Annotated in this window: 53 protein-coding genes, 2 pseudogenes and 3 riboswitches (2 of these 58 cut by a window edge); of the genes and pseudogenes, 20 read left to right on the top strand and 35 right to left on the bottom strand. The window is 62.4% G+C overall.

Annotated features, from left to right (window positions below; translation table 11 throughout):
• Together FO488_RS03505 and FO488_RS03510 are read right to left on the bottom strand one after the other, a co-directional pair.
• A protein-coding gene (locus tag FO488_RS03505; RefSeq protein WP_149209281.1) for an acyl-[ACP]--phospholipid O-acyltransferase crosses the window boundary here: on the bottom strand, positions 1 to 245 show its 5' portion. The gene continues 3,163 nt to the left of window position 1, outside the view; the window shows 245 of its 3,408 coding nt (coding positions 1-245); the start codon lies at positions 243 to 245; its stop codon lies beyond the left edge, outside the window.
• Between the two features lie 5 nt (positions 246 to 250).
• On the bottom strand, positions 251 to 1,312 hold the full coding sequence (locus FO488_RS03510; protein ID WP_149209282.1) for an amidohydrolase family protein: 1,062 nt from the start codon (positions 1,310 to 1,312) through the stop codon (positions 251 to 253).
• Between the two features lie 177 nt (positions 1,313 to 1,489).
• Here FO488_RS03510 and FO488_RS03515 point away from each other — a divergent pair, with 177 nt between their 5' ends.
• A complete protein-coding gene (locus FO488_RS03515; protein WP_149209283.1) occupies positions 1,490 to 3,031 on the top strand; it encodes a sigma 54-interacting transcriptional regulator in 1,542 nt (513 codons plus the stop codon).
• Positions 3,032 to 3,664: 633 nt separating this feature from the next.
• On the opposite strand, the gene lhgO is transcribed toward FO488_RS03515, so the two are convergent.
• The 8 genes and pseudogenes from lhgO to FO488_RS03555 all read right to left on the bottom strand — a co-directional run bounded on the left by lhgO (position 3,665) and on the right by FO488_RS03555 (position 10,852).
• Positions 3,665 to 4,870 (bottom strand): L-2-hydroxyglutarate oxidase, encoded by a 1,206-nt coding sequence (gene lhgO / locus FO488_RS03520; RefSeq protein ID WP_149209284.1) that lies wholly within the window; start codon positions 4,868 to 4,870, stop codon positions 3,665 to 3,667.
• A 35-nt stretch (positions 4,871 to 4,905) separates the two neighbouring features.
• Positions 4,906 to 5,427 (bottom strand): aromatic acid exporter family protein, encoded by a 522-nt coding sequence (locus FO488_RS03525; RefSeq protein ID WP_149209285.1) that lies wholly within the window; start codon positions 5,425 to 5,427, stop codon positions 4,906 to 4,908.
• A 27-nt stretch (positions 5,428 to 5,454) separates the two neighbouring features.
• A complete protein-coding gene (locus FO488_RS03530) occupies positions 5,455 to 5,775 on the bottom strand; it encodes a DUF1634 domain-containing protein (protein WP_149209286.1) in 321 nt (106 codons plus the stop codon).
• Positions 5,772 to 6,575, bottom strand: a complete 804-nt coding sequence (locus FO488_RS03535; RefSeq protein WP_149209287.1) for a sulfite exporter TauE/SafE family protein — start codon at positions 6,573 to 6,575, stop codon at positions 5,772 to 5,774. The genes FO488_RS03530 and FO488_RS03535 overlap by 4 nt, the downstream gene beginning before the upstream one ends.
• A gap of 49 nt (positions 6,576 to 6,624) precedes the next feature.
• Positions 6,625 to 7,215, bottom strand: a complete 591-nt coding sequence (locus FO488_RS03540; RefSeq protein WP_149209288.1) for a PAS domain-containing protein — start codon at positions 7,213 to 7,215, stop codon at positions 6,625 to 6,627.
• Between the two features lie 26 nt (positions 7,216 to 7,241).
• Positions 7,242 to 8,665, bottom strand: a pseudogene (locus FO488_RS03545) (sigma-54-dependent transcriptional regulator).
• The gene (locus FO488_RS03550; RefSeq protein ID WP_168206116.1) at positions 8,662 to 10,413 is read right to left on the bottom strand and encodes a transporter substrate-binding domain-containing protein; all 1,752 of its coding nucleotides are present in this window, start codon (positions 10,411 to 10,413) and stop codon (positions 8,662 to 8,664) included. The pseudogene FO488_RS03545 and the gene FO488_RS03550 overlap by 4 nt, the downstream one beginning before the upstream one ends.
• A gap of 40 nt (positions 10,414 to 10,453) precedes the next feature.
• The gene (locus FO488_RS03555; protein ID WP_149209289.1) at positions 10,454 to 10,852 is read right to left on the bottom strand and encodes a PilZ domain-containing protein; all 399 of its coding nucleotides are present in this window, start codon (positions 10,850 to 10,852) and stop codon (positions 10,454 to 10,456) included.
• Between the two features lie 171 nt (positions 10,853 to 11,023).
• Here FO488_RS03555 and FO488_RS03560 point away from each other — a divergent pair, with 171 nt between their 5' ends.
• Positions 11,024 to 11,419 (top strand): hypothetical protein, encoded by a 396-nt coding sequence (locus FO488_RS03560; RefSeq protein WP_149209290.1) that lies wholly within the window; start codon positions 11,024 to 11,026, stop codon positions 11,417 to 11,419.
• Positions 11,420 to 11,612: 193 nt separating this feature from the next.
• On the opposite strand, the gene FO488_RS19605 is transcribed toward FO488_RS03560, so the two are convergent.
• The 4 genes from FO488_RS19605 to FO488_RS19615 are packed head-to-tail and all read right to left on the bottom strand — an operon-like array spanning position 11,613 to position 14,537.
• Positions 11,613 to 12,485, bottom strand: coding sequence for an HD-GYP domain-containing protein (locus FO488_RS19605; RefSeq protein ID WP_205743341.1), 873 nt, complete (start codon positions 12,483 to 12,485; stop codon positions 11,613 to 11,615).
• Positions 12,482 to 13,627: a CHASE2 domain-containing protein gene (locus tag FO488_RS19610; RefSeq protein WP_205743342.1), complete on the bottom strand. Its 1,146-nt coding sequence runs from the start codon at positions 13,625 to 13,627 to the stop codon at positions 12,482 to 12,484. Before FO488_RS19610 ends, FO488_RS19605 begins: the two co-directional genes overlap by 4 nt.
• Before the next feature lie 11 nt (positions 13,628 to 13,638).
• A complete protein-coding gene (locus FO488_RS03570; RefSeq protein WP_149209291.1) occupies positions 13,639 to 14,265 on the bottom strand; it encodes an OmpA family protein in 627 nt (208 codons plus the stop codon).
• Positions 14,265 to 14,537 (bottom strand): FecR family protein, encoded by a 273-nt coding sequence (locus FO488_RS19615; protein WP_205743343.1) that lies wholly within the window; start codon positions 14,535 to 14,537, stop codon positions 14,265 to 14,267. Before FO488_RS19615 ends, FO488_RS03570 begins: the two co-directional genes overlap by 1 nt.
• A gap of 333 nt (positions 14,538 to 14,870) precedes the next feature.
• A riboswitch (cyclic di-GMP riboswitch) is annotated at positions 14,871 to 14,947 on the top strand.
• 99 nt (positions 14,948 to 15,046) lie between these two features.
• On the opposite strand from FO488_RS19615, the gene FO488_RS03580 reads away from it, so the two are divergent.
• Positions 15,047 to 15,649 carry an OmpW family outer membrane protein gene (locus FO488_RS03580; protein WP_149209292.1) on the top strand — a complete coding sequence of 201 codons (603 nt, stop codon included), beginning with the start codon at positions 15,047 to 15,049 and terminating at the stop codon, positions 15,647 to 15,649.
• Positions 15,650 to 15,730: 81 nt separating this feature from the next.
• Here the strand turns inward: FO488_RS03580 and FO488_RS03585 are convergent, their stop codons facing one another.
• Positions 15,731 to 16,255 (bottom strand): hypothetical protein, encoded by a 525-nt coding sequence (locus FO488_RS03585; RefSeq protein ID WP_205743344.1) that lies wholly within the window; start codon positions 16,253 to 16,255, stop codon positions 15,731 to 15,733.
• A 200-nt stretch (positions 16,256 to 16,455) separates the two neighbouring features.
• On the opposite strand from FO488_RS03585, the gene FO488_RS03590 reads away from it, so the two are divergent.
• Complete coding sequence (locus FO488_RS03590) at positions 16,456 to 16,917, top strand: thioredoxin domain-containing protein (protein ID WP_370514313.1); 462 nt, start codon at positions 16,456 to 16,458, stop codon at positions 16,915 to 16,917.
• A 119-nt stretch (positions 16,918 to 17,036) separates the two neighbouring features.
• Here the strand turns inward: FO488_RS03590 and FO488_RS03595 are convergent, their stop codons facing one another.
• The 10 genes from FO488_RS03595 to FO488_RS03635 form a co-directional block, all read right to left on the bottom strand.
• A complete protein-coding gene (locus tag FO488_RS03595) occupies positions 17,037 to 17,357 on the bottom strand; it encodes a hypothetical protein (protein ID WP_149209295.1) in 321 nt (106 codons plus the stop codon).
• 269 nt (positions 17,358 to 17,626) lie between these two features.
• Positions 17,627 to 17,851 carry a hypothetical protein gene (locus tag FO488_RS03600; protein WP_149209296.1) on the bottom strand — a complete coding sequence of 75 codons (225 nt, stop codon included), beginning with the start codon at positions 17,849 to 17,851 and terminating at the stop codon, positions 17,627 to 17,629.
• 250 nt (positions 17,852 to 18,101) lie between these two features.
• Complete coding sequence (locus tag FO488_RS03605; protein ID WP_168205862.1) at positions 18,102 to 19,133, bottom strand: MBL fold metallo-hydrolase; 1,032 nt, start codon at positions 19,131 to 19,133, stop codon at positions 18,102 to 18,104.
• A 258-nt stretch (positions 19,134 to 19,391) separates the two neighbouring features.
• Positions 19,392 to 21,539 (bottom strand): squalene--hopene cyclase, encoded by a 2,148-nt coding sequence (gene shc, locus FO488_RS03610; protein WP_149209298.1) that lies wholly within the window; start codon positions 21,537 to 21,539, stop codon positions 19,392 to 19,394.
• A 67-nt stretch (positions 21,540 to 21,606) separates the two neighbouring features.
• Complete coding sequence (locus FO488_RS03615) at positions 21,607 to 22,218, bottom strand: TetR/AcrR family transcriptional regulator (protein WP_149209299.1); 612 nt, start codon at positions 22,216 to 22,218, stop codon at positions 21,607 to 21,609.
• Positions 22,219 to 22,454: 236 nt separating this feature from the next.
• Positions 22,455 to 22,895, bottom strand: coding sequence for a MarR family winged helix-turn-helix transcriptional regulator (locus FO488_RS03620; protein WP_149209300.1), 441 nt, complete (start codon positions 22,893 to 22,895; stop codon positions 22,455 to 22,457).
• 279 nt (positions 22,896 to 23,174) lie between these two features.
• The gene (locus tag FO488_RS19290) at positions 23,175 to 23,318 is read right to left on the bottom strand and encodes a hypothetical protein (RefSeq protein WP_168205863.1); all 144 of its coding nucleotides are present in this window, start codon (positions 23,316 to 23,318) and stop codon (positions 23,175 to 23,177) included.
• Between the two features lie 351 nt (positions 23,319 to 23,669).
• The gene (locus tag FO488_RS03625) at positions 23,670 to 23,843 is read right to left on the bottom strand and encodes a twin-arginine translocase TatA/TatE family subunit (RefSeq protein WP_149209301.1); all 174 of its coding nucleotides are present in this window, start codon (positions 23,841 to 23,843) and stop codon (positions 23,670 to 23,672) included.
• A 115-nt stretch (positions 23,844 to 23,958) separates the two neighbouring features.
• Positions 23,959 to 24,348 (bottom strand): cytochrome c3 family protein, encoded by a 390-nt coding sequence (locus tag FO488_RS03630; RefSeq protein ID WP_149208980.1) that lies wholly within the window; start codon positions 24,346 to 24,348, stop codon positions 23,959 to 23,961.
• Positions 24,349 to 24,430: 82 nt separating this feature from the next.
• The gene (locus tag FO488_RS03635; RefSeq protein WP_205743329.1) at positions 24,431 to 26,083 is read right to left on the bottom strand and encodes an FAD-binding protein; all 1,653 of its coding nucleotides are present in this window, start codon (positions 26,081 to 26,083) and stop codon (positions 24,431 to 24,433) included.
• 338 nt (positions 26,084 to 26,421) lie between these two features.
• On the opposite strand from FO488_RS03635, the gene FO488_RS03640 reads away from it, so the two are divergent.
• From FO488_RS03640 to FO488_RS03655, 4 genes are all read left to right on the top strand, one after another.
• Positions 26,422 to 29,556, top strand: a complete 3,135-nt coding sequence (locus FO488_RS03640; RefSeq protein WP_168205864.1) for a sigma 54-interacting transcriptional regulator — start codon at positions 26,422 to 26,424, stop codon at positions 29,554 to 29,556.
• Positions 29,557 to 29,661: 105 nt separating this feature from the next.
• Positions 29,662 to 29,738, top strand: a riboswitch (cyclic di-GMP riboswitch).
• A gap of 78 nt (positions 29,739 to 29,816) precedes the next feature.
• Positions 29,817 to 29,893, top strand: a riboswitch (cyclic di-GMP riboswitch).
• Positions 29,894 to 30,021: 128 nt separating this feature from the next.
• Positions 30,022 to 31,344, top strand: coding sequence for a L,D-transpeptidase family protein (locus tag FO488_RS03645; protein WP_149209303.1), 1,323 nt, complete (start codon positions 30,022 to 30,024; stop codon positions 31,342 to 31,344).
• An 81-nt stretch (positions 31,345 to 31,425) separates the two neighbouring features.
• Complete coding sequence (locus FO488_RS03650; RefSeq protein WP_149209304.1) at positions 31,426 to 31,728, top strand: Lpp/OprI family alanine-zipper lipoprotein; 303 nt, start codon at positions 31,426 to 31,428, stop codon at positions 31,726 to 31,728.
• A 241-nt stretch (positions 31,729 to 31,969) separates the two neighbouring features.
• Entirely contained in the window at positions 31,970 to 32,866 is an 897-nt protein-coding gene (locus FO488_RS03655; RefSeq protein WP_240732166.1) for a L,D-transpeptidase family protein, read from the top strand.
• A 2-nt stretch (positions 32,867 to 32,868) separates the two neighbouring features.
• Here FO488_RS03655 and FO488_RS03660 read toward each other — a convergent pair whose 3' ends face one another.
• Entirely contained in the window at positions 32,869 to 34,395 is a 1,527-nt protein-coding gene (locus FO488_RS03660) for a radical SAM protein (RefSeq protein ID WP_149209306.1), read from the bottom strand.
• 413 nt (positions 34,396 to 34,808) lie between these two features.
• On the opposite strand from FO488_RS03660, the gene FO488_RS03665 reads away from it, so the two are divergent.
• The 3 genes from FO488_RS03665 (at position 34,809) to FO488_RS03675 (ending at position 39,924) form a co-directional block, all read left to right on the top strand.
• Complete coding sequence (locus FO488_RS03665) at positions 34,809 to 36,137, top strand: anaerobic C4-dicarboxylate transporter (protein ID WP_149209307.1); 1,329 nt, start codon at positions 34,809 to 34,811, stop codon at positions 36,135 to 36,137.
• Positions 36,138 to 36,318: 181 nt separating this feature from the next.
• Entirely contained in the window at positions 36,319 to 38,088 is a 1,770-nt protein-coding gene (locus FO488_RS03670) for a fumarate hydratase (protein ID WP_149209308.1), read from the top strand.
• Positions 38,089 to 38,118: 30 nt separating this feature from the next.
• Positions 38,119 to 39,924, top strand: coding sequence for a flavocytochrome c (locus tag FO488_RS03675; RefSeq protein WP_168205865.1), 1,806 nt, complete (start codon positions 38,119 to 38,121; stop codon positions 39,922 to 39,924).
• Positions 39,925 to 40,297: 373 nt separating this feature from the next.
• Here the strand turns inward: FO488_RS03675 and FO488_RS03680 are convergent, their stop codons facing one another.
• The 7 genes from FO488_RS03680 to FO488_RS03710 form a co-directional block, all read right to left on the bottom strand.
• Positions 40,298 to 40,684, bottom strand: a complete 387-nt coding sequence (locus FO488_RS03680) for a hypothetical protein (RefSeq protein WP_149209309.1) — start codon at positions 40,682 to 40,684, stop codon at positions 40,298 to 40,300.
• A 197-nt stretch (positions 40,685 to 40,881) separates the two neighbouring features.
• Positions 40,882 to 42,204 carry an ATP-binding protein gene (locus FO488_RS03685; protein ID WP_240732167.1) on the bottom strand — a complete coding sequence of 441 codons (1,323 nt, stop codon included), beginning with the start codon at positions 42,202 to 42,204 and terminating at the stop codon, positions 40,882 to 40,884.
• Positions 42,201 to 42,863 (bottom strand): response regulator, encoded by a 663-nt coding sequence (locus FO488_RS03690; protein ID WP_149209311.1) that lies wholly within the window; start codon positions 42,861 to 42,863, stop codon positions 42,201 to 42,203. The genes FO488_RS03685 and FO488_RS03690 overlap by 4 nt, the downstream gene beginning before the upstream one ends.
• Positions 42,863 to 43,570 (bottom strand): phosphatase PAP2 family protein, encoded by a 708-nt coding sequence (locus tag FO488_RS03695; protein ID WP_149209312.1) that lies wholly within the window; start codon positions 43,568 to 43,570, stop codon positions 42,863 to 42,865. Before FO488_RS03695 ends, FO488_RS03690 begins: the two co-directional genes overlap by 1 nt.
• Positions 43,571 to 43,627: 57 nt before the next feature.
• Entirely contained in the window at positions 43,628 to 44,395 is a 768-nt protein-coding gene (locus tag FO488_RS03700; RefSeq protein ID WP_149209313.1) for a hypothetical protein, read from the bottom strand.
• 52 nt (positions 44,396 to 44,447) lie between these two features.
• On the bottom strand, positions 44,448 to 44,723 hold the full coding sequence (locus FO488_RS03705) for a hypothetical protein (protein WP_149209314.1): 276 nt from the start codon (positions 44,721 to 44,723) through the stop codon (positions 44,448 to 44,450).
• Positions 44,724 to 44,861: 138 nt separating this feature from the next.
• Complete coding sequence (locus FO488_RS03710) at positions 44,862 to 45,629, bottom strand: hypothetical protein (RefSeq protein ID WP_149209315.1); 768 nt, start codon at positions 45,627 to 45,629, stop codon at positions 44,862 to 44,864.
• 325 nt (positions 45,630 to 45,954) lie between these two features.
• Between FO488_RS03710 and FO488_RS03715 the strand changes: the two genes are divergently transcribed.
• Positions 45,955 to 47,004: a hotdog domain-containing protein gene (locus FO488_RS03715; protein WP_149209316.1), complete on the top strand. Its 1,050-nt coding sequence runs from the start codon at positions 45,955 to 45,957 to the stop codon at positions 47,002 to 47,004.
• Positions 47,005 to 47,158: 154 nt separating this feature from the next.
• Here FO488_RS03715 and sixA read toward each other — a convergent pair whose 3' ends face one another.
• Complete coding sequence (gene sixA / locus FO488_RS03720) at positions 47,159 to 47,698, bottom strand: phosphohistidine phosphatase SixA (protein ID WP_149209317.1); 540 nt, start codon at positions 47,696 to 47,698, stop codon at positions 47,159 to 47,161.
• A gap of 303 nt (positions 47,699 to 48,001) precedes the next feature.
• On the opposite strand from sixA, the gene FO488_RS03725 reads away from it, so the two are divergent.
• The 8 genes and pseudogenes from FO488_RS03725 (at position 48,002) to FO488_RS03760 (ending at position 55,649) form a co-directional block, all read left to right on the top strand.
• Entirely contained in the window at positions 48,002 to 49,204 is a 1,203-nt protein-coding gene (locus FO488_RS03725; RefSeq protein WP_168205866.1) for a PP2C family protein-serine/threonine phosphatase, read from the top strand.
• 41 nt (positions 49,205 to 49,245) lie between these two features.
• Positions 49,246 to 49,809 (top strand): hypothetical protein, encoded by a 564-nt coding sequence (locus FO488_RS03730; RefSeq protein ID WP_205743345.1) that lies wholly within the window; start codon positions 49,246 to 49,248, stop codon positions 49,807 to 49,809.
• A 1-nt stretch (position 49,810) separates the two neighbouring features.
• Positions 49,811 to 50,128, top strand: a complete 318-nt coding sequence (locus tag FO488_RS03735; RefSeq protein ID WP_149209320.1) for an STAS domain-containing protein — start codon at positions 49,811 to 49,813, stop codon at positions 50,126 to 50,128.
• A gap of 386 nt (positions 50,129 to 50,514) precedes the next feature.
• Complete coding sequence (gene meaB, locus FO488_RS03740; protein ID WP_149209321.1) at positions 50,515 to 51,471, top strand: methylmalonyl Co-A mutase-associated GTPase MeaB; 957 nt, start codon at positions 50,515 to 50,517, stop codon at positions 51,469 to 51,471.
• Positions 51,468 to 52,235: a cobalt ECF transporter T component CbiQ gene (gene cbiQ / locus FO488_RS03745; RefSeq protein WP_149209322.1), complete on the top strand. Its 768-nt coding sequence runs from the start codon at positions 51,468 to 51,470 to the stop codon at positions 52,233 to 52,235. Before meaB ends, cbiQ begins: the two co-directional genes overlap by 4 nt.
• Complete coding sequence (locus tag FO488_RS03750; protein ID WP_149212067.1) at positions 52,232 to 53,083, top strand: energy-coupling factor ABC transporter ATP-binding protein; 852 nt, start codon at positions 52,232 to 52,234, stop codon at positions 53,081 to 53,083. The genes cbiQ and FO488_RS03750 overlap by 4 nt, the downstream gene beginning before the upstream one ends.
• A gap of 267 nt (positions 53,084 to 53,350) precedes the next feature.
• Positions 53,351 to 54,821 (top strand): annotated as a pseudogene (gene rfaE1 / locus FO488_RS03755) (D-glycero-beta-D-manno-heptose-7-phosphate kinase).
• 87 nt (positions 54,822 to 54,908) lie between these two features.
• On the top strand, positions 54,909 to 55,649 hold the full coding sequence (locus FO488_RS03760; RefSeq protein ID WP_149209323.1) for a response regulator: 741 nt from the start codon (positions 54,909 to 54,911) through the stop codon (positions 55,647 to 55,649).
• Positions 55,650 to 56,084: 435 nt separating this feature from the next.
• On the opposite strand, the gene FO488_RS03765 is transcribed toward FO488_RS03760, so the two are convergent.
• A protein-coding gene (locus tag FO488_RS03765) for a peptidylprolyl isomerase (RefSeq protein ID WP_149212068.1) crosses the window boundary here: on the bottom strand, positions 56,085 to 56,975 show its 3' portion. Its footprint extends 90 nt past the window's final position; 891 of the gene's 981 nt are visible here — the last part of the coding sequence; its start codon lies beyond the right edge, outside the window; it ends in the stop codon at positions 56,085 to 56,087.

Raw genomic sequence — 56,975 nt, forward strand, 5'->3', positions numbered from 1 at the left:
AACCGGTCCGCCAGGCAGCCGGCCGGGGCGGAAAACAACAGGAAGGGCAGCACAAAGGCCGCCCCCACGGCGGCAGTGATCACGCCGGCCTGGTCCGCCCCCTTGACGCCGATCAGGCAAAAGATGATCAGGAGCTTGAGGATGTTGTCGTTCATGGCCCCAAGGAACTGGGCCGCGTTGAGGCGACTGAAGGAACGGGGGAGGTTCGAGTCTCCGCTACGGTTTGTCTCGCCGGCTGCACACATACTATCTACCTCCCGGGAATATGAAACAGTTTCGAATTGTTGGCAAAGATCGTTTCCGGGACGCCCAATGCCCGTTTCAACTCCACATCCTGGTCCCAGGGATTTTTGATGGCGGCGATGCGCCACACGGACCTGAGCGGTATGTGGAGTGCGTGCCACCAGGGAGAGGTGATGCCGGTGGCGATAAGTGGCATATCGGTCCCGTGCAAGAGGCGGCCGTGCAGTTCTTCATGCTTCAATAAGCGTACAAGCTGACCCTGGCGGTTCGCTTGCGTCAGGGCCGATATGTCTCCGTACAGATTGGGATATTCGGCACACAGGCGCAAAAAACGCTTGAAGTTCTCCTCGCCATGGTTCCAGCCATTGCCGGCGGCATGTGCAGCAATAACCGTCACTCCCAGGGAAAGGGGCAAACGCAGGCGTTCGGGGTCCGCAAGCTCGTCTTTCTTCCGGGTGAAGGAGTTTTCCTGGCCGGTGTGGGTCAGGAGCGGCAGGCCGAGTTCCCGGAGCCGCACATAGAAAGGTATCAGGCGCCGGTCTGACGGATCGATGTCCTGGACGGATGGCAGCCATTTCAACAGTACGGCACCGTCAGCCGCAGCTTGATCCAGGCGCTGGATGGCGTCCTTTCGATAAGGGTTGATACTTGCCCCGAACAGGAGATTCGGGTGGCGTTTCGTCTCCCGGGCCAGGAAATCATTGGGTATATAAACCTCCGTGCGCGAGCGGTCCAGCGAGCCGTTTGCATCGACAACGCCGTCCATGGCCAACACCACCGCCGCCTTAACATGGTGCGATTCGGCCAGGGTGCGGGAAAGTCGCTGCAGGATCAGGGAATCGCCCTCACGCTCCAGTTCCTTTTCGGTTACGCCGAACGACTTGAGATAAATACGGTAGCGCCAGTTCTTGCGCAGTGCCGGAGAGACAAAACACCCGCTGCCGCCGGCGCCTATCCCTGCGGTGTGGCAGTGGATGTCAATGATTGGAGGCTTCGCTGGTCCGCTCGCCGTCCCCGTCCGGGGCCACAATACCAGATAAAATGTCGCTGCTAGAAGTAATAGTTTCATGAGGTTTCCTCTTGGTCGGATTGTATGATACATCGCTGTTTTCAAAGCGCGTGCCAGGCTGTAGCCGGCTGTATAACATGCTTGAATCATTGTTTAATATTGACCGAACATGCTGTAGGGATATGCTCTGCTATTTTGGTATTGACATATTATGTATGTGCAATGTACACAACATGCATGAATGCAAAACAGGTATTGTCGTCAACTGATCGAGAATTTTTCAAAGCCGTGACCCAGGCTTCCATTGCCAATCCCTTCAGCCAGGCCCGCGTCGCGCTTGACCGTAAGATTGCCGGGACAGACGCCGCCATGTCATGGGATGATCTGGTGGGAGTAGCAACTGCTCGGGTTAGCGAACGCTTGGCGGGACTTAAGAAAAGTGGGCGCGACAACCTGCAGCGTTATGGTGCCGACGACCAGTCCTTGCTGCGTACGGCTTTCCTGTTCGACATCTTTCACCGCCACCGCCAGACCTTCGATGATTTTATCCTCAGGCAACTGGCTGCCGGTGACACTCCGATCCCGGCACCTTTTGCCCGGGAGTTGTTGTCTGCCATGTCGGCGCTTGGCATAGATGAGGGTGGGTGTCTGCGCTTTCTGGGGATCTTCTACCAGATCAGACGGGCTTTCTACTTCATAGAGACCTCTCTGATCGGGCTTTCTCCATCTATGCACGGCCTGCGGCTGCAGCTCTGGAACAATATCTTCACCTGTAATATCAACTGGTACGAACAGCATCTCTGGAACCGCATGGAGGACTTCTCCACCCTGCTCCTGGGGGAAACCGGCACCGGGAAGGGAGCCGCGGCTGCCGCCATCGGCCGATCCGGCTTTATCCCCTTCGATGCCCGCAAGGGATGCTTCAGCGAGAGCTTTACCCGCAATTTTATTGCCATCAACCTGTCTCAGTACCCGGAATCACTGCTGGAATCGGAACTGTTCGGCCACAAAAAAGGCGCCTTTACCGGCGCCATAGAAAACCACGAGGGTGTATTCAGTCGCTGCACACCCCATGGCTCCATCTTTCTGGATGAAATCGGCGATGTCTCTGTACCGGTACAGATCAAGCTGTTGCAAGTGATCCAGGAACGGACCTTTGCGCCGGTGGGCAGCCACGAGCGCCAGCGTTTCCAGGGGCGGGTCATTGCGGCAACCAACCGGCCGCTGGATAACCTGCGCCGGGCGGGGCAATTCCGCGACGACTTCTACTACCGGCTCTGCTCGGACATCATCGTCGTTCCGCCCCTTAAACAGCGTATCCAGGAGGAGCCACGCGAGTTGGAGGCGCTGATCGTCAGCATTCTGAAGCGCATGATAGGTGATGCCGCCGTTCCCCATGCCCGCCTGGTGCAGGAGACGCTCAGCCGCGACCTGGGGCCGCACTACTCCTGGCCGGGCAATGTCCGCGAGTTGGAACAGGCGGTGCGGCGTATTATCATAACCCGCCACTATCGCGGGGACACGGATGCTTCGGCTCCAACCGAACCGGCCGAGAGGCTGCTGGCCGGTATTGAGGCCGGCAGCTTGGACGCCCAACAGTTAATGGTTGAATATTGTGGTTTGCTGTATAAACGCTTTGGTACGTATGAGGAGGTGGCCCGTACAACCGGTCTCGACCGGCGTACGGTTAAGAAGTACGTGCTGCTGACCAGCGGAAAGGCTTGCCCGAACATGATAACCGAGCCAGCAGATCCTAAGGTTGGGCGCAACGTACAATAGCGGTTGACCTGGCGAAAACAGGTTTCTGCGCATGTGGACAAAGGCTTGGGTTTCCCCGCATGAACATGCAGGTTACGGAACCGGGTGGGAACTGATTTGAAAACCGTCAAATTTGTTGCTCGTACCGTGGCGACGTTCGCTCCGTTTCGGACTTTTTCGCAAAAAAATTGAGCTTCACCAATCCCGATATGGCAAGTGCGTGGCTGAGTATGGTGATTTTGCCGAGCGGCGTCATAGCGAGGGCTGGCGAGAGTTGTACCGTGGGCGTATTATTGACGGTGGAAGGAATAGTCGTAGCTGCGCGCAAAAATAGGTTCTTGAGTTTGCGGCCACAGCCTGTGGATGGCGTTCCAGCATGAAAGCCCCGCGTTCCGGTAACGGAATTCGGGGCTTTTTGCCTGCCGTTCCAAACATTAGAAATTTAGCGGGCTTTGTAGCGCGCCTGGTGACTTGGACATACAAGATATGACGTGCGCTGCTGCCTTGACCTGATGTCGTGGAAGTGGTTCAGTACGAGGCATTTTGTTTTCATCGCCGCTGTCATAACACGGACGTTGTAGAATCTGGCTATCGATACGCCAGCGGTGAGCCCGCTGTGCTTTCGACGTCAGGTCCGGAAAGCATCCCAGCCCCTTACCCCCCGAAATGCGCCGCCACGATCCCCCGGGCCAGGTCCATGGACGAGGTGAAGGCCGGGGAGATGGGGTTCAATACGTGGAGCGAGGAGCCGTCGGCCACCACCAGGAAATCCATGATCATCTGCTTGGTCTCCCAATCCACCAGTTGGGGCCGGATGCCCACCTTGGCGGAGGGGAGCACGTCGCGGGGCGAGAGTTGTTTCACCAGTCGGGCCGCATCCCGGAAGAAGCAGGAGGGGAGGTATTTCAACGGCTCGCTCAGGGCCACGCTGCGGAACAGGGGATTGGCCAGGAACAGGGTCAGGTCCTCCAGGGCGATGCCGAACCCCTCCCGGTCGATCCCGGCCAGGATGCCGTAGTTCTCCCGGCCGAAGGCGGGGATGGCGGTGGGGCCCAGGTAGACGTCGCCGTGGACGCTGCGGGTGAAGTGAACCCCCAGGAAGGGGTTGCGGATGTCCGGCACCGGGTAGATACTGGAGTTGACCGTGAAGGGGGCCTCCGTGCGCAGCAACCGGTAGAGCCCCTTGAAGGGGATGAGGCGGAGGTTGCCCCCCACGCCGAACAGTCGGGCCACTTTGTCGCAGTAGGCGCCCGCCGCGTTGACGAAACGGCTGAAACCGATCTCCCCCTTACCGGTCAGGGCGGTGCCGCTCCCGCTCCCCTTCAGCCCGGTCAGGGGGCACTCCAGATGGAAGCGCACCCGGCCGCTCTCTTCCAGATCGTTTTTGAGGCTCTTCAATACCGCCTTGGGGTCCACCACCGCCGTGTAGTGGGAGAACAGGGCCCGTTCCACGGTCCGGGCGTTGGGCTCGATCTCCGCCAACTGTTGTTCGTCGATCATCTCCACCTTGGCGCCGTTGGCCACGGCCCGGCGGTGGAGTTCGTCCAGCACCGGCAACTCCCCGGCCGTGCGGGCCACGATCACCTTGCCGTTTTCCAGCAGGGGGAGCCCCTTTTCCTTGCAGTAGGCGCGCATCAGGCGGTTGCCGTTCAGGCATGATTTGGCTTTGAGACTGTCGGGGGAATAGTAGATCCCGGCATGGAGGACGCCGCTGTTGCGCCCCGAGGCGTGACGCCCCAGTTCCGGTTCCTTCTCCACGATCACGATGTCGCCGTACCCGGCCCCGACCAGTTCCCGGGCAATGGTCAGCCCGATGATGCCGGCGCCCGCAATCAGGATTTCCGCCTTGTCCAGTTGCATATCCAGCCCCCTTGTGTCGATGATGGTGTGTCGGTTCAGGATTGGGTTGCGGAGCGGGGCGTCGCGAAGACCACGGCCAGGGCGGCGGCGGAGCCGATGCACGCCTCGCCGAAACGCAGCACCGCACTCATGATCGGGTTGAGGGTGGGGTTCAGGTGCGAAATCACCATGACGACCGCCACGGTGATCACCGCCAGGCGGCCGTGTTCGGGCACGTTCAGGAGTTGGCACAGCACAATGGTCACACCGAGGGAGACGGCCATGCCGGCCGGCCCGAACGGTAAAAAAGAGAGATACACCCCGCTGACGACCGCGCCGATGAAGGTCCCGAGCACCCGGAGCCCAGCCGACTTCCAAGTGTCGCGGGTCGTGGCCTGGAGCACCACCAGCCCGGAGATGAGCGACCACAGTCCCCCCATGGCCGCCGACTCGCCGTGGAAGATGCCGGTGGAGTATTCGCCGCAGGGGTACGCCACCAGGCAGACCACGGCATTCTGGATGGCTACGGTGATGCCGTCCTTTTTGAGCAGCGTCTTTATCCCTACCCAATCGATCATGGCATCACCTGCCCAATGGACGCCGGCCTAGTCCCCATGCCCCAGCAGGATACCGGTCACGATGGCGCACAGCACCACCACGCAGAAGAAGGCGAAACGCCAGTCCCGGTCGCGGACGAAGATCACTCCCGCCGCCACCACCCGCATGACCGGCGTGGCCAGAAGCGCCAGCAGGCCCGCGGTGATCAACCTCGGTGCTACCACCGCATGCCCCCCCAGCAGCATGGCACCGATCCCCAGGGCCAGAAGGGCGGCGGCGACGAGGGAACCGATGCGCAGCAGCCGGGCCAGGACCAACTCGATCGCCTCGTGCTTCGCCGGTGTCTCATGGTGCGTTTCGACGGTCATCCCCGCACCCCCCGGTAGATCATCTCGATGGCCGTGTAGACGATCAGGGGGATGAAGAGCTTGCGGATGGTGGAGGTTTTCAGCCTGACCATCAGACGGCTCCCCAGCACGGCCCCCACCAGTACCCCCAGCACCACCGGCCCTGCCACCAGCGGTTTGACGTCGCCCCGGGCGAAATAGACCACCGCCCCGGAGGCCGCCGTGACCCCGATCATGAAGTTGGAGGTGGCGGTGGATGCCTTGAACGGCATGCGCATGACCTGGTCCATGGCCGGCACCTTGAAGATGCCGGCGCCGATCCCCAGAAGCCCGGCGGCGGCCCCGGAGAAATACATGAGGACCAGCCCGGGCAGGGTCCGGGTAACCTGGTACTCCACCCGGCGGCCCAGCATGCGGTCGTAGTAGGAACCGGCCAGATTCAGCTTTTGCGACAGGCGGTCCGGCACCACCTCCCCCGGCAGTTCGGCCTTGCGGGTCCTGAACATGTTGTAGCCCGAATAGGCCAGAAGCAGGCCGAACAGGATGTACAGGAAGCGCTGGTGCAGGTAGCCGGCGATCAGAGCCCCGCTCAGGGCTCCGAGGGAGGTGCCCATCTCCAGCCACATGGCCACCCGGGTGTTGGTCAGCCGGTCGCGCAGGAAGGCCACGGCGGCGCCGGTGGAGGTGGCGATGATGGAGACCGTGGAGGCGGCCACGGCCGTGCGCATGGAGACGCCGAACAGGATGGTCAGGGCGGGCACGATGATGATGCCGCCGCCGAGCCCCAGGACCGAACCGACGATCCCGGCGCCGATGGCCATGGCGAATATCTCGATTGTTGTGGTGAGTAGAATGACCCATTTCCTCCGTTTACTGTTTTTTGTAGCCGTAGAGCTTTTCGGCGCATACCGGGCAGATGCCGTGGGAAAAATCCGCGCCGGAATGGGAGGAGATGTAGGATTCCACGTTATGCCAGTACCCCTCATCGTCCCTGATGTTCTTGCAGTTGGCGCAGATCGGCAGCAGCCCTTCCAGCCTCGTGATCCGGGACTCCTGGGCCTGGCGGAGCGCCGTGCGGGCCTCGACCCGGTCCGTGGTGTCGATGCAACTGCCGATATACCCGCCAAAGGCGCCGTCGTCGAGATAAAAGGGGGTGCCGCGGTCCAGAATCCAGCGATAGACACCGTCATGCCGCTTGAGGCGGTATTCCATCTCGAAGGCCAGACGCTTGCCGAAATTGTCCAGGTAGATCTCAAGGCAGCGGTCCAGGTCGTCGGGATGGACCCCTTCGGCCCAGCCGTTGCCCTGTTCCTGCGCCATGTCCCTCCCGGTGAATTCGAGCCAGCGCTGGTTGAAGTAGTTGCACAGCCCGTCGGTCCCGGCCCGCCAGATCATGATGGGGGCCCGCTCGACCAGAATCCGGTACTCCTGGGGGGTGATGACGCTTGCGTTCTGTTCCATGTGCGAGCCTCCGTCGCCGGGGTGCCTTAGCCGCCCGGTTGCCGCATCTTCAGGCGCTTGGAGAGCGCCGGTTGGGATATGCCCAGAAGCCGTGCGGCCAGGGTCTGGTTGCCGTTGGCCCGGTCCAGCGCCTCCATGACGAGAAAGGCGGCGGCGTCGCTGAACGTGGGCAGTTCGTCGAACCCGGCAAAGGGGTTCTGTCGGGGCTCCGGGGCGACCGCTCCCCCCCGCCCTGTTTCTGGGAGCGCTCCACGGCCCTGATGAACGACTCCATGGAGAGCATCCGGTCCCGGTGTACGCTGACGGCGTCGTAGACCATGGCCTTGAGTTCCCGCACATTGCCGGGGAAGGTGTAGGTGGCGAGGAACGGGGCCAGCCCCTTGGGAGGGGTCGGCTTCTTTTTGCCCAAGGCCCGGGCCGACTCTTCCAGGAAATGGTCCAGCAGCAGGGGGATGTCCCCGCGCCGTTCCCGCAGCGGCGGCACGTGAAGCTGGTGGGTCCGCAGCCGGTAGTACAGGTCCCGGCGGAAGGTCCCGGCCGTCTCCTTGGCCGCCAGGTCCTGGTGGGTGGCGACGATGATGCGGGCCTTGAGCCGCTTCGGCAGGTCGCACCCCAGGGGGAAATACTCCCCCTCCTGGAGCAGCCGCAGCAGTTTCACCTGGGAAGGGATGCTCAGGTCGCCGATCTCGTCCAGGAACAGGGTGCCGTCGGCCGCCTCCTCCACCATACCGCGCCGCACCTGCTCGGCGCCGGTGAAGGCTCCCCGCACGTGGCCGAACAGGGTGTCGGCGAAAACCGTGTCGTCCAGCCCGGCCACGTTCACCGTCACCAGCTTGCCCCGGCAGCCGCTCAAGGCGTGGACGGCCCGGGCGACCAGTTCCTTGCCCGCGCCGCTCTCGCCGGTGATCAGGAGCGGCTGGGGGCTTTTGGCCACCGCCTCGGCATAGGTGAAGACCGCCTGCATCCCCCGGTCGTTGGTGACGATGGCGCTGAAGGCCTCGGGGTGCCGGACCTCGGGAGAGCCGAAACGGCTGGCCATCTCCCGGTGGTCCCGCTGCAACTCCTGCATGCGCACCGCCCGAAGCACGCCGTTTACCATGCGGTCCTCGTCGTCGGTCTTGACGAAATAATCGAACGCCCCCCGCCGCATGCAATTGACGGCGGTCTCCACCTGGTTCAGGCCGCTGATGACGATGGAGGCGATCTCCGGGTGCCGCTCGGCGATCTGCTCCAGAAGCTCATCCCCCGACAGGTGCGGCATGGTAAGATCCAGCAGCACCAGGCCGATCCGCCCCTGGTCCAGGATGGCCATGACCTGGCGGCTGTCGTTGCAGGTGGCGATGTTGGTGATGCCGGCGCAGGTCTCCAGGGTCAGGGAGAGGGAACTGAGCCAATCAGGCTCGTCGTCCACCAGGAGGATGCCGAAATCGGGATAGAGGGGCTCGCTCACAGGGTTTGCTCCTTCCGGTACTCGGGCAGGGAGAGGGTTACGGTAGTTCCGCTGCCCGGGGTCGAATCGAACTCCAGGGTGCCGCCGTGTTCCTTGACGATCCCGGCCGATACGGAGAGGCCGAGGCCGGTCCCCCCCATGTCCCGCTTGGTGGTGAAGAACGGGTCGGTCAGGCGCGGCAGGTTCTCGGGAGAGATCCCGCTCCCCTCGTCATGCAGGCGGAGCATCACCATGCCGCGGGCCGCGTCATGGAGGGTGGCGAGCTCGATGCCCCGCCCGGGGTCCGGCAGCGCCTGGCAGGCGTTGATGATCAGGTTCACCAGCACCTGCTCGATGCGCTGGGCATTGCCCCGGATCGCGGGGAGCCTCTCGGCGTACCTGGCGCCGAACCGGCTGGTCGCCTTGCGGATGGAGGGTTCCACCAGCCGCACGGCGGCCTGGGCCACGGCGTTGAGGTCGATGGTGTCGTTGAAGGCGGTGTCGTCGCGCCGGGCAAAGTCCTTCAGGTCGTCCACGATCCGCTTGATGCGCTTGCCCGCGTCCTGGAGCTTTTCCAGGCTGCGGGGCATCTCCTCCCGCATGCGCGAATAGGGGAGCCCGCCGCAGGTGAAATTGCCGTTCTCCTGGTAGTACCGTTCCAGCACCTTGGAGGCGTCCTTGAAAAACCGCCGGAGGATCGGCACCTCCAGCAGGATCAGGCCGGTGGGGTTGTTGATCTCGTGCGCCACGCCGGAGACCAGGACCCCCAGGGCGGCCATCTTGTCCGCCTGGACCAGTTGCTGCTGGTTGAGACGCAACTCCTCCTCGGCATGGCGCCGCTCGGCGATCTCCCGGGTCAGGTCGGCGGTGCGCAGGGCCACCTGGCGGTGCAGGGTGCGGGACCAGAGGGCGAAACCGCCCAAGAGGAGCACCAGCGGAATCCCCACGATGGCGGCGTACCGGGTGACGGTGGCCCACTCCACCCGGTTGGGTTCCAGCACGCCGAGCCACTTTTCATAGATTGCCTGGTATTGCCCGGTCTTCCTGAGGATGGCCAGCCCTTCGTTGAAGCGGGAGATCAGTTCCGCATTGCCCCGGTCCACGGCGTAGCAGTAACGGTGGGTGGCCACGTTGCGGACCACCGGAATCAGGTTGGTCAACTTCAGCTCGCGGATGATGTACATCCCCGGCACGATGGCGACGATGGCGTAATCGGTCTTGCCCGCGGCCAGAAGGCGCAGGGCGTCGGCCGGCGTGGCGGTCAGGATCAGCTTGCCGCTGAACCCCTTGCGCACCAGGTAGTCATGCATGATGCCGCCCCGGTGCACCGCCACCTCCTTCCCTTCGATCTCGTCGAGGGAGTTGATCATGGGGGATTCCCGGCGGGCGAATACGGCGTGGTTCACGATGGTATGGGGGAGGGAGAAATCCACCTCCCGGGAACGCTCCTCCGAGTAGGACATCCCCTGGAGCACGTCCACCCGGCCGGTCTGGAGGGCGTCGCGCATCTCCGACCAGCCGCCGAGGCGGAACTCGACCTTCATCCCCATGACGTCGGCGATGGCGCGGGTCAGCTCCACGTTGTAGCCCGAGGGCTGGCCGTTCTTGTCGATGAACTCGTAGGGAGGGTACTCCCGGTCCCCGCCGACGATGATCACCTTGTGGGGGTTGGCCTGGAGGGTTTCGGCCAGGGCGGCGCCGGAAAGCAGGCAGGCGGCGAGTGCTGCGGCCATGAGGAACAGGGCGCCAAGCCGGTGCGGGGCGGGCATGCGGTTGCGCAATGGCACTTTTTTTCCCAAGGTCACGTTGCTATCTCCAGCGGCTCCGGTCCGTGTTGATCCCCAGGCGGGCGTACAGGCGGGAGGAATCCCGGCCGGTCGCCGTCTCTTCCCGGGCCGCCCGCTCCACAATGGCCGCCAGGACGGATTCCAGCGCGGCGTCCGATTCGGCAAACCGCAGGCCGATCAGGCCAAATCCGTTGTGAATGACCTGGGCCGGCACCTGGGCCGGGGGGGCGTCGCCCCCGAGAGGCAGCACCAGCACGCACCGTTCCCCCTGGCGAACCGCTTCGCAGTCCGCCTCGTCCAGCCCGACCAGCGCCCCGTGCGGGGAAATGTTCTCCACATGGCAGGGGAAACGCTGGTTTTGGTACAAAAGCGCCCCATTGGCCACAAAAACGATCCGGCGGGACGCTCTCTTTTCACGCATAGGACGGCCTCTCCACGGCACCAACTCACAGCGGTCCGGTCATACGGGGATGCAGTTTCTCACAAAATCCGGACAAGGACAATAAATTGATTATACCACCTTTCCGCCGGTCCGCCATGGCCACCGACGACGCAAAGAACGATGGCCGCCGCACGTACAACCTGCTATAGTGTGAGGCAGGGGCTGGAGTGCGGCACCATGGACGACGACAAGGGGGTTGACATGCTGAGGATGGCGCTGACGGCGGCACTGCTCGTGTCTTCAAGCGGAGCGTATGCCCTGAACAACAACGACCTGATCCGGTTGAACCAACAGGTGGCCCGGCAGCAGGCGCAGCAGCAGCCGGAGGTGGAGGAGATGCTCCGGCCGGTGCAGCAGGCGGAATTGCGGCACCGGGACTCCGTGCAGGAGCAGGTGTGGCGTCAGCAGCGGAAGCTGTTCAGCCGGGAGCGCTACCTGCAGGAGGTGATTCTGGAGCAGCAGCGCCGGAAGGACGCCCGCAGGCTTGGGGAAGACCGGCTGCGGGACCTTCTGATGCAGCGCGAACAGGCCCCCCTGTTTCCCTGACCGCACGGGTTCCTGGGGAATAGAGATCATCGTGCGGGTCTGCCCCGTCCACGATGAAATTCTGCCCGTGACGAACCCGGCCTGGGGGGCACCAGGTAGACGACCCTGCCGGCGGTGTTTTTAACGCCCTGCCTCCTCTGCGCGTCCTGAAAAAAACTGTGCCAGCGTGCTCCGTCCCGGTGTCGGGCGCCCCTCACTCCTCGTCGGCCAGTTCCCGGGCTATGCGCATGAACCCCTCCCGTTGGGCCATGAACGCCCCGACCACCTCGGGGTCGAAGTGTGTGCCCGACCGTGCCAGAATCCACTCCTGGGCCTCCTCGTGGGAGAAGTCCCGCTTGTAGACGCGCCTGCTGACCAGGGCGTCGTACACGTCCGCCAGGGCCATGAGCCGGCCGGCCAGGGGGATGTCCGTGCCGCTCAGGCCGCGGGGATAGCCGCTGCCGTCCCATTTCTCGTGGTGGGATTCGGCCATCTGGAGCGCGTAATTGAGGAAGGCCAGCCGCTCCGGGTGTTCGGTCCCGCCCATGGTCTTGGAGAGGGCCTGGGCGCCGATGAGCGTGTGGGTCTTCATGATGTCGTACTCTTCGGCGGTCAGCGCCCCCGGCTTGCACAGGATGTGGTCCGGGATGCCCACCTTGCCGATATCGTGGAGCGGCGCCGATTTCGCCAGGAGCTCGATATCCGCCTCATCCAGGGCGGCGTAGCCGGGGAGCGTGGCAAGCTGTCGGGCAAGAACCTCCACGTAGCGCTGCGTCCGCAGGATGTGTTGCCCCGATTCCCTGTCCCGGGCCTCGGTGAGGGTGGACATGCTGACGATGATCGTATCCTGGGCCTGGACCAGGTCCCGGTTGCGCTGCTGCACCTTGCGGGCCTCGATCCCGTACTTCACCAGGCTCAAGGCCGTCATCACGAGGACCGGCGTTGCCATGGGCACGAGCGGCGGGATGAACAGCCCCTCACGGGAAAGCAGAAGCGCCCGCGCCCCCCAGTAGCATCCGCCGCTCATCCCCATGACGGCGACACACGACAGCAGGTATCCGGGGCGGCTGAGCAGCCAGGTGCTCACCCCCCCAGCAGCAGGACGGCAAACAGCCCGGCGCCCCGCGCCCACGTGGGCTGCGAGATGAACGTGCCGGACAGGAGCGTGTCGATAATGGTGGCATGGACCTCGACCCCGTGGAGTTCCTGCCCGGACGGGACCTGGTGGGTATCGCCCAGCCCCTTGGCCCAGGCGCCGATCAGGACGATCTTCCCCCGGAGGCTCCCGGCCGCCGGCCGATCGTCCAGGATTGCCCGCGCCGAAAAATAGGGGAAAGAATCCCGGATGCGGAAGTCGATGAGGGCATCCCCCTGGCGGTCCAGGGAGATGCGGCGATCTCCCCAGCGGAGCAGGGTCTCGGCCCCATCCCGGTCAAGACGGAGGTGTCGCTGCGGGGAAGCGAGCAGGACGGCCCCAAAGGCCAGGGAGGGATAATAGGCCCCCTCGTAACGCATCAGCAGGGGGACCCGCCTGAGGACCCCGTCCAGGTCGTGCTGGGCATTGGTGAACCCCTCGGCCCCGACGGCGGCGGTCAGCGTCCCGGTACCCCGGATCATCCCGACGGGCGCCGGCCACTCCCCGCCGGCGCCCGGCATGGCCGCCACGACCATGCCGGCGGGCAGGCGGGGGGCGCCTCCGGCCCCGGCCCTCACACCCGTGGCCAGGTCCAGATAATAGCCGAGGATGGTGGGCCCTCCCGCCAGGGCCGCGGCCAGGCGCCGGGAGTTGGCATCCGTGACGGCGGCCGGAGGTGTGGTGGGGGCCGGCCCCAGGTCGCGCCGCCGTTCCGCCATGATGACATCGGGGGAGGTGCGGTCCGGTTCCGGCATCAGGAAGTCGAGCACGACCACCCTCGCCCCCAGCGCCTCAAGCCGCTCCACGAGACGGGCCAGGCGGTAACGGGGCCAGGGCCACTGCCCGTAGGCTTTGAGGCTCTCCTCGTCGATGCCCACGATCACCGGAACGCCGCTCTTCTGGGGAGCGGCCCGGCCGGAAAGCATGAGGTCGTAGAGGCGAAGTTCCGTCTGTTGGATGAACAGCGGCGAAAAGATGAGAAGCAATCCGGCGCAGAGCGTGAGGGCAAGGCCCGCGGCAATCAGCACGGGACGCCCGCCCCAGAGCGGCAGGAGGCGTTGGGGGGTGGCGCGGGAAGGGGCGGGAGCGGGCATGCCGGCCGCGCCTAGCGCACAATGACCTCAACGCGCCGGTTTCTGGGTTCAGCAACCCCGTCGGGCGTTGGGATCAGGGGGTTGCCCTTGCCATGGGAGGAGACGGTCAGACGTTGGGGATCGACCCCCTTCTGGAGCAGCAGACCCCTGATCGCCAGGGCACGTTCGTGGGCAAGCCTGTCGTTGAGCTGGACCGAGCCGACCGCGTCGGTATGCCCGCTGATGGTGATGCTGATGGCGTTGCGCCGCTTGATGGCGGTGAGGATAGCGGGGATGGCGGCCTGGGACTCGGCCACCAGGCAGGTCCTGCCCGTTTCGAAAAAGAGGATGAATTTTTCCGAGGGAAGCGGTTCGACCGCCAGCGCCTCGGCGAAGGTGGCGGCAAGGTAGCCGGGGGTGGCCGCAGCCGGGGACGTGGGCGGATTGGAGCCGGAGACGACGGTCATCTCCTGGGCGCGTTCCAGCAACTGTTTTCCCCCCGCGGTGGCCACCTCCGCCTTGCCCACATGTCCGTCCGGGTCAGGCATCAGGACGACCGTCCCCCGGGAGGCGCAGCCTCCCCCCAGGGCAAGGAGCGCCGCCGTGAGCAGGCCTGCCAGGATGGTCGCCGGCCAGGTATGGCCATGGCGGCGCGGCACTATTCCTGAACCTCGACCAACAGCCTGGTCCCCCGAACGGCAATGGTCGCCTCGGGGATTTCCAGCCGGATGGCGTTGGGGGCCAGTTTCGCCATGAGCCCGGAGAGATAGACAAAGGTGCCCTTGGCCATGCGCACCAGGAACGTGAATTTGCCCTCTTTGGGGTCGAAGACGTACTCCTTCAGGGAAAGTTCGCTGTTGGGGCCCAGGGACAGCGTCGTGTCGTCCGCCAGGACAATGCCCAAAGAGCCGTCCTTTGCGGTTCTGACCACATCGCCCCGATACACCGCCCCCCGACTGCGGCAGGCTGGGCAAGGTTGCCCCGGAGGAAAGATGCGGATCCCTTGAGGGTTTGAACATGGCCGATCACATCCGTCTGTGTGGCAAAGGCCGACGAGGCGGCGAATATGAGGAGGAGAAGTCCGAAGAACGGCATTTTCATTGTGCGTCTCCCTTTTCCGCAGTAATTCGGTCTGTTAACGACAGTACCATTATAAACAAAGATTCGTCAAAAGAGGGACAAAAAAAGAACGTGCCCCCGGCCATTGACATTCGGCGTTTCATGTGCATAAAATAACCCCTATCGAACATAAGCGTTATGTGGTAGTCGATAATACTCAACCATCCGCGAGGATGGGGCGGAAAGCCTACAGGGTCTCACCGAGACAGCCGGGTTGCCGAAATATCATGGATATCCGGCAAGCCGGTTTTTTCATTTCATCCCGACCCGTTGCCCACGGCAAGTGATGGACAAAAACACTATTCCCTAAAGGAGACCATCATGAAGAAGACCATCTATTCCTGCTGTTTGGCCTTGTCGCTATTTCTGGCCGTCAACCCCGCCATGGCGGGCGATATCAAGGGTAGGCTCGGCGTCACCGGCAGACTCGGCTTTCTGGTCCCGGCCGACAGCGAGCTGTCGGGGCGCAACGCCAGCACCGACACCGCTTTCGTCGGGGGCGGCGGCTTTATCTACGGCATAACCAACAACATCGCGGCGGAGCTCGACATCACCCATACCGACTACGATGTCCACGGCTTCGGTGAAGGCGGCAACGCCGAAACCACCAATTTCTCCCTGGGCGCCCAGTACCGTTTCGACGTTACGGTCCCCCAACTGACCCCCTATGTGGGCGCCGGCCTGGATATCCTGATCAACGATTTCAGCTACTCCGACGGGACCAAGACCGACGTGGACAACACCGTGGGTGTCCATGTCAGCGGCGGCGTCGACTATTTCGTAGCCAAACAGGTTGCCCTGAACGCCCAGCTCAAGGCGGTCCTGAGCCCCAACGCCGACATCAACTATCTGGGAAGGAAAGCCGGCAACATAGACCCCATGAGCATCTCCACGACCTTTGGCGTGCGATACTTCTTCAACTAGACGAAACTGTGGCCCCGAATAAAGAAACCCCCGCCGTGCCCGGTGGGGGTTTCTTTGTAACAGCGGAAGGACCGGCCCCGCTCAGCGCCGGATCGTGTCCCCACCCAGCAGCAGGCTGTACTGCAGATAGGCCTTCAGGCGCTCCGGCGTATTGACCGTCTGGGCATAGATGAGCCGCTCCATCTCAGTGGCCTCGCTCTGTTGGAGGCCCCGGACGATCTTGAGCATCATGGCGGCGTCCCGGTAAGACTGATCCAGCCCCTTCGCCTCCTCCGCAGTCCTGGGCGGGGCGGCCATCACATCCTGCATGGCCTTGGCCATGGTCATGAGGATGGTGCGTTTCACGTTCGTCGTATAATTGGCATAGATCCAGATATGCACGTCGTCGCGGATACCGCTGCCGGCGGTATCGATCCCCGCCAGGGTGGCGTTGTTGGCCGCCGCGTCCGGCACGGGCGGCAGGTGGGGGTTCATCTCCGCCACCGTGGGGACGACGGGTGCGATCTTTTTTTCAGGCCGGTAGACGAGGTCGCCCATACAGGCGGCGAGACAGCACACAAGCCCAGCCGATACCATCAGCCCCACCATATGTGCGCTCTTTTCCATAGCCGCCATCTCTGCTCCCCGTCCGCAGGTTTACGTCAATTTGCCTGTTATTAATGCATGCCGCCCTTTCCCCCTCGGCTGAAAGCCGGCGAAGTATTTTGCATCACCTCCGGGATCGTTGCAAGGGCAAACATGGGGCGTACCCAAAAGGCGGCCCCTTTTGCGTGCCCCCTTGACCGCAGGAGCGGGTTTGGACGAAAATGAGGGCACGAGGAGAACATGCGATGCCGGACTATATCGTCACCTGCACATCATGCGGCGCAGCCAATCGCATCCCCGCCGACAAGGAGGGGAAAAGGGGGCGGTGCGGCACCTGCCGCGCCACCCTTCCGCCGCTGTACCACCGCCCGCAGCAGCTTACGGAACAGACCTTCGACGCCTTCGTGCAGAACTATCCGGGGCCGGTCCTGGTGGAGTTCTGGGCCCCCTGGTGACCGCACTGTGTCTCATTCGCACCGGCGGTGCGGACAGCAGCGGAACGACTCGCGGGAAAGGCGGCGGTCTGCCAGGTGGATACCCAGCAGAACCCGGCCCTTGCAGCACGGTTCGGCGTGCGGGGCATACCGGACGTCGTGCTGCTGCGCAACGGCAGGGCCGCCTCCCGGCTCGCCGGGGCCCAGAGCGTTGAGGCCTTGCTGGCCTGGTTCCACCAGCAGCAATAGGGTGCGGTGCGGCGAGCTCACCGTAGCGGTTCCGGTGATTTGGCACCTGGCACGGTCCCGGTTACGTAATGGGAGCCCCTGCCCGGGTCCGCTCATCGCCGCAAGGCCCGAGCCGGCGGTCACTCCGTCGGCGCCTGCTCCAGGACGACGAAATCCCTGGAGACGGCAAAGACATCATCGACGTACACCTTGACCTGGTGTGTGCCCACCCCCAGTACGGACGCCTGAATACCGGACCAGACATTGAGGGGCGGAAGGCTCGACTCAATATTCATGGCACCTTGGGACACCAACCGCCCCCCCGTATACCAGCGGTACGTCATGACATGGGGGCCCCCCTCCTGCTCCGGGTCATCCCACGAGAACGAGGTGACGACGTAAACCTTCCCCCCACGGGCGAACGTATCGGTAACCCCGGTCGGCCCCTGCATTTTTGACACATTCTTCGCGAGAAAACATCTGGTGACGTTCTTTTCTCCAAGCGCCACACTCCCCCACGAAGCGCAGCCTCCCAGAAGCGACACAAGTCCCGACACTACGATGAGTGAGCGTATAATCCCCATACATGATCTCTTTCAGACGTGTTTGCCGACCGGACAAAAAAAGGCCGGAACCTTTGCGGGGAACAGGCCTGAACAAAATATGCGTTCGAGTTTCCAGCCACCCGGGCATACCCCGGAGCAGCAGCATCAGTTTAACATGGCACGTCTCAGGCCAGGGAGCTCTCCAACTTCTTTGCCTTGTCGAAAAAGTCCTGGGCTTTTTTCTGCCCCTGTTTCAGGTTGTTGAGCAGAATAACGTGATGGGTCATGTCGGTGGGGGAGAGGCGCTCCGCATATTCCGCCGAGGTGTCGAACAGGCCGCGCAGCATTAAAAATGCCTTGCGCATGTCCTTCAATTCTTTTACCGGTACCGCTACTGTTGTTTCTTCCACGCGTTCCTCCATAGGGGTGTTTTTTGGGCTATGACGTTTCTGCGATACGTTCCTGCGCCGCTACCAGGGCCGCCTCCCTCGGCAACGGGCAGTACAGCCTCTCCCTGAACCATCTCCATGAAGCGTTAGCGCCAATTAACTCTACCTATACCATCTCTCTTCGTTTTTATCCAGATCAAGTTGGATAAGCACGGTTTTCCCTCCGGCCCCTCACCGTGGCTTGAAAACAGAGTCCTTCCCGGCGTGCCGGTCATTTTGCCGGCTCCGGCGCAGTCGCGTGCCGGGATGGCAGCACCAGCCCCGGATATGGCTGCATCTTCCCCGAGTCGAGCACGGAGCGATACTGATCCCGATACTTTTGCAGATACACGGTATCGAACTTCTCCGTTCCGAGTACAAGTGGATTGGCCTCACCCGGCTTACGGGCGCGAAGCGGCGCAAACGTAGCCTCCTGGGAATGAACGCCCAACCCCGCATCACATCCGGCCGCCGCGGCAAACGCCTTGAAATACTCGATTGAGGATTTGTACAGCCGGGCTTCATGCGGGGTCGCCCAGACCGCAGATCCGCCCATGATGCCGACCACATGGGGCTCGCCGTGGTCCGTTACGGGAATAATGAAAGACATGCACCCCGCGCTATGCCCCGGCGTAGCCACAACCTGAAAGGTCGTAGCCCCCACCTTGATCTTCATCCCGTCGCTCAGATAAATGTCAACGGATTGGGGCCGAGGGCCGAGATAGGCAAACTCCATGGGGACGGTTTGGAGCATATTCCAGCCGATGAGACTCAAGGCAACCTTGGCATTGGGGCACACATGCTTCTTGAGATACTGGACGCCGCCATAGTGATCGAAATGTTCGTGAGACAGGAGTATCAGCTTGATGCGGGACGGGTCGAGCCCCAGCTTTTTCATATCAGCCGTCATGAGGGCGGCATCCGTAGCACCGCAACCGGTGTCGAGCATGACCAAACCGTCACCGGTATCGACTACGAACGCACCTACGGCAGTCGTGCCGACGAAGTAGAGATTATCGAACAACTGTACCGGGGCTATGGAGGTAAAGGGCGGGGCAAAGGGGCCTAGGGATCGGGTGGAGGTTGTCTCAGGCGGATGGGCAAGAGGGGCGGCCGCTCCGGGCACCGGAAGTGCGGCGGCCGCTTCGGCGATGGTAAGCGCGTCACCAGCTGCCGACGCCGGCAGCCCCTGGGCTGCAGCGCCGGATAGGTAGATGGCTGCCACGATAATGAGTGGAACAAAGAAACCGGTGGCTCGTTTCATGTTTCGTTTTCTTCCTTTAAAGGTGATCGCACGGAAAACGGAGTGCAGCTCTTCTGGGCTTGATTCTTCTGTAATGGCTGGGCCAGGAAACGAGTCCAGTATCATCACATAGCATGCGTGTAGCAAAAATCACAGCATAAATCCGGGAGCGGAAGCAGGGGGAAATCAGGGGGAGTGCGCCTGCCAGAGGCTCTTCGGCCTCGGCAGACGCACAGTTCGAGGTAGCGCGATAGGGCTATTGCGTCGGCTGGCGGAACATTATTGCAGTTTGAGCCAGGATACCCCGCCCATATATCTTCTGCGTACCGCGTCCTGCACCGTCGGCGCTCCTCTGCGGCGCCGCAGGTAGGCCCCCAGGGCCCACACCGGGAAGAAGAGCCGGTAGCCGTGGTAGCGCAGGTAGAAGACCCTCGGGAAGCCGGTCCCGGTAAAATGTCGTTCCTCCCAGCCGCCGTGGTAACGATCCACCAGGTACTGCACGCCCCGCTGGACCTCGGGACGCTCCGTTTCCCCGGCGGCCATGAGCGCCAAAAGTGCCCATGCGGTCTGGGACGGGGTGCTGGCCCCGCTGCCGGCCAATGACGGGTCGTCGTAGCTGGCGCATGTCTCCCCCCAACCGCCGTCCCCGTTCTGGCACCCCACGAGCCACTCCACCGCCTTCCTGACATACGGTTTTTGCATGTCCTCCCCGACCTGATGCAGGCCGGAGAGCACGGACCAGGTGCCGTAGATGTAGTTGACCCCCCACCTGCCGAACCAGCCCCCGAACGCCTCCTGTTCCTGCTTCAGGTAGGCGATCCCCTGGGCGATCGGGGGGAATTCCGGGCCGTAGCCGAGCGTGCCCAACATTTCGATACAGCGCCCCGTGAGATCGGAGGTGCTGGGGTCGAGCAGGGCGCCATGATCGGCAAAGGGGATATCGTTCAGGTACAGGTAGTCGTTGTCGATATCGAAAGCGCCCCAGCCGCCGTCGGAATTCTGCATCCCGATGACCCACCGGACCGCCGTGGTGATCTTTTCCCGGTACTCCTCCCGCTCCAGCGCCCCGGCCCGGAAAAGCCCCATCAGGACTTTGGAGGTGTCGTCGACATCGGGGTACAGGGTGTTTTCGTACTGAAAGGCCCAACCGCCGCACGCCAGGTCGGGGCACTTGCCCGACCAGTCGCCCGGCGTGGCGATCTGGCGGTCGAAAAGCCACTTCATGGCCTCGTCCACGGAGAACAGATTCCGCGGTATCCCTGTTTCCACCAGGGCCGACAGGCTCAGGCAGGTGTCCCATACCGGGGAGTTGCACGGCTGGCACAGGCTGAAATGGTCATCCCGGGCCGTCGCCGCATGCCGCGACGGGAGCAGGTCCGGGGCCGCCGAAGAACGGTCGATGCCCCCCGCAAAGGGACTAGGGGGCGGGGCGTCGGGCACGGGCGTCCGGTGAACCAGCAGGTCGTCGAGGGCCGCGATTCCGCGCACGTAATCGGGATCGTCCTCCCGGCAGCCGAGGGTTTTCAACGCCATGACCGCATTGGCCATGGCGGGGTAGATGGCCCCGATGCCTCCCTCCCCCTGCATGCGCTCGCGGGTCCATTGTTCGGCCAGGCGCAGGGCGCGGGCACTGACCCGTGCGGGGATGTGGTGCATGGTCCGCTTGAGAATGCGGTCGAGGACGATGAAGACGTTCTTCCGCCAGGCGCGGTGCCGGAAGTGGTCCAGATTGCCCAGCATATCGGGAGGGGTGCTGAACAGTTCGGCGATCCCCTCGTCGTGGCGCAGCGCACAGACCGGCTGTTTCGCATAGAGGATCAGCAGCGGCACGATGACCGTTCTCGACCAGTAGGATATCTTGCTGAGATGGAAAAAGAACCAGCGCGGGAGCAGCATGATCTCTATCGGCATGGCGGGAGGCGTATGCCAGGGGACCTGGCCGAAGAGGGCGAGGGTGATCCTGGTGAAGACGTTGCAGCGCGCCGCGCCGCCGAGGGCGAGGATGATCTGCCGGGCTCGCACCATGTGCGGCGCGTTTTTGTCGTGGCCGAGCAGTTTGAGGGCAAAATAGGCTTTTACCGAAGCACTGATGTTGGCGTTGCCGTCCACGGCGTATAAGGGCCAACTGCCGTCCGGCAGTTGGCGGTCGAGGAGATAGGAGGAGAGGCGGGAAGCCGTTGCGTCGTCGATGCTGCGGCCGAGAAACCGCTGCAGCATGACGTATTCCGCCGGGATCGTCACATCCGCTTCCAGTTCGAACACCCAGTGCCCGTCGTCATTCTGCAATGAGGCGAGTTGATGGGCGGCCTTTTCCAGCACCGCCTCGACGTGGAGGAAGGTGTCGGCGGAGCCCCCCGCTTCCGCCTGTTTGGCGCTCCTGCCCCCTTCTATGATATTCAGTTTCGTTTTCGTTTTGCTATGGATCATGTCTTTCCCTCCGTCGGATAACACGGCTATTCTAAATTAACCGTGTTAACTTCATGGGCAAAAAAAATTACGGGGCGTGACCCCTCAGGAGTCCGTCTATCAGGGTCTCGGCCATGAGCGCGGTATCGGGCATGGGGAAGTCCCTGGTGAAGATGATGCTGGCCACCAGGCCGTGCATGGCGCTCCAGAACACCATTGCGAGCATGGCGTCGTCGCATTTTTTCAGAACGCCGCACCGCATGCAGTCGTTGATGAGCTCAAGGATGGCCCGGTACGAGCGCAAGGCGACCGTATCCCGCGTCATAAAGCTGTCCGGCGAGCCGTAGACCACTGGGCTGGTGAAAAACACCGTCTTGTAGTGCTCGGGATGGGAGACGCCGAACAGGATGTACTGGTGGAGGACGAGGCGGAGCGCCTTGCCCGGGTCGGGCTCGGCCTGCCTGATCTCCACGATGGCCTTGAGAAAGGACGCATAGAGATCTTCGCAGATGTAAAAGAGCAGGTCGTCCTTGTCGCGGAAATAGAGGTAGATCGTGGTCGGGGAATGCTCGATCCGGGCGGCCAACTTGCGCATGGAGAACTGGGAATACCCCTCCTGGGAAAAGAGTTCCCGCGCTGCGGCCAGGATCTCCGCGCGGAATTGTTCCTTGTGCTGTATGCGCCGTTCTTTCAAACCCACTATTAACACCGTTAATTGAAATTACCAAGAGTAGTGAATGTAGTAACACATCGAAATCCATATGGCAAGAAAAGGAACTGCCTCCCCGCTTCGCCATCCCGGACGGCGCCTTTCCCCGGAGGGTAGGGCGCCGGGACCCGGGGAAAGAAAAAAGGGGGCACGCACATGCCCCCCTCATATCTGTACCGCCATGGCCGGCCGGAACGGCTTCGCCTCCCGCAGACCGGGGGCAAAGCCTACCCCTTGGCGATCTTGTCGCTCAGGCCTTGATTTATCTGGTAGAGAATCTTTTTGAACACCTCGACCTCATCGTTCGTCAAAGAGGTCGTCAGTTCCACGAACAGTTGCTGGTCCAGCGGCTTGAGCTGGCGCGCCAGCTGGTCACCCAGTTCCGTGACCAGCAACACATAGGAACGGCGGTCCGTCGGGTGATCGGCCCGCTTCACCCACCCTTTTTTTTCCAACTGGTCCAGAAGTTTCGTAATATTATTGGGATCTTTTTCCGTTATGGTGGACAGCTCGCGCTGCGATATCCCGTGGTAATCCACCAGCTTGCTCAGAATGGACCATTGCTCCGACGTGATGCCGTAAGCCTTGAACCGCATGTTGAACAACTGGCTGAACTTCCTCGCGACGGCGTTGATAACATAGCCCAGCGCATCATCAGCGTCTATCATGTCCCCCCCCTCAAAACATACGCCTGCACACAGTATCTAATGATATAATTTTAAGCGTAATAAAATCAAGTATATTCTACAATTGTTTATGGGCGGGATCGTCTGGAGCCCGTCGGAGCGGACCTCGCCGGACCGGGGCGTAAGCACGTTGCCCCGCGGGGCCGACCGTACAAGAAAAGGCCCCCTTTTTCGCAATCTTCAGAAAAAGAGGGCCTTCATGTTTTCCGGGAGCCGCCAGGCTTTGCGGACCTGGCCATGGTGCGGCGCATGGCAGCCTGATCAGTAGATGAAAGACTGGGCGTCGTAATTTCTCATATCGACTTCGGAAGCGGCATTTGACTTCTCGGTCCAGCCATAGGCCAATGTGCACAGAACGGTCAAAAAGAAACAAGCAAGGATCAGTATCGTGGATTTCGCTTTCATAATGGTTACTCCTCTCATAGATGGTTGAATATGTTTGACTTCCAATCGGTTACGGGATGAATCCCTCGCTAGGCAGACTACCCGGAATAGTTACCACCGAACAGCATCTTCACCTCCCCGCCCATTGAATCCTCTCAATGTACTTATTGATATACTACGTGTACGTATTATATGTCAAGCATATTTTGTAGACGCGATACAAAAAAGATATTTCCGGAGGCGGGCAATGGCGGGGAGGCAAGGTGTGGGCCCTGCGATCATCTGGTGCGGGACGAAAAAGGGCCGACCGCAAAGGTCGACCCAGTTTTTTGTGAAATCCAGTTTATACAGCGGCAGGCTTGGAGGCAGCGACTAACTCTCCCCCTTGGGGGTAAGCTCGATCTGGTCCTTGCCGTCGGCGGCCTTCTTGAAATTGCTGATGGCCTTGCCGACCGAGCTGCCGATCTCCGGCAGTTTGCCCACGCCGAATATCAATATGACAATAGCCCCGACAATGAGTAGTTCGGGAATGCCGAAACCGAACATAATGCGCTCTCCTTTCCTTGTGTAGCCCCTGATGGGTTTCCCGGGTCGTGTACAAGCCGAACCGGACATGTCGGCTGAAGGACGGCCGTGTCCGGTTCGGTTTCACGCCCGTGGTTTATGGAACAATGAAGTCGAATCGTTCATGGCAGGGGAGACAGAAATTCTCCGACTTCTTGTGCTGGTGGTGGCACAGGTTGCAATCGCCTTCCGTACCGTAGTGGCGGTTCTCATGCGGGTTGCGCGGCTGGACGTTGGCCGTCTTCTGGGCCAGTTTTGCCGTCTCTCCGTGGCAGCTCACGCACGTTGCCATCGGCACCGCGCCGGGGGTCTTGGCTTTGCCGTGGCACTGGGCGCATTTGACGCCCTTTTGCGCATGCAGTTTGCCCAACTCGCCGTCTTTCGCCTTCGGCGCAGTCGCGGCAAAGGCCCCCGCCGTCAAAAGCCCCCCCAGAAGCACAACCAGTGAAATGGCACACAAGAACGTTTGTATGGTTTTGTTCTTCATCTTTTCTCCTCTCGTAAATAGGTGACTTTAGTGGTGCCGGGAACGGCAGCAGCCGTTCCCGATCTTTCAGGATGCTTCCGGACTACAGCTTCGCCACGTGCTTTCCGGTCAGGTAGCCGAAGGTGTAGCAACGCCCCAGGGAGAGCCCGAAGACGGTGAGCGGATAGTCCACCCCGCCGTAGAAGCCGCCGCCCAGGTTGCCGATCACATACAGCCCCTTGATCGGCTTGCCGTCGGCATTGAGGGCCTGGTGGTCGTCGTTGATCAGCATGCCGGAGCAGATCGTGGAGACGCGCACCCGGCGATGGATGCCGTAGAACGGGGCCTTCAGGACCGGGACCAGGCGGTCGGCGGGCTTGCCGAAATCGCTGTCCTGGCCGGAGGCAACCACCTCGTTGTAGCGTTTGACCGTCGCAACGAACGTGGCCGGGTCGACTTCCAGCTTCTTGGCCAGCTCTTCCAGCGTGTCCGCCACGTGGGTGTTGATAAGCGACGGGAAGACCCCTTTCTTGGGGCCCGGAACGTCGGGCATGTAGTTCTTCAGCCCTTCGGGCGGAACCAGCTTGCCCGGCCAGGTCGCGGCCTGGGTCATGTAGTCCGAATCGAAGACCTGCGAGTAGTGGCCGGCGTTCTTTTCATCGCGCAGGTAGTTGTTGAGCAGCGACATCTCCACGGTCTCGTTGACGAACCGTTTCCCCTGGCGGTCGACGGCCAGAAACGGCATGTCGCACATGGTGGCCGGACCGGCGTCGAAGTCGTGCAGCATCTTGGTGTGGCCGATGGGCTCGATCACGCCGCCCGCCCAGTAGGCCATGGCAAAACCGTCGCCGGTGCGGTCCATCTGCTTGCGCCCGAAGTTCTTCAGGTCGGGGATGAAGTATTCGCACATGGCCTTGTTGTTCTGGTAGTCGCCGGTCGCCAGGATGACGCCCTTCTTGGCCAAAAACTTCGTGTATTTGCCGTCCCGCCCCTTGGCAATCACGCCGATCACTTCACCGGACTTGGTCTGGACCAACTGCACGGCCGGCATGTTGAAGAAAAACTTGACCCCGGCCTTCTCGGCGGTCTTGGCCAGGTGGCGCATGCCGTCGCCCGTGGTATAGGGCTTCGGACCGAAGAACGAGGTGACGTAATTCAGGGTGTAGCCGTTGACCTTGCGGATGGCAACCTGGGGGCCGCTTCCCTGGTCCACGACCGGCGAGCCGGCCTGTTTGGCGCGATCGATGACCCATTTGACCGCCTCCCCGGAGTTGTAGGCCCACTGCCTGATGAGCGACGGGCTGCAGCGGTGGGCGCTGTCGGCGATGAGCCGTGCCACCAGTGCCTCCACGCCGGCCTTGTCGCTCTTTGCCAGATCGATGCCGGAACCGGTATTGCCCTGGGAAATCGGCATGGGGTGCTTCTGGACCACCGCAACCTTCGCGCCGTTCTCGGCGGCGGAGAGCGCCGCCGGGACACCCGCGGCGCCCGCACCGACCACCACGACGTCGAACGTCACCGTATGCGCGATCTCCTTGTCCGTGATCGGCTTCGGCTTCGGCATGAAATTGAGCGTCGCGCCACCGTCCGAACTCTTGGCGAACTGCCCGCCTTTTTCCACCGCCGCCTCAGCATCCTTCGCGGCAAAACCGCCGAGACCCAGCAAGCCGGCGCCGGCGGCGCCCATTGCCGTGCGGGACAGGAAGCTCCGCCGTGAGATGCCCTGTTCGAGCACATGCTTAGTGTACTGATCCATACCACTCTCCTCGTTCGTTGTGTCGTGAGCCATTCCTCTTACCTCCTCTGAGTTGTCTTCAACCATCAAACTGCCCTCCTCACTCTGGTTATGCCGCTGCAAAACGGTAAACGGGCGCCCGCTTGTATTGCCGTAACGAGACAATTCCATGGTAGAGCAATGCGCGTGCCACTCGTAGTAACATGCTGATATTGATGGATTTGATAAAATTATTATTTTTTCATAAATACTAAATAGATAATATATTCCAAAAATGCTAATATATTAGCATTTTTGGAATAATAAACGTGTAATGCACTGCAATGATTGAATTTAATAAAGCCAATGGGGTTGACAAAATGTCACTGAACAAACTGTGGTTTGAGCTGGAGGAATGGGAGAAGGAAATCCTGCTGTACCTGGCCCAGGGCATTTCACCGGTCTCCATCGACCTGCTCTGCATGTTGTCGGCGCGCTCCCCCGTGGAAATACTCACGGTGATGGACAAACTCAAAAAGAAAAAGGTCGTCTGCGAGAAAAAGGAATGTCCCAAGGGCACCTATTTCCTCTGTGAAAGCCAACTGGGGGAACAGATCCGGGAATACGTCCCGGAGGAGGCCATGCGGGAAGCCGTGTGCGCCATGATCAGGACCTACCATCAATTTCTCGACGAGGGGCACGACAAGGACCTCGCCCTGGCGAAACTGTACCTGGAAAACGGCGAATGCCCACAAGGGCTGAGCTACGTAAGAAACGCCGCCGACTTCTTCCTCCAGACCGACCAGCCGGACAAGGCGCTGGCCTATTACGACTACCTGGTGCGCACCGTTGCCGCTGCCGGCCTGAACGCCGGCAATGCGGAGTTCTACCTGTCCGGCTTCATGGGGAAGATCGAAACCACGGGGCAATGGATCCCGGTGGACGAGATCGTCTCCCAGGTGTTCGAGGCCTGCGCGGTGGCCCGGCGTTACCGGCAGTGGCAGTTCCTGGCGCGGGCGCAGTTCGAGCTGATCTGGCGCCTGCTCCTGCAGGGCGACATCAAAAAGGCGGCCCACTATGTTTCCGCGACCATGAAGCTGGCCGAAAGATTGGCCGACAAGCGGATGGTCAAGATGGCGGCCATGTGGCAATGCGAGATCCACCGCTGGCGGGGCGAAGTGGCGGAGGGGGTCCGGCGCTACGAGGAGTCGGTGGAGAAGCTGGAGACCTTCGGGGACGACAAGCCGTCGCTGTGGGCCGGGGCGGCGCTGGGGCTGAGCTACGTCATCTCCGGGCGGGCGGCCCAGGGGTTGGGGATGATCGAGGCGGTGCGGCTCAAGACCAACCTGCTCAACATCATGTCCCGGCGGCTGGTGGTGTTCGTCGACCGGATGCTCATCGTATCGCTGCTCGAGATCCGCAGGCTCGACGAGGCGAAGGCCTACGTCGACGCCATGCTCACGCTGCCGGACAGGCTGCTCGGCTTCTACATGCTGCGCGAACTCTGCCTCTACCGCGCCTACTTCCTGTGCGGCGAGGGCAAGTACCGGGAGGCGTTCGATTACCACGTAAAGGCCACGGAGTACATGCGCTACGGCGGCTTTGTCCAGCAGAAGTTCCCCTGGAGCTTCGAATACATGGACATTCTGGAAAAGCAGGGGTTCATCCATGGGGAGATGAATTACGACGGGGAGGTGGAGCGGGTCCTCAGGGGGCACGACATCTACATGAAGGGGGTCGGGCTGCGCTACCGGGCCCTGCGCAGCCTGGAGCGGCACGAGCCGTGTGAAAAGGTGTTGGCGGACCTGCACGGAAGCGAGAGCCTTCTGGAGCGGGCCGGCGCCGAGATCGAACTGGCCCGGACCCGGATCGCCCTGGGGCGCGCACACCTGAAAACGGGCGACGCCCAACACGCCCAGAGCTACCTGGAAAAGGCGTGGATGGTGTTCTCCAAGATCGACATAGAACTGTTCCCCAAGGAGTTGCTGGCGACCCTCCCCCTGGAGAAAAAAAATGAAATAGTGTTCAACAGGATCATCGCCATCAACAAGTCCCTGGGAAATATCAGGGAAAAGAGCACCTTCCTCAATCAGGTGATCAGTGCGGCGCTGGATTTCACCATGACCACCCGCGGGGCGCTTTTCAGCATAGGGAGGGACCGGGAACCGTGTGTCGTGGCCAGCAGAAATATGGATCCGCTGTTCTTCACGACAAGGCAATTCAAGCTTATCAAGAAAGTCGTGGCCCTGACCGCCCGGACGACAGCGGAGCGGATCGTGCCGGGGCCCGGCGCAACGGACGCCGTGGCAGAGGATGCCCTGGCGCAAAGCGGCACCACATCGTTCATCTGCATGCCGGCACGGCAGAACGAGGCCATGCAGGAATACCTGTACCTCGACAACAAATTCACCGAAGGTGCGTTCAGTACAAGCCAGCTTCTCTATCTGCGGCTTCTGTGCAGCCAGATGGCGGTGGGGCTGTCCAATATCGAGGCCTACGAGGCGATCCGGGAGACGAAAGACCGCTACCAGGACGAGGCGGTCTTCTACAAACGGGAGATGGGGATCGACAACCCCATCGAGACCATCGTCGGCACCTCCACGGGGATCACCACGGTCAAGGAGGCGATCCGCCAAGCCGCACCCACGGATATCTCGGTGCTGGTCATGGGGGAAACCGGCGTGGGCAAGGAGTTGGTGGCCAAGGCCATCCACAACCTGAGCAACCGCAAGGACGGCCCCTTCATCCCGGTCAACCTGGCGGCCATCCCGTCCGAGCTCTTCGTCAGCGAGCTCTTCGGCCACGAGAAGGGGGCCTTCACCGGGGCCGGGGACCTGTACAAAGGGCGCTTCGAACTGGCCCACGGCGGGACCATCTTCCTGGACGAGATCGGCGACCTGCCGCTGCACGTCCAGGTGAGGCTGCTGCGCGTCCTCCAGGAGGGGAGCTTCGAGCGGCTCGGGAGCTCGAAAGCGATCCGTTCCGACTTCCGGGTGGTGGCGGCCACCAACAAGGACCTGGCGCGGGAGGTGGAAAAGGGGACGTTCCGCCAGGACCTGTACTACCGGCTGAACGTCTTTCCGATCCAGGTGCCGCCGCTGCGCGAGAGGCTGGAGGACATCCGCCCCCTGGCCCAGCATTTCCTTGTGGTATCGAGCCAGAAGATGCGCAAGAAGCTGCAGCACATCCCCGCCGACGAGCTGCGCAAGCTGATGAATTACAACTGGCCGGGCAATGTTCGGGAGTTGAAGCACACGGTGGAGCGGGCGGTCGTCCAGTTTACCAGCGGCAGGATAAGCTTTACGGGGGTTGAGAATGCCCCGGCGGACGCCCTGCCGGAGGGGGGCTCCTTCTGGGCGCCCTTGGCCGACATGGAGCGGGAGTATATCGAAAAGGTGCTGAACGCCACGCGCTGGCGGGTCAACGGCCCCAAAGGCGCGGCGCTCATCCTCGGACTGAAGCCGGTGACGCTGTTTGCCCGCATGAAAAAGCTGGGGATCAGCCGGAATAAATAGAGCGGCCTTGGCGTATGCTCCTCGCCGGTTTTATGGAGGGAACGCCAGAATAGAATTGACAAGCCTCTCCGGACCTGATAGAAAAGCCGAAAATTTTTCAGGGATAGACGACAATACTCAACCATCCGCAAGGATGGGGCGGAAAGCCTATAGGGTCTCACCGAGACAGCCGGGTTGCCGAAATATCACGTGATATGCGGCAATCCGGCTTTTTTTGTGCCGCACCGCGCTGCCCGCCGACGGCAGTACAACCAGGTGGTACACGATAATACTCAACCATCCGCGAGGATGGGGCGGAAAGCCTACAGGGTCTCACCGAGACAGCCGGGTTGCCGAAATATCACGCCAGATATGCGGTAATCCGGCTTTTTTGCGCCCGGACCCGAAATGTGCGGGGACAATCCCGGTTGGAGGATCTGTCGCCGGTACACCCTACAGACCAGTGAGAAAGGTAGTGCATCGCCCATGCGTCCAGTCGTCGCCCAGTCGCCCTTCTTGTCCAATTGTTTTCGCCTTGCGGCGCTTTGGGTCTTCATCGCGGCTCTCCAGGGGTGCGCCGCGGTAAAAGGTGCCCAGGAAAATTCCTGGCTTGCTTCGGGCCCGGTTGAAAAGGAGGTCGAACGAAACCGATTCCCGGTTGCCAAAGGAGACGACGTCATCGGCCGGCTGGCTGCCGTCAGGCTTGAAAAGGGGGATACGCTGCCGGATGTCGCCCGGCACTTTGGCCTGGGGATCAACGCCATCAGCGCCGCCAATCCCGGGGTGGACGTATGGGCGCCCGAGGTCGGAAAACGTATCGTCCTGCCCCTGAGCTTCATCCTGCCGAACGCTTCGAGAAAAGGCATCGTGGTCAATCTGGCCGCCATGAGGCTCTTTCACTATACCGGGGAGGGCACATCGCCGGTGGTGACGACCTATCCGGTCGGGGTGGGGACCAAAGAGCGGCCCACGCCCCAAGGCCAGATGCGCGTGGAGCGCAAGGCGGCCCGGCCGACCTGGCATGTGCCCGCTTCCATTGCGGCGGATCACCGGAAGAAGGGGGATATCCTGCCCGCGGCAGTGCCGCCGGGGCCGCAGAACCCCCTGGGGGAATACGCGCTCTATCTGAGTAAAGCGGGCTATCTGATCCACGGCACCAACAAGCCGGCCAGTATCGGCCTGAAAGCGACCAACGGCTGCATGCGGCTCTACCCGGAAAACATCAAGGCGCTCTTCGGCGATACCCCGGTCGCCACGCCGGTCGCCATCGTCAATCAGCCCTACCTCATCGGCCAACGCGATGGCGTGCTGTACCTGGAAGCCCATACGCCCCTGGAAGACTCGGGCGCCGGCGAGTTGCAGAAAGTGTACGAGCGGTTGAAAATCATCGAAAAGAAGTCAGGGCGCACGCTCGACTGGGAAAAGATCAGGCAGGTTCAGACCGAAGCCCGGGGGATTCCCGTCCCCATCTTCGAAATGGGCCCGGGGAGCGGGGGAGGGCTGCCAAAAACCGTGGAGGTGGAGCATCCGGCCACCCTGTACGGCAAACCGGAACAGCCTGAACTGAACATGGCGGCGTGGTATGTGCTGGCTGCCGATGTGCATGACGAGATCGACGCCCGGAGAATCGCCGCCATCATCAACCACCAGGGGCCGCCGATCCCGGCGCAGGTGCTGCCAAAGAGCAAGAGCTACCGGGTTATCGCCGGCCCTTTCGGCACTGTTGGCGAGGCCAGGGAGGCGACCAGGCGCCTGAAAATGGATTTGGATATGGACGGTATCGTGATTGAACCGGTCGGGACGCTGTGAACCGGGTTTATGAAGCAGGGCCTTATTTGGACAGGCACCTGTTGAAACAGGGCAAACCAACAAAAAAGGAGGCAGTCGGAGATGAAAAAAAGTATGGTACTGGTAGCAATGATGTTGTTCCCCGCCATGACGCTGACGAGTTGTGCAACAACCGGTGACCTGGAGAAAATGCAGGCACAGCAGAAACTGATCGATGCGAAGGCCGATCAGGCATTGCAGGATGCGCAGGCTGCCAAGGCGGCGGCCGATGCGGCCAAGTTGAAGGCGGATGTTGCCACGGCCCGCGCCGAAGAAGCGACCAAGGAGGCAGAGGCGCGGGAAAAGATCGCCGATGAAAAGGCGAAAAAAGCCGATGCGGTTTTCCAGAGGTCCATGAAGAAATAGGTCGATTCCTGATGACTGCTGAGGATAATGAAATGGCAGGGTCTCACACCCCTGCCGTTTCATTATTCGCCACGTACGCTAGCGGAGCACGATGGTCCCGGTGCATCCGCCAGGAGGTGAGGAGATGAGGGAACCGAGAGCCTGCCCAATCATACGGCCTGATGGTTTCAGACGTTCTTCGGCATATGCGGGCGGGAAAAGGGGGCGGAGAAGGGGACGCCTCTTCCTGTTCCTTGCCGCCATGGTATTAGCGCCGATGATGATGGCCGGCTGCGGCGGCATGCAGGGAGGGTTTCGCGACAGGGCCGCCTTTGCAGAGGCCAATGACCTGTTCAGCCAGGGGAAGTACCAGGCATCTCTGAACAAATACGGCCAGCTTATGGAAAAAGAGCCCGCAGCGAGGGATCGGATTCTGTTTGAAATGGGTATCATTTATGCCCACCCCAAAAATGAACAAAAGGATTATCCGAAATCCCTGGACTGCTTCCAAAAGATCATCAGGGAATATCCCGGGAGCGACTACCGGCACAACAGTGAGGTCATGGTCTTTACCATTAACAACGTGGTTTTCAAGGACCGGTTGATTGCCGAGCAGCACGCGCGAATAGAGGCTCTTCATCACGAGGCGAAACGTGGGGAGGATGAAGCTGCTGCACTGCAACGGAGGATACGGCTGCTCGAACAGAATGTTCTGGATTTTGCGGCCAGGAAACGGTCGGTAGACAGGATCGTGATTGAAAAGAAGGAACGGCGGCTGATGCTGCTCTCAAAGGGCGAGGTGCTCAAAACCTACAGGATAGCCCTGGGGGGAAACCCGGACGGCCCCAAGGAACGGCGGGGAGACAACAAAACACCTGAGGGCACCTACGTCATCGACGGAAAGAACAGGAACAGCCAGTACCACCAATCCCTCCATATCTCCTACCCGAACGAGCGAGACAAAAAACGGGCGAAAGAACTGGGTGTCTCCCCCGGCGGCGACATCATGATCCACGGAATCAAGGCGGGATTCTCGTGGGTTGGCGCCCTTCAGGCAAACAATGACTGGACAAAGGGGTGCATTGCCGTAACGGATGAAGAGATCGAGGAGATCTTCAAGCTGGTGTCACTCGATACGGTTGTGGAGATACGGCCGTAGGGCTACCCACGCCGCCCACCCGCCCCACTGGCAAAGAACGCGGCGTGGTTGGAGGTGAACAGGGGCGGGTCGTTCCGTACGATCGCCGCTACGGCCGGGTGGCGTTTGAACTCCTTGTCCAGAAAGCCCCGCACCTGCTTGCGGTCCCAGCCGTTGGGATGGCGGAACGCGGTGTAGAGGGACAGGTCCCCCTCGTAGAACGTGCCCTCGCCGTAGCCGGCCGCCTCGTCGCCGCAGATCGGCATGTTGAAGATGGCCAGGTTCATGAAGGTGACGGCCTCGTGGTGGCGCACCACGAATTCCAGGGTACGCCGCGCCTCGGCCTCGGTCTCGGCCGGGGTGCCGAAGAGCAGGTACAGGTAGACCCCGATCCCCGCCGCATGCAGATTGCGCAGCACCACCGACGCCTCCCCGAGGTCGATCCCCTTGTCAAGCCTGTCCAGCACCCCCTGATCGCCCGATTCCAGCCCCAGCTTGAGCATCACGCAGCCTGAACGCCTCAGGGCGCGGCAGAAATCCGGGTCGGCCAACTCCGGGCCGAAGCGGGCGAAGCCGTACCAGGGGGCGCCGGGCGGATCGGCGGCCACGGCCCGCAGGAAGGCGGGGCTTACGGCGTTGTCCAGCAGGTGCAGCAACACCGGCCGGGTCTGGGCGGCGAGGGCGTGCAGGTCGGCCAGGGCCTCGCCGACCGGCAGCGGCGTGTAGCGGTTCCCCTCGGCCCGCTCCGGGCAGAAGGAGCAGCGGTTCCAGTAGCAGCCACCGGCGGCGCTGTAGGGGAGGATGAAGCCGGGCGCGAGATAGTCGCGCATGGGCAGCAGGGTGTAGTCGGGCCTGACCCGTCCCCGGTCCGGGGCGGCGGAGCCCAGGAGTTCCAGCAGGGGGAGCTCCCCCGGTCCCGCGATCAGGTGGTCCACCAGCCCGCCGAAGGGGTTTTCCCACCCCGGCCGGCGCAGCCACGAGGTGACCAGGCCGCCCCCCAGGACGATGCGCAGGGCGGGGAAGCGTTTCCGCACCTGGCCGATCATGGCGAAGGTGGTGAGCGCCTGGCTCAGGTAGTTGAGGGAGAAGCCGACCGTGGCCACGCCGTCGAGCCATTGCTCGAAGCCGGCGCTGAACCAGGGATAAAAGGGGTTCTGCTCGGGGTGTCCGGCGCTGAAGAGCAGGTCCGCGCTCCGCAGGGGGGAGAGCCGGACGTGCTGGTAGTCCGCCAGCCCCACCACCGCGCCGCTTGCCCGGCCCGCCACGGCCAAGAGGCGGTTCAGGTCGTTGACGGCCCGGCTGTAGCGGTCGGGGGAGCGGTACAGGTCGCCGCCCCGCAGGTCGGCCAGGTGGCGTGCGCGCCCCTTGGCGGCCCGGCGACTCCAGGTGTCGCCGGCCGCGCACGGCTGTCCCAGCAGCCAGAGCAGGCCCTCCAGGTTGGCGTCCAGCACCCGGCAGGGGAGGCCGCGGCCATGCAGGGCGGCCGCCAGCTGGGCGATGCCGGCCGGCGGCTCGCACGGCTTGGCTGTGGGAGGAAAGATAAGGAGCATGGGGCCATTATGATGAATCGCGGGCGTCATGGCAAGCCGCAGGTTCTCCCCCTCCTTGACAAGGAGGACCATCCGGGGCCTCAAGGGGCCAGGGGGGGGCCCAAAGTGCCGCCGGGGGAGGAGCGGCGGAGCGCAAACCCCCATAACAAATGGTTATATCCATAACCCGCGGTTATGTGGGGTGGTATCTCGTTGAAATGACAATGTCTACGGCGTGGTGCGCCACGTACCCATAACCTCAGGTTATGCCGGTTGCGTAGCGCGGATCATGGCGGTTTGGTTAATATTTTTAATTATTACACTATGTTGTAATAACTTTGCATTGCTGGCATTGCCTGTGCTTTAGCAGGGGATAGAGTTTAACGGCGGATCAGGTGAATCCACTCATCCATCCCTCAAAGTGGAGGTTCGTCATGGCAATGTTCTGGATCCAATTTGTGCTCGTACTAGGTGCCGTGCTCATCGGTATCCGCAGAGGCGGCGTTGCCCTCGGCATGATCGGCGGCCTGGGCGTATCGCTTTTGGTGCTTGGTTTCCGCAGCGCTCCCTCCGAACCTCCCATCGCCGTCATGCTGATCATTCTGGCGGTGGTCACGGCGTCGGCGACCCTCCAGGTGGCGGGCGGCCTGGACTACCTGGTGCAGTTGACCGAGCGGATGCTGCGCGCCCACCCCAAATACGTGACCGTGCTGGCGCCGCTCTCCACCTTTTTCCTGACGGTCTGCTGCGGCACCGGCCACGCCGTCTACGCCCTGCTTCCGGTCATCTCCGACGTGGCCCTCAAGACCAAGATCCGTCCCGAACGCCCCATGGCCATCTCCAGCGTCGCCTCCCAGATGGGGATCACCGCCAGCCCGGTTGCGGCGGCCGTGACCTTCTTCCTGGGATTTGCCGCCAAGGCCGGCCACCCGGTCACCCTGATCGACATCATCATGGTCACCATGCCGGCCGGGGTCATCGGCGTCCTGGCCGCAGCCGCCTGGAGCTTCAACCGCGGCAAGGACCTGGACAAGGACCCCGAGTTCCAGGCACGGCTCCAGGACCCTGACTTCAAAAAGGCGCTGGATGCCGATGTCACCACCCTGGGCAAGGAGATCTCCACCACCGCGAAGATCTCGGTGCTGTTGTTCTTCGCCGGCGTCGGCTCCATCATCCTCTTGGCAAGTTGTCCCCAGCTGCTCCCCCTGGGTATGGACAAGAAGCCGATCGCCATGACCACGGTGGTCCAGTTCGTCATGCTGGCCTACGGCGCCTTCATCATGTTCACCGCTAACGTCAAGGCCAAGGATATCGCCCACTCCAGCGTGTTCATCGCCGGCATGATCGCGGTCGTCTCCATCTTCGGCATCGCCTGGATGAGCGATACCTTCATCACCGCCAACAAGAAGTTTCTGGTGGAGAACATCGGCATCATGGTCAAGATGGCCCCCTGGACCTTTGCCATCGCCACCTTCTGCATCTCCGCCTTTGTGAAGAGCCAGGCCGCCACCCTCGCCATCACGCTTCCCCTGGGCCTGGCCCTGGGGCTGCCGATCCCGCTTTTGCTGGGCCTGATGCCGGCCAGCTACGCCTATTTCTTCTTTGCCTTCTACCCCAGCGACCTGGCCGCCATCAACATGGACCGCACCGGCACGACCCATATCGGCAAATACCTGCTCAATCACAGCTTCATGATCCCCGGGCTGATCGGCGTCTTCGTCTCGACCGTGGTGGCCTATACCATATCGCAACTGATGTTCTAGGCCGCAATCGCCATGCGCGGCCCCGGGCCGCCTCTTTGCCCCGAACACGGCGGATCACAATGGAGTTGATCGCTTCTATTTGGAAAGGTGGGCACACGAAACGTGCCCGCCTTTTTTTTGCCTGAAAACGGAAGATCACCAGCAATGGCATGCCATTGCATACCACGAGAGGAGGAAGTTGATGTCACTCAGCAGAAGGGATTTTCTCAAGAAGAGCGCAACCGTGTCGGCCGTGTCGGCCGCAACCCTGATGGGACTGGCCACGACCCAGGCAATGGCTGCCTCGGATGCACCGGCGGAGGAGCCGAAGGTCGCACCGCGGAAGGGGGACCGCAAGGCCCCGGCCTTCAAGGTCCAGGACCCGTATCCCCTGGGGCCCGATACGACCACATACAACCTGCTCACCAAAAAGCATGTCTCCGTGGTCACGGTCAACGGCAAGGAGATGCTCCAGGTCGATCCCAAAGCGCTCACCCTGCTTGCCAATACCGCCATGCGGGATGTGAGCTTCATGCTCCGGCCGGCCCATCTGGAACAGGTCGCCGCCATCCTCTCCGACCCCGAGGCCTCGGCCAACGACAAGTACGTGGCCACCACCATGCTGCGCAATGCGGAGGTGGCCGCCCAGTTCCAGTTGCCCATCTGCCAGGATACCGGCACCGCCACCATCTACGCCAAAAAAGGGCAGCGGGTGCTGGTGGGGGGCAACGACGAACAATACCTCTCCGCCGGGGTCTATGAAACCTATACGGAAGAAAACCTGCGCTACTCCCAAACCATCCCCTTGGACATGTACCAGGAGGTGAACTCGGGCAACAACCTGCCGGCCCAGATCGACATCATGGCCACCACCGGCATGGAATACAAGTTCCTCTTCGTGGCCAAGGGGGGCGGGTCGGCCAACAAGACCATGCTCTACCAGGAGACCAAGGCGGTGCTCAACCCGGCCAGCCTGGAGAAGTTCCTGGTGGAGAAGATGAAGAGCCTGGGGACCGCGGCCTGCCCTCCCTACCACCTGGCCTTCGTCATCGGCGGCACCTCGGCCGAGGCGTGCCTGAAGACGGTGAAGCTGGCCTCCACCAAATACCTGGATACGCTCCCCACCAGCGGCAACAAGGCGGGACAGGCCTTCCGCGACCTGGAACTGGAGAAGAAGCTCCTGGCCGCGGCCCACACCTGCGGCTACGGCGCCCAGTTCGGCGGCAAATATTTCGCGCTGGACGTGCGGGTCATCCGCCTGCCGCGCCACGGCGCCTCCTGCCCCATCGGCATGGGGGTCTCCTGTTCCGCCGACCGCAACGTCAAGGCTAAGATCAATAAGGACGGCATCTGGCTCGAAGAGTTGGAGCGCAATCCGGGCCGCTTCCTGCCGGCCGCTTTCCGCACCAAGGCCGAGGCGGGCGTCGCGATCGACCTCAACCGCCCCATGAAGGAGATCCTGGCCGACATGACCAGGTATCCGGCCGGCACCCGGCTCTCCCTGAGCGGCACCATCATCGTGGCCCGGGACATCGCCCACGCCAAGTTCAAGGAACGGCTCGACAAGGGGCTGGGGCTGCCCGACTACCTGAAGCACCACCCGGTCTATTACGCCGGCCCGGCCAAGACCCCCCAGGGGATGGCGTCCGGCTCCTTCGGCCCCACCACGGCGGGGCGCATGGACTCCTATGTGGACCTGCTCCAGTCCCGGGGCGGCTCCATGGTCATGATCGCCAAGGGGAACCGCAGCAAGCAGGTGACGGACGCCTGCAAGAAGCACGGCGGCTTCTACCTGGGTTCCATCGGCGGCCCGGCGGCGATCCTGGCCAAGGAAAACATCAAGAAGGTGGAATGCCTCGATTATCCCGAACTGGGGATGGAGTCGGTCTGGAAGATCGAGGTCGCCGATTTCCCGGCCTTCATCCTGGTGGACGACAAGGGCAACGACCTGTACAAAAAAATACTGGGCTAAGCCCACGACAGACATAAGGAGAAAACGCACGTGAAACGCTTCAATTTGAAAACAGTCCTGTTGGTAGGCGCGGCGCTGGCCCTGCAGGTTGCCGCCGTGTGGGGCGCCGCGCCCCGAACGTCCGGGGCCGGAAACGCCCTCGCCGATCTGCACACTGCCCTGGGGGTCACCTGCGCGTCCTGCCACGGCACGGCCAAGGTCGCGGCGGTGGACGACAGCGAGCGGTCGATCAACGTCACCTGCGTCGGCTGCCACGGCAACCTGGATGCCATGGCGGCACAGGCCAGGGCCGGCAGTCACGTCAATCCCCACAAGTCCCATCTGGGCGACATCAACTGTACCGTGTGCCACATGGGGCATGTGCAGTCCAAGGCGTACTGCACCAACTGCCACGCCTTTGCCATGAAGATCCCCGCCGGGGACCCCGTGCCGCAGAAACCGGCGCCCAAGGCCGCCAAAAAGGCTGCTGTGAAGCAGCGGGTCGAACGGGCCGACGTGGTGGTCATCGGGGCCGGGGCGGCCGGCATGACCGCGGCGATCACGGCCCATGACGCCGGCGCCAGGGTCATCCTGATCGAAAAACAGCCGATCACCGGCGGCAACAGCATGCTGGCCGCCGGCGGCATGAATGCGGCCGGGACCCGTTTCCAGAAGGCCAAGGGGATTGCCGATTCGGTGGAGCTCATGTACCAGGATACCATGAAGGGGGGCGGCAACATCGGTGATCCCGCCCTGGTCAGGGTACTGGCCAAAGAATCGGCCGGTTCCGTCGACTGGCTGACCTCCCTGGGTGCCGACATCAGCGATGTGGGGAGGATGGGGGGCGCCAGCGTCAACCGCACCCACCGGCCCAAGGGGGGCGCGGCCGTGGGCGCCCATATCGCCGGCGTGCTGAAGAAAAATGCCGTCCAGCGGCGGATCGACATCCGCCTCAACAGCAAGGTGGTCAAGCTGATCGAGGACAACAAGGGACGCATCACCGGGGTGCAGGTGGAAGGGAAGCACAGCGGCCTCTACACCATCAAGGCCAAGGCCGTGGTGCTCACCGCCGGCGGCTTTTCGGCCAATGCGGACAAGGTGGCCTTTTACCGCCCCGAATACAAGGGGATGACCACCTCCAACCAGCCCGGCGCAACGGGCGACGGCATGGACCTGGGCGCCAAGGCGGGCGGCGAGCTGAAGGACATGAAAGAGATCCAGATCCATCCCACCGTGGCGGCCGGCAGCCGGATCCTGATCACCGAAGCGGTGCGGGGCAACGGCGCCATCCTGGTGAATCACGAAGGCAAGCGCTTCGTGAACGAGCTGACGACCCGGGACAAGGCCTCGGCCGCCATCCTGGCCCAGACCGGCAAATCGGCCTACCTGGTGTTCGACGAGGGTATCCGCAAGAGCCTCAAGCAGATCGACGGCTATTTTCACCTGGAACTGGTGAAGGAAGGCGCCACCATCCAGGAGCTTGCCGCCGCCATCAACGTCCCCGCAACGGTCCTCGAAGCGACGGTGGCTTCCTACAACGCCGCCTTTGACGGGAAAAGCGATCCCGACTTCAAGCGCCCCGACATCCCGCGTCCCATCAGGACGGCCCGGTATTACGCCATCGAGGTCAAGCCGGGGGTGCACTACACCATGGGCGGGCTGAAGATCAATGCCGACGGCCAGGTCCTCGCCGCAAGCGGCACACCCATGGCCGGCCTGTTCGCGGCGGGCGAGGTGACCGGCGGGGTGCACGGCAACAACCGCCTGGGCGGCAACTCCATTTCCGAGACCATCACCTTCGGGCGGATTGCCGGCGCCAGCGCCGCCAAACTCGTGAAGGGCGGGGCGAAGAAATAGACTCAGGTCCAGGGGAAACGAAGGAGTTTTTCTGTTCCCGCCTCGGGGACGATGAAGAACAACCCGTCTGACAGGGGAAAGGGGGCGGCCGCCAGGCCGGCCCCTTTTTCGTGGCGGTGCCACGTGCCGGGTGGGGCGGGCAAAAAAATGCCCCGCGATCAGGAGGGAATCGCGGGGTGCCGTATGGGCCAGTCGTGTTATGGAGAGTAGACGATGGGATTTTCATTTCGGTTACAAAAAAGTTGCAGTGTCATGATTTTTTTCTGTAACAGGTACCACCGTGTGACCATGGGGGACAATAAAAAAGCCGCTCATTGCCGAATTCGGGTAATGGGCGGCACTGGGGTTCACCGGCCGGCAGAGGCCGCGGGTGCTATTCCTTGCCTTGGGCGGTTTCCGCCGCTTTCTGGGTTGCCGGCTCCGTCGCTTCTTCCGCCGGGCTGGCCGTTTGGGGTGCAGCCGCAGCAGCCTGCGCCACCTGGTGGGTTTGTGGGAGCGGTGCGGCCGTTGTTGCTTTGATATTCAAGTAGCCATCGACCGTTTTCACGTCCACGCCCATCTTCTGGGCAATCTGTGCCGGGGTCTGTCCGGCCAGTTTCAGTGATTTGGCAAGAGCCGCACCGGTGAGTTCCACGGTATCGTGTTTGGGTTGTGACGGTTCCGGTGCCGAAGCAGCGGGTGCCGCGGATGCTGCGGGCGTCAAAGCCGTACCCTGTGTTTGCGGTGATACGACATTCCCTGAAATCCCATTGATGTCCATAGCCACTCTCCTTTTTCCTTGATATGGTCGCAAAAGCTGCGCACGTCATGGTGCCAATCACCACATGATCGGCGCAACGATGCCTGGAGTGACAATATATACGAATACTTAGCTGAAACTTAGGGGGCGTGCACATTTTTGTGCTAAGGAAAAAAACCGGGGGGATGAGCAAGGAAGGGGACCGCTGCCAAACGGCGTCACCCCGGCGAGCAGACATAGCGAAACCGTGCCCCGGCGCCATCTTTCCGGTTGCGTAGCGAGACGGTGCCGCCCAGCCGGTCGGCAATGCTGCGCACAATGGCCAGCCCCAGGCCGCTGCCGGTTTCATCGGTACCCATGACCCGGTAAAACGGTTCAAAGACCCTCTCCTCCTCGTCATGGGGAATCCCCCGGCCGTTGTCGGTCACCTGAAAGATCACCCGATCTTCTTCACGGTACAGTTCCACATCGACTATCCCGCCGGCAGGGGTATAGCGGACGGCGTTATCGACGGCGTTGCGCACCAGAATGGCCAGCGCATCGGCCGGAGCGTTCACGATTGCCTCCTCAAGGCGCTCGCACCCCAGGTCGATCCCCTTGGCCCCGGCCATGGGCATCAGGTCCTCGATCACCTGTAGGATCAGCCGGTCCAGGCGAAACTCGGCCGCGGGGGAGGCAGCGGCCTGTTGCCGCGCCAGGGAGAGCAATTGGTCCAGGAGCGAACGGGTACGGGCCAGCCCTTCCTTGAGTTGCCGGAGGCGCTCCTCCCGCTCGTGGGGGCGGTCGCACCGCTCCAGGTTTTCCGCCTGCAGGGTTAGGGCCGTCAAGGGGGAGCGCAATTCGTGGGCGGCATCGGCTATGAAGCGGCGTTGCTGGGCGAGCGCCTCGTCAAGCCGCCGCATCAGGCCGTTGATGGACGTTACAAATGGCCTGATCTCCTTGGGAACGCCCCCTTCGGGGAGTGTCGTCAGGTTGGTGTCGTCCCGTTGGTCCAACTGGTGGGAAAGGCCGGTGACCGGCGCGAGCGCGCGCCGGACGATCCAGGCGGTCAAAAGGCTCAGAAATGGCACCAGCAGCAACACCGGCACCAGGGTGTGCAACCCGCTGTTCCGGGCCGTCTCGTCTCGGACCTCCGTCGGCTGCCCCACCGCAATCCGCAACCCCGACGGCAGGGTGCGGACGAACAGCCGCCAGGTTTCCCCCCGGCTGTCGATGGTCTGGAAGCCCTCTGGCAGGTTGGGGGGGATCGCTGGCTGCGTGACCCGGGCAACCGGGCCTGGCGGCACCGGAACCCCCAGAGGGGTGATGATGATCCGCGCATCGGGATCGCGTCGCTCCTCTGCCTTGGTTGTCCCGGCCCACGGCTCCACGGCCGTGCCGGAGCGTCCCACCAGCAGCGCCACCTGCTGGAGTTGGTCGTCCTGCAGTTCCTGGGCCTCCCGAAAGGCCAGGAAAAAGGAATATCCGCCGGCTGCCATGCCGCTGACGATCGTGACCAGGGCAATCCAACCGGAAAGCTGTCGATGCAAGGAGATATTCATGGGTGTCGATCCACCATCCATCCCAGCCCCCGCACGTTTCTGATCGCTTCACTGCCGAGCTTTTTACGCACGGAGTGGATAAGGAACTCGACGGCATTGCTCTCGACCTCCTCGTTCCAGCCGTAGATGCGGGTCTCCAGATCCTGGCGCGACAAAATGGCGCCGGGGCGCACCAGCAGCGCCTGCAACAGCGCGAATTCCCGGGCGGACAGGCGGCAGCGCCGCTCGCCGCAGCCGGCTTCCTTGGTCACCGGGTCGAGACACAGGATGCCGTTGGTTAACAGCGTCGCCGCCTGTCCTCCCTTGCGCCGGGCAACGGCCCGCATGCGGGCCAGCAACTCCCCCGCGGCGAACGGCTTGACCAGGTAGTCGTCCGCTCCCAGATCCAGCCCTCTGATCCGTTCATCCAGGCCGTCCCGGGCCGTGACGATCAGCACGGCGGTGGCGTCGCCCCGGCTGCGTATCCGCTCTAGCACCACCAGGCCGTCCTCTCCGGGCAGGCCCAGGTCGAGGAGCATCACCTCGTACTCGCCGGTCTCGACGGCATCCAGGGCCTGGATGCCGTCCCGTACCCAGTCCACGGCATAGGCGGCATCCTTCAACACCTGCATCGTCGCTTCGCCGATCATCCGGTCGTCTTCAACCAGTAGCACCCGCATCAGGTCTCCTGCAATTCTCCGTGATTGGTCAAATATACCATATCGACCCGGCGTGGCAACAGCAGTGCCGACAGCGCCAAAGCCGTCAGATAGATCATCCCCCAGGACCAGAGGGTATCGCTCAGGAAATGTCCTCCCTGGGCGATACGGGCATAGCTCATGAGCAGACCGAAACCGAGGCCTCCCGCCAGCCACCCCGCGGCAAGCGCAGGCCTGGTGCGGCGATAGACGAAAAACGGCGCTGTCAGGTAGAACGCGGCCGCGCTGTGCCCACTGGGGAAGGAGCGCCCCTGGCCGTCGATGCCCGGTTGCCAGGGGTGGAGAAACTGCCTGGAACCGCCGAATTGCACGATCTCACAGGGCCGTGGCCGGCCCCAGTGATCCTTGAAAACGGCATTTACCAACACCCCCGGCCCCAAGGCCAGCAGCAGGACCAGGAACGCTCCCCGGCGGCGCCATGGGTGCCACGACGGTTTGTAGCTGCCGTAGCAGGCGGCGCACAAGCCGAAGGACGCCAAAACGAGTGCCGGGAAGCGGTCCATGTGATAGAGCGCCTTCCAGGGGAACTGTTCCCCGACCGGCCACCCGCCGGACCGGTGGAAATGGGACGAGACCGCCAGGTCTGCCCCGGTAGCGGCAATTATGGCCGTCACTACCGTTAGGAATACTACTGCGAGCAACGCCTCTCGCCACGTGTTCGCCTGCATGGGGACTCCCGTCTTAATTGGTGTTGTTTCGTGCGATCCGGCAAGGCCGGCCCCACTCTATACCGCAGTATCTGCCCGCTGTCCGGCACGGGCCTGGGCATCCCAGAGTAGCACGGCCATTGCGAACAACAGGCCGGTGCACATGGTACTGACGGAGAGGCCGATATGGAGCTGCTGGTTCTCGGCAATCCAGTCGCCGATAGCCGTCCCGGCGCTACGTACGATGGCGATGGCAAACCAGTAGTATGCCATGGTGGCAAGCACTCCCCCACGGCCGGCATAGAGCACCACTGCCAGCATTGCCGCCAGGATCAAGGCCGCTGAGCCGCCTCCCAGCGCATGGGAACAGAGGTCGCCGAAGACGGTGCCAAAGGTGCCGGCCACAAGCATGGTCAGCCAGAAAGTGCCATTGACCTTGGGGGAGCCGGCCTTGCCGGCCACATCGTCGTCCCTGTTCCGCGCTGCCGCCCGTGCAGACGCATAGCTGCTCCAGACCAGGCATGACATGGCGAGCGCCAGTATGAGGGATAACAATGTCCGGTCGAGGTGCATGCCATTGCGTCCCGCCAGAAAGTCGGCGATGTTTGTGGCGCCGGTACGGATGATGATAATGGCACACCAGTAGTAATAATAATGGGCTATTTTGTCGGTCTGCTCGATGAGTTTGACCACCCCGAAAATGACTGCCAGCAACACTAAGCCACCGCCAATGCCTAATCCGCTCTCATGGGCGTAATAATCTCCCAGATTGGTGCCGAAGATGCTTGCCAGGGTGATGGCGGTCCAGTAGTGCCAGCCAATGCTTGGGGTGTGGATAGCTTTCACGTTTTCTTTCTCCTTGTCTTTTTCGACTCGAACCGGGGCGTTGAGCGCCTGGTCATTTTCCTGGTTTGGTCAGAGACCGCATGGCGTAGTCGTTCTCCTGCAAGTTGCGGTCAAGGAGCCTCAGTTCTTCCGGGGTGTAGACCTTTTCTCCCCTGGCGATCTCGGTTTTCAATTTGTTGATCCGCTCTGCCAGACACTCCACCGCACCTGGGCAATTGTTGCCATACAGTAAGCACCCATTCTTCCCCTCTGGCGGAACAATGGCGAAAGCCGGCACCGTTGCCATGACTACAGCTAAGGCACACATCAAAGCGATTTTGTTTTTCATGAACATGATTCCTTTTGGGGTTTTTAGTCATCTATTTCATGGTTTTCCCCGTGCAGAGATATCTCAGCCCGGTCTCTTTTTCTTTTGGTTGTACCGCCCCCGCATCCCGGTTGCGGCAGTCGTAAACGTGGCTTTCGATCAATGGCATTTCTGTGCCGCCCTTTGGGGAAAACAGTACAGGCTTGCCAGTATCAACGTAAGAAGCACTGCCGATGCCGAGTAGCGGCTGAGTGCCAGTCCTCCAGAGCTGTGCGGTTTGTCAAGCAGGTCGCCTACGACCGCTCCGAGCGGGCGCGTAAGGATGAATGCCGTCCAGAAAAGTGTCGTGCGGGATATGCGTGTCCGGTAGTATGCGCCGACAACAGCCAGCAGCAGCGTAGTGAATACAACGATACCCTTTGTGTAGCCAAGCCCGGCGGTATCGGCAGTCCAGTCCCCAAGCGCGGTGCCGAGGGTTTGGGAAAACATGATCGTCACCCAGTAAAAGATCTCCGTCTTTTTTGTCCGGACCGTCGCTATGGAGATAGACCCCATGGTGCGATACCAGGTGGTCAGGGAGGCCACGAGTAGGGCAAACAGAATCGACGCGCCGCCGGCATAGCCAATCCCCAGGGAACGGTCGAAGAAATCGGCCAGTGTGGTGCCCACCATGGTTGTTGCGATGATGGTCGTCCAATATAAAAGCGGGTGATAGCGCTTGGCCGAGACCTGGGCGGTGACGGCGATGGCAAAAAGCGCGGCGAATAGTGCCGTCCCAACGAGATAGCCCAGATTCATGGACATGGATACTGCGTCACCGCCGGTTTCACCAAGGGTGGTGGCGGCGATTTTTATGATCCAGAAGACGAGTACCACCTCTGGAACCTTGCTTCTTTGTTCTGCGCTTTCGCAGAGTGATGATTTCATGTGAGCTCTCCGATGTTTTTGCGTATGCTACCGCTGACGACGACGGGTCTGTTATCTCCCGGAGTTCGTTGCTGCCGGACGATGCGACTCTAGGGGGGCAAACTTAGCTGATGATTAGGAGAGGAATTTTTTTCGCAGGAGGGATTTTGACCGTATCTTGTCGACGGTCCGCAGAACCGGTTTGCGCCCACGGACGGAAAAACGCCGGCCGGGGCGCGAGACAGTTGCCGGAGCGGTGGTAATACTTTACTATAATACTACGCCGGGAAAAAAACTGCCTGTCGCCGAAGCGTTCTCTTTGGTGCAGGCGAGAGGATTGCGTCCCATGAACGAAAGCGAACAAGAGGGTGCGGCCGTTACCCCGCACGATACGAGATACCTGTTTGTGCTCCCCTTTTCCACGGACCGCGCGCTGGCTCGGCGTTTTCTGGCCAGCGACCGGCAGATGGTCGGCAACATCCGTTTCGGCAAGATTCTGGAAACCCTGGACAAGGTGGCCGAGAACACCACCTTGGCCTACGTCAACCGCTTCTACCCGGACGCCCGGGTAGTCACCGCCGCCATCGACAGCGTCGTGATCCGAAACCTGGCCGACACGAACCACGATCTGGTCTTTTCCGCCCAGATCAACCATGTGGGGCGTTCTTCCATGGAGGTGGGCATCCGGGTCGAATCCCTGGGGGTGGGGTGGGGGCACCTTGCCACCTGCTACTTCACCATGGTTGCCCGCTCCACGGATGGAGGGGAGGCCAAAAGCCTCTCCCTGCCGCCTTTGGCGTACAGCCAGGAGATCGAGGTAAAGCGCTACAAAAAGGCGGAACAGCGGCGCCAGGCCTACCGGGAGAGCCTGGCAAAGGCGGAGGAGATGCCCTCCCTGGACGAGTACCTGTTTCTCAAGAAACTGCACAAGGAACAGGAGGCGGAGGGGTTCAGCGGCATCCGGGCCGGCCAACTGGTGCTGGAATCGACCCAGCGGGCATACCCCGAGCAGGAGAACGTGCCCAAGACCGTGTTCGGCGGCTACCTCGTGCGCCGGGCCTACGAGCTTGCGGCCCTGGCCGCGGAGATGGTCGCCCCCGGCAGGGTGGTGCCGTGCCAGGTGAACCGGATCAACTTCAACCAGCCGGTGTTTCTCGGGGACCAGCTCAAATTCATCGCGCGGGTGGTCTACACGGGCAAGACGACCATCACCGTCCAGTCGGATATCGAGCGCTTCAGCCGGGACGCGGGCGACAAGGCCCTGTCCAACTCATGCCTGTTCACGTTCCGTAACGTGGACAGCGACCTGCAGCCCCAGCCGGTGCCCCCCATCTACCCGGTGACCTATGCCGAAGATGCGCGCTACCTGAACGCCTACCGCCAGCGGGTGGATTGACGGTATCGGGGCCGGCGTCCCCGAATCAGCCGGGAAAACCATCTGCCACTGAGGCGTAGAGACACTCGGGAAGCAGAATCTCTGTGTTTTCTCCGCACCTTTGTGGCTCGGAGCCTTAACGGCCGTTTCAGGCCTCAACGACCGCGCGGGGTTTTTATTGCGCGCCTTTCCCGGCAAAGGCCTTTTTGCCGGATTTCACGAGTTTTCTGCCCGGGGCGATGGACCAGAGGAACGTGGCCGGTCTCTTGAGGGCCGCTTTATCTCCGTCCTTGCCGATGTCCAACTCCAGGGCCACGCACCCCCCTTTCTTGAGGGCGACCGGCGTGGCGGTATCCAGCAGGCTCGCCACGAGGGAACCGAGCAGCGGCTCGTGTCCCACGACCATGACCCGCTTCGCCTCCTTCTGGTGCAGGATGTGGCGGGTGAGTTCCTCCAGGTCGCCGTCCGGCTGGAGCGGCCCGGCGATGACGGTCCTGTTCTTCCGGCAGGCCCGCTGGGCCGCGATCTCCGCCGTCTGGACCGCCCGTACGAGCGGGCTCGACAGGATGAGGCGCGGTTTGTGTCCGCACCTTGTCACCCGCTCGACGACCTTCCGGACGTCGGCTCTTCCCCGTTCCGTCAGGTAACGCCACTCGTCGTCGCCCCCGTCCGTCCGCTCCACCGCCTCACCATGTCTCAGAACGTACAAAATCATTGGTCCCTCCTTTGAGCCGTCATGCGTAAAGTATAGGTGCACCCGGGGTTTTTGCAACCGCACGCTTCGCTGTTACAGATCGGTGACACGGGGCGCCGGGCGGCGTGCCGCCAGGAAAAACAGGCCATCCCGCCGCAATTCCCCCCTCGTTTGCCCAGGCCGCGGCGCCGGAATGTCGCAAGAAAATTTCCCTGCCGCAACCCGATCGTAGCAATTCGCAGGTATGGTATGCCCCAAGCCGGTTCGCCGCGGCAGGCCGCGAGCGGAAAGCAGATACCGCAGGCACATGACGGGATTGGAATTATGGCAGGTCGCGACAACCAACAGCTCCCCACCATCGACGGGGTCATGAGAAACGTCACGCCGGTCTCCTCCGGCATGCCGGTCAGGGAGGTGGCCGCCATCTTCCAGGGGGCCCCGGACCTGGTGATGATACCGGTCGTGGGCAGCGGCGGGTTCGAGGGGGTCATCAGCCGGAGGGACCTGTTCACCCGCCACCTGTCGCGCCCCTTTGCCATGGAACTGTTCGGCAAAAAAGCCATCGGCTCCCTGATGGACGGCGCGCCGCCGGTCATCGCCCCAGGCTGCGGCGTGAACGAGGCGCTGGCCACGCTGCTGGAACACGACCCCGGCCTGGATTCGGATTCCTTTCCGGTCATCAGCGAGGGTGAATGCGTGGGGATCGTGCATGTGGCGGAACTCCTGATGGCCATATCCCGCTCCCAGGCCCGCCTGCTCGATACCCTGGAGGCCCTGAACGCCAGGATCCATGAAGAGGTGGAAAAGGCCCGCCAGATCCAGCGCGACCTGCTCCCCCCGGCGGCCTGCCGCTACGCCGGGCTGGTGCTGGATGCGGTGCTGCTCAACTCCTCGGAGATCAGCGGCGATGTGTATGATTACTTCTTCGTCGGCCAGGACCGGCTGGGGGTCATGGTGGGGGATGTGAGCGGCCACGGCGTCCAGTCCGGCATGGTGGCCACCGCCGCCAAGGCGGGACTGCACCTGCTTTTGGACAATGGCGCGGCAACGCCGGGAAAGCTGCTCGGCGGCATGAACAAGGCGGTGACCGTTACGGCGTCCAACTCCCTGTTGATGACCGCCGTTGTTGCCGTCATCGACCGGCAGGCAAACAAGCTGTTCCTCGCCAATGCCGGCCACAATTACCCGTTCCTGTACCGGGCGGCCGACGAAACGGTTGCCATGCTGGACGGAACCTCCGGCTTTCCCCTCGGTTTCGACCGGGACAGCGAATACGGCGAGATCGGGATCGATTTCCGGTGCGGCGACCTACTAATCCTCTATAGCGACGGCATCGTGGAAGCCAGCAGCACGAAGGGGGAGGAGTTCGGCTACGACCGCTTCGCCAGCTATGTCCGGCGGAACGCCGGGCAGAGCCCGGAGGCCTTCCGGCTTGGGCTGCTCGACGAGGTGCGCGGTTTCTGCGGCGCCGAATCCTTCGAGGACGACGTGACGCTCCTGGTGGTTGCCGCGGAGCGGGCCCCATGATCGCCGGACTTTTAAAAAACAACAAAGAGAGACCATTGAATATGTTCAGCCTGAACGCCCAGGGCAGGGTCATCTGCTCTCCTGCCCCCCCCATGTCCTTCAGCGGGTTTCATCTGGTGCACGAATGGCCGGTCCTCTCTTCCGAGGACAAGGAAGAGATCATCGGCCGCGTGGAGCGCATTGTGGAAGGTGACGACCCTTCCCACGAGTTTTTGCGGCAACGGGCCGCCCTGATGGCGGACGAGATGCTGGAAAACGCCCTGTACGCCGCGCCTCGCGACACGAACGGCAAGCAGATCTACGCCAAAGGGGAACGGCGCAGCCTCGCCCCCGGTGAGGAAATCATGCTGCGTTGCGCCTTTGACGGCGAAAGGCTCTTCCTGGAGGTGAGCGACAGCTGGGGGCGCCTTTCCCCCGAAACCGTGCAGGGGTTCCTCGCCATCAACCTGGCCCACGACACTTCCACCGACCGGGCCGGCCGCGGACTCTACTTCATGTGGCAATTCATGAAGGATTTCTACGTCAACTTTGTACCCGGCCTGAAGACATCAGTAGGGGGCTACCTCCTGCTTAACCCCGATTCATACGAATATGGAGCGATCTGACATGGAACAGAAATTCAAGATTGAGATCAAAAACGGCAGCATCAGCGACACGGTGCATTTCCACGGCAACATCGACAGCCACGCGGACAGCCACTTCGAAGAGTTGAACCAGCGCCTGTCCAAGAAGTCGGTGGTCTTCGACTTCAGCGGCGCGGGCCGCATAAATTCCATGGGCATCGCCCTGCTGCTCCGTTCCATCAAGAGCATCAAGACGGAAAAGCAGGCCGAGGTCAGCATTCAGGGGGCCAGCCAGATCAATACCATGCTCTTCAAGATGACCGGCATCTATCTGCTGGCGCCCGAGGCGAAGCGGTTATAACCAGGAGCCATTGCCATGTGGAACCCCAGGAAGCTTTGGCGGATCTTGGACTATTCGGACCTCGACCGGCAGATCGAAAAGTTCAGGGAACTGGCCGCAGAATACAAAAAAAGCAACACGAGCTATTACGGCGAATACCTGTCGCACATCCTGTTCGGCGACTAGGTTCGCCGCGGCGGGCGCGCATCGCCCCCCCCGGGGGCGCGGCGAAACTGCGCCCGGCCGCAGCCTCTCCCCGGGCTGGCGTATCCCCTTCGCCCGCCCGCCAACGCCGGGCGGCGCCCACGGTCCCACCTTAGCCGTCAGCAGAGGCGTTGTATTCACTCCCCGCCCGTGATATATGTACCCATTCGCTTGCGCATATCTTTCTTTGGGGAAGGTGTCCCATGTCCCTCGCAGATCAGGTCTTGAACGGCGACATCCGTGCCGCGGCGCGCATGATGCGCGATATCGACGATAACCGGCCCCACGCGGTCGAGGAGCTGAAGCGGCTCTACCCCCACACCGGCAAGGCGTACCTCATCGGCATCACCGGTCCTCCGGGGGCCGGCAAATCGACCCTGGTGGACCAGTTGACCGCCTCCTTCCGCAAGAAGGGGAAGAAGGTGGGGGTGGTGGCCATCGACCCCACCAGTCCCTTCACCGGCGGCGCCATCCTGGGGGACCGCATCCGCATGAACCGCCACGCCTCCGACGAGGGGGTCTTCATCCGCAGCCTGGCCACCCGCGGCGCCCTGGGCGGCCTCTCCCGCTCCACCTCCGACGTGGCGCTGGTGATGGACGCCCTGGGCATGGAGGTCGTCATCATCGAAACCGTCGGCGTCGGCCAGGACGAGGTGGATATCGTCAAGACCGCCCACACCACCTGCGTCGTCATGGTGCCGGGGCTGGGAGACGATATCCAGGCCATCAAGGCCGGCATCCTGGAGATCGGCGACATCTTCGTGGTCAACAAGGCCGACCGTGACGGCGCCGACCGCACCGCCCGGGAACTGACCACCATGCTGGAGATGCGCAACGCCCCGGAGGGAAGCTGGAACCCCCAGGTCCTCAAGGCCGAAGCCCAGCGCGGGGTCGGCATAGAGGAGTTGGCGGGCGAGATCCTGGCTCACCGGGACTTCCTCTTTACCAGCGGCCGGATCGCCGATTTCGTGCGGGAACGCAACCAGCGGCGTTTCGTGGACATCCTGCGGGACGGCCTCTACCGGCGCGCCGTGGCGTTCATGGAGCGGGACGGGATGTTGGAGCGGGTCGTGAACGGCATGGGCGAGACCACCCTCGATCCCTATTCGGCGGCCGAGGCGGTCATCTCGCGCATGACGGGAGGCGTGGCCGAACCATGAGACACCTGCAACGACAGGATACCACGGGTGGGGTTGCCGCGGCTGTCGATCCGCGCATCCGTCTCTTGGCCGCCGGCGTGCTGCTGGCACTGGTCGTCAGTTCCTCGGGGGCGCTCTTCCCCTGGGCCGTGGCGGCCGTCTGCCTGCCGGCGGCGCTGGTGCAGGGCATGGGGCTGCGGACGCTCCTGGTGCGCCTGCTGCATCCCCTGTTCATCGCCGCGGTGGTCCTCCTCCTGAAGTCGTGCATGGGGGCGGGGAGTGCGGTCGAGTTGTTCAGACTCGGCCCCTTCGGCGTCGCCTTCCATGCAGAAAGCTTCCGGGCCGGCCTGGTGATCGCTTCCCGCATCATGGGGGCGGTATCGGTGGCGCTGCTCCTGGGGCAGGTGGCGACCTTTACCGAAACCATGGCGGCCCTGGCCTGGCTGCGGGTCCCCCGTCCCCTGGTGGAGGTGACCCTGTTCGCCTGGCGCTCCCTGTTCATGCTGTACGATGACGCCGCCACGGTCTACACGGCCCAGAAAAACCGCCTCGGCTACTGCGGCCTGCGCCGCGGTCTCCGTTCCTTCGGCACCATGGCCGGCATGCTGGTCATCCGCGCTTTCGACAACAGCGACGCCATGACCACCGCCATGACCCAGCGGGGGTACGACGGTTCCCTGCCGCTTCTGCACGACGCCCGGCTGAGCATGGCCCAGGTGGCCGGGCTGGTGGTTTTTGCCGCCGTGGCCACCGCCGCATGGAGCGTACAGAATTGGCCGCAATGACGCCCCCCCGCCTGAGCGCGCGGATCGCCTCGTTCCGCTACCCCGATGGTACCGTTGCCCTGAGCGACATCAGCCTTGAGGTGGGACAGGGGGAGTTCTGCGGCATCCTGGGCTCCAACGGCTCGGGCAAGACCACCCTGCTCAAGATCCTGGACGGCATCGTCAAGGAGTATGACGGCCATGTGCTCCTGGACGGGGAGGAGATCCGTCGGCTTTCCCCCCGGGAGATCTACGGCAAGATGGGGCTGGTGTTCCAGAACCCGGACGACCAGCTCTTCGCCCATTCGGTGTACGAGGATGTGGCTTTCGGCCCCCGCAACATGGGGTGCGGCGAGGCCGAGGTGGGGCGCAGGGTTTCCGGGGCGCTGGAGGCGGTGGAGATGGCGGGCCTGGCCCGCAAGGAGATCCAGAACCTGAGCTACGGCCAGAAGAAGCGGGTCTGCATCGCCGGTCTCCTGGCCATGGGGCACGAGATCCTGCTCCTGGACGAGCCGACCGCCGGCCTGGACCCCATGGGGGAGCACCGGATGATGGAGCTGTTGACCCGCCTGAACCGGGAGTCGGGGGTGACCATCGTCATGGCGACCCACAGCGTGGACCTGGTGCCGGTCTTTCTCTCCCGCCTGCACGTCCTGAGCAGGGGAGGGCTGATCCGCAGCGGCACGCCGGAGGAGGTCTTCCATTCCCCGGAGGAGTTGGCGCACGTCAAGCTGCGCCTTCCCTATATCGCCGAACTCATCCACCGGCTGAGGATCGACGACCAGCTTCCCTTCAAGCGGCTCCCCCTGACCATCGGCGAAGCGCGGCGGGAGATCCTGGAGACCATGGGGGGGCGGGGACCGGCATGATTGCACCGTCAACGGCTATCTCTCACCCGCTCACTGGCGTTCGCTTAAGCTCACAAAGGCACAAAGAACACCAAAAGTACGGCAGGTAAAAAGCAACGGCGTGTGATGATGGTTTTAACCAGAAAAAGTGCCTTTCCCTGTGCCTCTGCGTCTTGTGGCGGTTGTCCGCCTTTACGGTTTTCTTTGTGCCTTTGTGAGTTTTGTGAGAGAACGATTCTGAAACTTGAGTGCCTGCTGTAAGCATTGATCCTGATACAGGGAGTTTTCGTGGACCGTAAATCGCTGGAATCGCTGTTTAATCGCATCGGCACCGTCAAATGCCTGGTCTTGGGCGACCTGATGCTGGACGAATACCTGTGGGGCAAGACCGAGCGCATCTCCCCCGAAGCCCCGGTGCAGGTGGTGGATGTGCTGCGCGAGGAGGTGCGCCTGGGAGGCGCCGGCAATGTGGTCAACAGCCTGCGGGCCCTGGGGGCGCAGGTGGCGGTCTGCTCGGTCGTGGGACAGGACGACAACGGCGAGGCCCTGCTGGCGGCCCTCCGGCGCCAGGCGGCCGGCACGGAGGCCGTGTTCCGCGATCCGGGGCGGCGCACCAGCCGCAAGACGCGGGTGGTGGCCTCCAACCAGCAGATCGTGCGCATCGACCGGGAATCGCGCACCCCCCTCCCCCGGATGTGGAAGAACAGGTCTGCGCCTGGGTGGCCGCCCATGCCGGGTCGTTCGGCGTCATCCTGCTGTCCGATTACGGCAAGGGGGTGCTGACCCAACGGGTCATCGAGGCCGCCGTGGCCGCTGCCGCCACGGCCGCCGTCCCCGTGCTGGTGGACCCCAAGGGGGCGGACTTCGCCCGCTACCACGGCGCCACCATCCTGACCCCCAACCGCAAGGAGGCCGAGGTGGCTTCCGGGGTGGCCATCCGCGATGTGGACTCCCTCGCCCGGGCCGCCGGGCTGATCATGGAGACCGCCGGGCTGGAGCACCTGCTCATCACCCGCAGCGAGGAGGGGATGTCGCTCTTCACCCGCCACGGCGCAGCGGTCCATATCCCCACCGTGGCCCGGGAGGTGTTCGACGTCTCCGGTGCCGGCGACACGGTCCTGGCCACCCTGGCGGTGGGCATGGCCTCCGGGCTGTCCATGGCCGAGGCGGCCGGGCTGGCCAACGTGGCCGCCGGCATCGTGGTGGGCAAGCTGGGAACCTCCACGGTCGCGCCGGCCGAGATCGTCAATGCCGTGGCGCTCGGCCACCACGACAGCGAAGCCAAGATCAAGAACCGGGATGTGCTCGCCGCCATCATCGAGGCCGAGAAGGCGAGCGGCAAGCGAATCGTCTTCACCAACGGCTGCTTCGACCTGCTGCACGCCGGACACGTCAAATACCTCCAGAAGGCGCGCCGCCTGGGGGATATCCTGGTGCTGGGCCTCAACAGCGACGCCTCGGTGCGCCGACTCAAAGGCCCCAAGCGCCCCCTCATCGGCGAGGAGGAACGAGCCCATATCCTGGCGGCCCTGGACTGCATCGATTACGTGGTGCTCTTCGACGAGGACACCCCCCTGGAGTTGATCACGGCGTTGAAGCCCCATATCCTGGCCAAGGGGGGGACTACACCGCCGACGGGGTCGTGGGGAAGGATGTGGTGGAGGCCTACGGCGGCAGGGTGGAACTGGTGGCGTTCGTGGACGGCAAATCCACCACCAACATCATCGAGCGGGTGCTGGAGCGCTATTCCGGTACCTGACCGGAGTTGCATTAGCTGTTTTTTATCCTACAATGAGTGGCAGGGAAAGAATTCCATTTCACTTGAACGGAGCGAACAGGAGTGGTCATGTCACAACAAGCCGTCACCGATCGGGAACTGTGGATACTGGGAGTGCAAGCGGAGAGCGGTCGGGGGCAGACACTGACGGCATACCTGGGGAGCGGCGGCTACAAGAATCGCCTGGAGCACCTGGAAAACGTGGCCTCGGGCCGTCCCCTCGGCATCATCCTCGACATCTCCCCCTTTTCCGACGACGGTTGGGGGCTGCTCCGCCAGCTCAAGAGCGATCCGGCAACCCGCAACATCCCCATCCTGCCGGTGTTTTTGAGCGAGAAGGGCGCCATCGGGGGCGTTTTCCCGGTGGCCGGCTTCTTCACCCTGCCGGTGGATGATCATTACCTCCTGGAGCGGCTGGCGGTGTACGGCCTGACCGAGGAGGCCGAGACCTGGGACCTGCAGGCCCTGGTGGTCTCCCGCTCGGGGGAAGAAAAGCTGGCCAAGGCCGTGGAATCGGTGGGGTTCGAGATCGTCAAGGGGTATACCGGCAAGGAGGCCATGGCGCTCATCTCCATCAGGCCCAAGTACCTGGCCTTCACGACCCTGATGCTCCCCGACATGTCGGCCTTCGAGCTTCTGGAGAAGATCCGCCTCTTCCCTTACAGCCGCAATACTCCCCTGTTCGTGCTCCTCAAGGACGAGATGAAGGAGGGGGAAAAGAAGGCCATGGCGCGGGAGGTGGCCAACCTGGTGTCCAAGAAGCAGCTTACCTGCGAGGAGTTTCTGGGATACCTGCGGCGCAGGGAGTAGGCGGGGCGAATTATCAGGCCTTTCATTGTATAAATGACTACGGTTTGAGTGTCATGGCGTTATTGGGTAAGTGGGTATTGCCCCCTAATCGTTGTTTGTGATATGGTTTATGGGGAGGTGAGTGCCATGCTGATCCCCGTGGAATCGGTGCCGAAACATCAACGGTGGGCTTGGACCGCCGAGGTCAAACAGGCCATCAGTGCATCACTAACCGACTCAAGGCCGTCCGTGGTGGTCGAATCCGCTGAGGATGCCGGGAAAGTGGCCGCAAGGTGGTCCGGTGAGGATTGAGATCCGCCCGGCATGGTCGCCTTTACTTCCTCCCCTCTGTTACGGGCAGTGCTCGCGTCCTCACTCTCCACATTAAACGCAAACAGCCGTTCTCCCATCAGGAAGAACGGCTGTTCTGATTTTTACATCACCCAACGGTAGCGCCTACAAAAGCCCCTGTAAATCCTTGATTTCCACGCTGGCCTTGCTGCGCAACTCCTTAGCCCACTGGCTGAAGCGGTCCTCGGACTTTTTCCGGTAGATGGTGTCCTCAATCTCGTTTTTGACGCTCTCGAACGGCTTCACCTTTCCCTTGATCCGCTCTTCCAGCTTGATGATGTGGAATCCGGCCGGTGTGGAGACCAGCTCGCTCACTTCGCCCGACTTCAGGGCCATGATGGTCTGTTCCAGTTCCGGCAGCATGTCCCCCTTCTTGAACACCCCCAGGTCGCCGCCGTCCTTGCGGGCCGCCGGGTCCTCCGAGTAGCTCTTGGCCAGCCCGGCAAAGTCCTTGCCGCTTTTGGCCTCGGCCAGCACCATCAGGGCGGTGGTCATGGCACGCTTGATCTCCTCGGCCGGGGCCTTGTCGCTGATACGGAAGAAGATGTGCCGGGCATGGAAGCTCTCCTCCTCCGTGTACTTGGCAAGGTTGGCCTCGTAGTAGTCGCGCATCTCGGATTCGCCCACCTGGATCTTGGAGCGCACCTCGATGCTGACCAGCCTGAGCCGTTCAAGCTGTTCCTGCAACTGGGCCCGGTACTGGTCGTAGGTGATGCCCTGGCTCGCCAGGGCGCCCAGCAGTGCCTCCTGGGAGGGAATCTTGTTCTGCCGCTTCACATCCTCGATGGCCTGGCGGATCTCGTCGTCGCCGATCTTGATGTTCAGTTCCTTGGCCTTCTGCTCCACCAGTTTTTTCTCGATCAACTGGTCCAGGACGGTGTGGCGGATCTTGCTGCGGCCGGCGTCGTCCAGGGGCGATTTCTGGTCCGCTTCGCGCAAGGCCGGCTGGGCCTCGCGGTTGATCTCGTATAGGGTGATGATGTCGTCGTTGACGAT

Source organism: Geobacter sp. FeAm09 (genome assembly GCF_008330225.1).
In the GTDB taxonomy this organism is placed as follows: Bacteria; Desulfobacterota; Desulfuromonadia; order Geobacterales; family Pseudopelobacteraceae; genus Oryzomonas.

Coding starts and splice junctions, on each gene's coding strand:
- FO488_RS03510 (WP_149209282.1), bottom strand. CDS start 1,312: ATGAAACTATTACTTCTAGCAGCGACATTTTATCTGGTATTGTGGCCC.
- FO488_RS03515 (WP_149209283.1), top strand. CDS start 1,490: ATGAATGCAAAACAGGTATTGTCGTCAACTGATCGAGAATTTTTCAAA.
- lhgO (WP_149209284.1), bottom strand. CDS start 4,870: ATGCAACTGGACAAGGCGGAAATCCTGATTGCGGGCGCCGGCATCATC.
- FO488_RS03525 (WP_149209285.1), bottom strand. CDS start 5,427: ATGATCGATTGGGTAGGGATAAAGACGCTGCTCAAAAAGGACGGCATC.
- FO488_RS03530 (WP_149209286.1), bottom strand. CDS start 5,775: ATGACCGTCGAAACGCACCATGAGACACCGGCGAAGCACGAGGCGATC.
- FO488_RS03535 (WP_149209287.1), bottom strand. CDS start 6,575: ATGGCCATCGGCGCCGGGATCGTCGGTTCGGTCCTGGGGCTCGGCGGC.
- FO488_RS03540 (WP_149209288.1), bottom strand. CDS start 7,215: ATGGAACAGAACGCAAGCGTCATCACCCCCCAGGAGTACCGGATTCTG.
- FO488_RS03550 (WP_168206116.1), bottom strand. CDS start 10,413: ATGCCCGCCCCGCACCGGCTTGGCGCCCTGTTCCTCATGGCCGCAGCA.
- FO488_RS03555 (WP_149209289.1), bottom strand. CDS start 10,852: ATGCGTGAAAAGAGAGCGTCCCGCCGGATCGTTTTTGTGGCCAATGGG.
- FO488_RS19610 (WP_205743342.1), bottom strand. CDS start 13,627: ATGCCCGCTCCCGCCCCTTCCCGCGCCACCCCCCAACGCCTCCTGCCG.
- FO488_RS03580 (WP_149209292.1), top strand. CDS start 15,047: ATGAAGAAGACCATCTATTCCTGCTGTTTGGCCTTGTCGCTATTTCTG.
- FO488_RS03585 (WP_205743344.1), bottom strand. CDS start 16,255: ATGGAAAAGAGCGCACATATGGTGGGGCTGATGGTATCGGCTGGGCTT.
- FO488_RS03605 (WP_168205862.1), bottom strand. CDS start 19,133: ATGAAACGAGCCACCGGTTTCTTTGTTCCACTCATTATCGTGGCAGCC.
- shc (WP_149209298.1), bottom strand. CDS start 21,539: ATGATCCATAGCAAAACGAAAACGAAACTGAATATCATAGAAGGGGGC.
- FO488_RS03620 (WP_149209300.1), bottom strand. CDS start 22,895: ATGATAGACGCTGATGATGCGCTGGGCTATGTTATCAACGCCGTCGCG.
- FO488_RS19290 (WP_168205863.1), bottom strand. CDS start 23,318: ATGAAAGCGAAATCCACGATACTGATCCTTGCTTGTTTCTTTTTGACC.
- FO488_RS03625 (WP_149209301.1), bottom strand. CDS start 23,843: ATGTTCGGTTTCGGCATTCCCGAACTACTCATTGTCGGGGCTATTGTC.
- FO488_RS03630 (WP_149208980.1), bottom strand. CDS start 24,348: ATGAAGAACAAAACCATACAAACGTTCTTGTGTGCCATTTCACTGGTT.
- FO488_RS03635 (WP_205743329.1), bottom strand. CDS start 26,083: ATGGATCAGTACACTAAGCATGTGCTCGAACAGGGCATCTCACGGCGG.
- FO488_RS03640 (WP_168205864.1), top strand. CDS start 26,422: ATGTCACTGAACAAACTGTGGTTTGAGCTGGAGGAATGGGAGAAGGAA.
- FO488_RS03645 (WP_149209303.1), top strand. CDS start 30,022: ATGCGTCCAGTCGTCGCCCAGTCGCCCTTCTTGTCCAATTGTTTTCGC.
- FO488_RS03650 (WP_149209304.1), top strand. CDS start 31,426: ATGAAAAAAAGTATGGTACTGGTAGCAATGATGTTGTTCCCCGCCATG.
- FO488_RS03655 (WP_240732166.1), top strand. CDS start 31,970: ATGGTATTAGCGCCGATGATGATGGCCGGCTGCGGCGGCATGCAGGGA.
- FO488_RS03660 (WP_149209306.1), bottom strand. CDS start 34,395: ATGCTCCTTATCTTTCCTCCCACAGCCAAGCCGTGCGAGCCGCCGGCC.
- FO488_RS03665 (WP_149209307.1), top strand. CDS start 34,809: ATGGCAATGTTCTGGATCCAATTTGTGCTCGTACTAGGTGCCGTGCTC.
- FO488_RS03670 (WP_149209308.1), top strand. CDS start 36,319: ATGTCACTCAGCAGAAGGGATTTTCTCAAGAAGAGCGCAACCGTGTCG.
- FO488_RS03680 (WP_149209309.1), bottom strand. CDS start 40,684: ATGGACATCAATGGGATTTCAGGGAATGTCGTATCACCGCAAACACAG.
- FO488_RS03685 (WP_240732167.1), bottom strand. CDS start 42,204: ATGAATATCTCCTTGCATCGACAGCTTTCCGGTTGGATTGCCCTGGTC.
- FO488_RS03690 (WP_149209311.1), bottom strand. CDS start 42,863: ATGCGGGTGCTACTGGTTGAAGACGACCGGATGATCGGCGAAGCGACG.
- FO488_RS03695 (WP_149209312.1), bottom strand. CDS start 43,570: ATGCAGGCGAACACGTGGCGAGAGGCGTTGCTCGCAGTAGTATTCCTA.
- FO488_RS03705 (WP_149209314.1), bottom strand. CDS start 44,723: ATGAAAAACAAAATCGCTTTGATGTGTGCCTTAGCTGTAGTCATGGCA.
- FO488_RS03710 (WP_149209315.1), bottom strand. CDS start 45,629: ATGAAATCATCACTCTGCGAAAGCGCAGAACAAAGAAGCAAGGTTCCA.
- FO488_RS03715 (WP_149209316.1), top strand. CDS start 45,955: ATGAACGAAAGCGAACAAGAGGGTGCGGCCGTTACCCCGCACGATACG.
- sixA (WP_149209317.1), bottom strand. CDS start 47,698: ATGATTTTGTACGTTCTGAGACATGGTGAGGCGGTGGAGCGGACGGAC.
- FO488_RS03725 (WP_168205866.1), top strand. CDS start 48,002: ATGGCAGGTCGCGACAACCAACAGCTCCCCACCATCGACGGGGTCATG.
- FO488_RS03730 (WP_205743345.1), top strand. CDS start 49,246: ATGTTCAGCCTGAACGCCCAGGGCAGGGTCATCTGCTCTCCTGCCCCC.
- FO488_RS03735 (WP_149209320.1), top strand. CDS start 49,811: ATGGAACAGAAATTCAAGATTGAGATCAAAAACGGCAGCATCAGCGAC.
- meaB (WP_149209321.1), top strand. CDS start 50,515: ATGTCCCTCGCAGATCAGGTCTTGAACGGCGACATCCGTGCCGCGGCG.
- cbiQ (WP_149209322.1), top strand. CDS start 51,468: ATGAGACACCTGCAACGACAGGATACCACGGGTGGGGTTGCCGCGGCT.
- FO488_RS03750 (WP_149212067.1), top strand. CDS start 52,232: ATGACGCCCCCCCGCCTGAGCGCGCGGATCGCCTCGTTCCGCTACCCC.
- FO488_RS03760 (WP_149209323.1), top strand. CDS start 54,909: ATGTCACAACAAGCCGTCACCGATCGGGAACTGTGGATACTGGGAGTG.